59 protein-coding genes and 1 pseudogene (1 of these 60 running past the window's edge) are annotated in these 56,054 nt (G+C 58.2%); 31 read left to right on the top strand and 29 right to left on the bottom strand.

Annotation, left to right across the window (positions count from 1 at the left end):
* The 5 genes from DY250_RS02335 to DY250_RS02315 form a co-directional block, all read left to right on the top strand.
* Positions 1-12, top strand: partial view of a putative Ig domain-containing protein gene (locus DY250_RS02335; RefSeq protein ID WP_115610745.1) — the 3' portion only. Its footprint begins 5,466 nt before the window's first position; 12 of the gene's 5,478 nt are visible here — the last part of the coding sequence; the start codon falls outside the window, past its left edge; its stop codon occupies positions 10-12.
* Between the two features lie 351 nt (positions 13-363).
* The gene (locus DY250_RS02330; RefSeq protein WP_115612739.1) at positions 364-2,481 is read left to right on the top strand and encodes a type I secretion system permease/ATPase; all 2,118 of its coding nucleotides are present in this window, start codon (positions 364-366) and stop codon (positions 2,479-2,481) included.
* 59 nt (positions 2,482-2,540) lie between these two features.
* Positions 2,541-3,974, top strand: coding sequence for an HlyD family type I secretion periplasmic adaptor subunit (locus DY250_RS02325; RefSeq protein ID WP_115610744.1), 1,434 nt, complete (start codon positions 2,541-2,543; stop codon positions 3,972-3,974).
* A gap of 167 nt (positions 3,975-4,141) precedes the next feature.
* Entirely contained in the window at positions 4,142-4,381 is a 240-nt protein-coding gene (locus DY250_RS02320) for a hypothetical protein (RefSeq protein WP_115610743.1), read from the top strand.
* A gap of 130 nt (positions 4,382-4,511) precedes the next feature.
* Complete coding sequence (locus tag DY250_RS02315; protein ID WP_115610742.1) at positions 4,512-5,984, top strand: DUF4013 domain-containing protein; 1,473 nt, start codon at positions 4,512-4,514, stop codon at positions 5,982-5,984.
* A 65-nt stretch (positions 5,985-6,049) separates the two neighbouring features.
* Here the strand turns inward: DY250_RS02315 and DY250_RS02310 are convergent, their stop codons facing one another.
* The 3 genes from DY250_RS02310 to DY250_RS02300 are packed head-to-tail and all read right to left on the bottom strand — an operon-like array spanning position 6,050 to position 8,682.
* Positions 6,050-6,559 (bottom strand): tetratricopeptide repeat protein, encoded by a 510-nt coding sequence (locus DY250_RS02310; RefSeq protein ID WP_115610741.1) that lies wholly within the window; start codon positions 6,557-6,559, stop codon positions 6,050-6,052.
* A gap of 26 nt (positions 6,560-6,585) precedes the next feature.
* Positions 6,586-7,869, bottom strand: a complete 1,284-nt coding sequence (locus DY250_RS02305; protein WP_115610740.1) for an HlyC/CorC family transporter — start codon at positions 7,867-7,869, stop codon at positions 6,586-6,588.
* 18 nt (positions 7,870-7,887) lie between these two features.
* On the bottom strand, positions 7,888-8,682 hold the full coding sequence (locus DY250_RS02300) for a cytochrome C assembly family protein (protein WP_115610739.1): 795 nt from the start codon (positions 8,680-8,682) through the stop codon (positions 7,888-7,890).
* 76 nt (positions 8,683-8,758) lie between these two features.
* On the opposite strand from DY250_RS02300, the gene ffh reads away from it, so the two are divergent.
* On the top strand, positions 8,759-10,120 hold the full coding sequence (ffh, locus tag DY250_RS02295) for a signal recognition particle protein (RefSeq protein ID WP_115610738.1): 1,362 nt from the start codon (positions 8,759-8,761) through the stop codon (positions 10,118-10,120).
* 65 nt (positions 10,121-10,185) lie between these two features.
* Here the strand turns inward: ffh and DY250_RS02290 are convergent, their stop codons facing one another.
* Together DY250_RS02290 and DY250_RS02285 are read right to left on the bottom strand one after the other, a co-directional pair.
* Positions 10,186-10,635 carry a hypothetical protein gene (locus DY250_RS02290; protein WP_172542153.1) on the bottom strand — a complete coding sequence of 150 codons (450 nt, stop codon included), beginning with the start codon at positions 10,633-10,635 and terminating at the stop codon, positions 10,186-10,188.
* Between the two features lie 100 nt (positions 10,636-10,735).
* Entirely contained in the window at positions 10,736-11,188 is a 453-nt protein-coding gene (locus tag DY250_RS02285) for a tetratricopeptide repeat protein (protein ID WP_115610736.1), read from the bottom strand.
* Positions 11,189-11,455: 267 nt separating this feature from the next.
* Here DY250_RS02285 and DY250_RS02280 point away from each other — a divergent pair, with 267 nt between their 5' ends.
* The 3 genes from DY250_RS02280 to DY250_RS02270 all read left to right on the top strand — a co-directional run bounded on the left by DY250_RS02280 (position 11,456) and on the right by DY250_RS02270 (position 15,559).
* Positions 11,456-12,613, top strand: a complete 1,158-nt coding sequence (locus tag DY250_RS02280) for an alpha-hydroxy acid oxidase (protein WP_115610735.1) — start codon at positions 11,456-11,458, stop codon at positions 12,611-12,613.
* A 294-nt stretch (positions 12,614-12,907) separates the two neighbouring features.
* Complete coding sequence (locus DY250_RS02275) at positions 12,908-14,503, top strand: lactate permease LctP family transporter (RefSeq protein ID WP_172542408.1); 1,596 nt, start codon at positions 12,908-12,910, stop codon at positions 14,501-14,503.
* A 231-nt stretch (positions 14,504-14,734) separates the two neighbouring features.
* Entirely contained in the window at positions 14,735-15,559 is an 825-nt protein-coding gene (locus DY250_RS02270; RefSeq protein WP_115610733.1) for a hypothetical protein, read from the top strand.
* Between the two features lie 542 nt (positions 15,560-16,101).
* Here DY250_RS02270 and DY250_RS02265 read toward each other — a convergent pair.
* The 3 genes from DY250_RS02265 to cuyB are packed head-to-tail and all read right to left on the bottom strand — an operon-like array spanning position 16,102 to position 18,289.
* Positions 16,102-16,803: an ABC transporter ATP-binding protein gene (locus DY250_RS02265; RefSeq protein WP_115610732.1), complete on the bottom strand. Its 702-nt coding sequence runs from the start codon at positions 16,801-16,803 to the stop codon at positions 16,102-16,104.
* 2 nt (positions 16,804-16,805) lie between these two features.
* The gene (locus tag DY250_RS02260) at positions 16,806-17,606 is read right to left on the bottom strand and encodes an ABC transporter permease (RefSeq protein WP_115610731.1); all 801 of its coding nucleotides are present in this window, start codon (positions 17,604-17,606) and stop codon (positions 16,806-16,808) included.
* Entirely contained in the window at positions 17,603-18,289 is a 687-nt protein-coding gene (gene cuyB / locus DY250_RS02255) for a cysteate racemase (RefSeq protein ID WP_115610730.1), read from the bottom strand. The genes DY250_RS02260 and cuyB overlap by 4 nt, the downstream gene beginning before the upstream one ends.
* A 112-nt stretch (positions 18,290-18,401) precedes the next feature.
* On the opposite strand from cuyB, the gene DY250_RS02250 reads away from it, so the two are divergent.
* A complete protein-coding gene (locus DY250_RS02250; RefSeq protein WP_115610729.1) occupies positions 18,402-19,028 on the top strand; it encodes a DUF421 domain-containing protein in 627 nt (208 codons plus the stop codon).
* Positions 19,029-19,204: 176 nt separating this feature from the next.
* Here the strand turns inward: DY250_RS02250 and DY250_RS13860 are convergent, their stop codons facing one another.
* A complete protein-coding gene (locus tag DY250_RS13860) occupies positions 19,205-19,375 on the bottom strand; it encodes a hypothetical protein (protein ID WP_172542151.1) in 171 nt (56 codons plus the stop codon).
* Between the two features lie 126 nt (positions 19,376-19,501).
* Here DY250_RS13860 and DY250_RS02245 point away from each other — a divergent pair, with 126 nt between their 5' ends.
* Together DY250_RS02245 and DY250_RS02240 are read left to right on the top strand one after the other, a co-directional pair.
* Positions 19,502-20,116, top strand: coding sequence for a glutathione S-transferase family protein (locus tag DY250_RS02245; protein WP_006986369.1), 615 nt, complete (start codon positions 19,502-19,504; stop codon positions 20,114-20,116).
* 95 nt (positions 20,117-20,211) lie between these two features.
* Entirely contained in the window at positions 20,212-20,868 is a 657-nt protein-coding gene (locus tag DY250_RS02240) for a DedA family protein (protein WP_115610728.1), read from the top strand.
* A gap of 190 nt (positions 20,869-21,058) precedes the next feature.
* Here the strand turns inward: DY250_RS02240 and DY250_RS02235 are convergent, their stop codons facing one another.
* On the bottom strand, positions 21,059-22,483 hold the full coding sequence (locus DY250_RS02235) for a surface lipoprotein assembly modifier (RefSeq protein ID WP_115610727.1): 1,425 nt from the start codon (positions 22,481-22,483) through the stop codon (positions 21,059-21,061).
* Between the two features lie 167 nt (positions 22,484-22,650).
* Between DY250_RS02235 and DY250_RS02230 the strand changes: the two genes are divergently transcribed.
* From DY250_RS02230 to ung, 3 genes are all read left to right on the top strand, one after another.
* Positions 22,651-24,012: a GntP family permease gene (locus tag DY250_RS02230; RefSeq protein ID WP_115610726.1), complete on the top strand. Its 1,362-nt coding sequence runs from the start codon at positions 22,651-22,653 to the stop codon at positions 24,010-24,012.
* Positions 24,009-25,142, top strand: coding sequence for a glycerate kinase (locus DY250_RS02225; protein ID WP_115610725.1), 1,134 nt, complete (start codon positions 24,009-24,011; stop codon positions 25,140-25,142). Before DY250_RS02230 ends, DY250_RS02225 begins: the two co-directional genes overlap by 4 nt.
* A gap of 78 nt (positions 25,143-25,220) precedes the next feature.
* Positions 25,221-25,919, top strand: a complete 699-nt coding sequence (ung, locus tag DY250_RS02220) for a uracil-DNA glycosylase (RefSeq protein ID WP_006986364.1) — start codon at positions 25,221-25,223, stop codon at positions 25,917-25,919.
* A 214-nt stretch (positions 25,920-26,133) separates the two neighbouring features.
* Here ung and DY250_RS02215 read toward each other — a convergent pair whose 3' ends face one another.
* The 5 genes from DY250_RS02215 to DY250_RS02195 form a co-directional block, all read right to left on the bottom strand.
* Positions 26,134-27,102 carry a porin gene (locus DY250_RS02215; protein WP_115610724.1) on the bottom strand — a complete coding sequence of 323 codons (969 nt, stop codon included), beginning with the start codon at positions 27,100-27,102 and terminating at the stop codon, positions 26,134-26,136.
* Positions 27,103-27,220: 118 nt separating this feature from the next.
* Complete coding sequence (locus DY250_RS02210) at positions 27,221-27,982, bottom strand: ABC transporter ATP-binding protein (protein WP_115610723.1); 762 nt, start codon at positions 27,980-27,982, stop codon at positions 27,221-27,223.
* Positions 27,979-29,157 (bottom strand): FecCD family ABC transporter permease, encoded by a 1,179-nt coding sequence (locus tag DY250_RS02205; RefSeq protein WP_115610722.1) that lies wholly within the window; start codon positions 29,155-29,157, stop codon positions 27,979-27,981. Before DY250_RS02205 ends, DY250_RS02210 begins: the two co-directional genes overlap by 4 nt.
* A gap of 282 nt (positions 29,158-29,439) precedes the next feature.
* Positions 29,440-29,934: a hypothetical protein gene (locus tag DY250_RS02200; RefSeq protein ID WP_115610721.1), complete on the bottom strand. Its 495-nt coding sequence runs from the start codon at positions 29,932-29,934 to the stop codon at positions 29,440-29,442.
* A 60-nt stretch (positions 29,935-29,994) separates the two neighbouring features.
* The gene (locus DY250_RS02195; RefSeq protein WP_006986358.1) at positions 29,995-31,083 is read right to left on the bottom strand and encodes an ABC transporter substrate-binding protein; all 1,089 of its coding nucleotides are present in this window, start codon (positions 31,081-31,083) and stop codon (positions 29,995-29,997) included.
* Positions 31,084-31,247: 164 nt separating this feature from the next.
* Between DY250_RS02195 and DY250_RS02190 the strand changes: the two genes are divergently transcribed.
* From DY250_RS02190 to DY250_RS02155, 8 genes and pseudogenes are all read left to right on the top strand, one after another.
* Positions 31,248-32,207 carry an SPFH domain-containing protein gene (locus DY250_RS02190; protein WP_115610720.1) on the top strand — a complete coding sequence of 320 codons (960 nt, stop codon included), beginning with the start codon at positions 31,248-31,250 and terminating at the stop codon, positions 32,205-32,207.
* On the top strand, positions 32,204-32,965 hold the full coding sequence (locus DY250_RS02185) for a tetratricopeptide repeat protein (RefSeq protein WP_115610719.1): 762 nt from the start codon (positions 32,204-32,206) through the stop codon (positions 32,963-32,965). The genes DY250_RS02190 and DY250_RS02185 overlap by 4 nt, the downstream gene beginning before the upstream one ends.
* The gene (locus tag DY250_RS02180; RefSeq protein ID WP_006986355.1) at positions 32,962-33,498 is read left to right on the top strand and encodes a tetratricopeptide repeat protein; all 537 of its coding nucleotides are present in this window, start codon (positions 32,962-32,964) and stop codon (positions 33,496-33,498) included. The genes DY250_RS02185 and DY250_RS02180 overlap by 4 nt, the downstream gene beginning before the upstream one ends.
* Entirely contained in the window at positions 33,495-34,118 is a 624-nt protein-coding gene (locus DY250_RS02175) for an NUDIX hydrolase N-terminal domain-containing protein (RefSeq protein ID WP_115610717.1), read from the top strand. Before DY250_RS02180 ends, DY250_RS02175 begins: the two co-directional genes overlap by 4 nt.
* A gap of 20 nt (positions 34,119-34,138) precedes the next feature.
* A complete protein-coding gene (locus tag DY250_RS02170; RefSeq protein ID WP_245951000.1) occupies positions 34,139-34,642 on the top strand; it encodes an NfeD family protein in 504 nt (167 codons plus the stop codon).
* 48 nt (positions 34,643-34,690) lie between these two features.
* Complete coding sequence (locus DY250_RS02165) at positions 34,691-35,464, top strand: phosphodiester glycosidase family protein (protein ID WP_115610716.1); 774 nt, start codon at positions 34,691-34,693, stop codon at positions 35,462-35,464.
* Entirely contained in the window at positions 35,461-36,936 is a 1,476-nt protein-coding gene (locus tag DY250_RS02160; protein ID WP_115610715.1) for a Ppx/GppA phosphatase family protein, read from the top strand. Before DY250_RS02165 ends, DY250_RS02160 begins: the two co-directional genes overlap by 4 nt.
* 521 nt (positions 36,937-37,457) lie before the next feature.
* Positions 37,458-38,111, top strand: a pseudogene (locus DY250_RS02155) (IS1595 family transposase).
* 322 nt (positions 38,112-38,433) lie between these two features.
* Here the strand turns inward: DY250_RS02155 and DY250_RS02150 are convergent.
* Complete coding sequence (locus tag DY250_RS02150) at positions 38,434-38,715, bottom strand: hypothetical protein (RefSeq protein WP_115610714.1); 282 nt, start codon at positions 38,713-38,715, stop codon at positions 38,434-38,436.
* A 140-nt stretch (positions 38,716-38,855) separates the two neighbouring features.
* On the opposite strand from DY250_RS02150, the gene nspC reads away from it, so the two are divergent.
* Both nspC and DY250_RS02140 read left to right on the top strand, forming a co-directional pair.
* The gene (gene nspC, locus DY250_RS02145; protein ID WP_115610713.1) at positions 38,856-40,025 is read left to right on the top strand and encodes a carboxynorspermidine decarboxylase; all 1,170 of its coding nucleotides are present in this window, start codon (positions 38,856-38,858) and stop codon (positions 40,023-40,025) included.
* A 24-nt stretch (positions 40,026-40,049) separates the two neighbouring features.
* Positions 40,050-40,820 carry a metallophosphoesterase family protein gene (locus DY250_RS02140; protein WP_115610712.1) on the top strand — a complete coding sequence of 257 codons (771 nt, stop codon included), beginning with the start codon at positions 40,050-40,052 and terminating at the stop codon, positions 40,818-40,820.
* 19 nt (positions 40,821-40,839) lie between these two features.
* On the opposite strand, the gene DY250_RS02135 is transcribed toward DY250_RS02140, so the two are convergent.
* From DY250_RS02135 to ahpC, 13 genes are all read right to left on the bottom strand, one after another.
* Positions 40,840-41,775, bottom strand: a complete 936-nt coding sequence (locus tag DY250_RS02135) for a phosphatidate cytidylyltransferase (RefSeq protein WP_115610711.1) — start codon at positions 41,773-41,775, stop codon at positions 40,840-40,842.
* On the bottom strand, positions 41,772-42,449 hold the full coding sequence (locus DY250_RS02130) for a lysophospholipid acyltransferase family protein (RefSeq protein ID WP_115610710.1): 678 nt from the start codon (positions 42,447-42,449) through the stop codon (positions 41,772-41,774). The genes DY250_RS02135 and DY250_RS02130 overlap by 4 nt, the downstream gene beginning before the upstream one ends.
* A 120-nt stretch (positions 42,450-42,569) precedes the next feature.
* Entirely contained in the window at positions 42,570-43,406 is an 837-nt protein-coding gene (locus DY250_RS02125; protein ID WP_115610709.1) for a 3'(2'),5'-bisphosphate nucleotidase CysQ family protein, read from the bottom strand.
* 6 nt (positions 43,407-43,412) lie between these two features.
* Positions 43,413-43,778: a 50S ribosomal protein L19 gene (rplS, locus tag DY250_RS02120; RefSeq protein ID WP_006984147.1), complete on the bottom strand. Its 366-nt coding sequence runs from the start codon at positions 43,776-43,778 to the stop codon at positions 43,413-43,415.
* Positions 43,775-44,533, bottom strand: a complete 759-nt coding sequence (gene trmD, locus DY250_RS02115) for a tRNA (guanosine(37)-N1)-methyltransferase TrmD (RefSeq protein ID WP_115610708.1) — start codon at positions 44,531-44,533, stop codon at positions 43,775-43,777. Before trmD ends, rplS begins: the two co-directional genes overlap by 4 nt.
* Positions 44,534-44,537: 4 nt before the next feature.
* Positions 44,538-45,083 (bottom strand): ribosome maturation factor RimM, encoded by a 546-nt coding sequence (gene rimM, locus DY250_RS02110; RefSeq protein WP_115610707.1) that lies wholly within the window; start codon positions 45,081-45,083, stop codon positions 44,538-44,540.
* 3 nt (positions 45,084-45,086) lie between these two features.
* The gene (rpsP, locus tag DY250_RS02105; protein ID WP_006984144.1) at positions 45,087-45,335 is read right to left on the bottom strand and encodes a 30S ribosomal protein S16; all 249 of its coding nucleotides are present in this window, start codon (positions 45,333-45,335) and stop codon (positions 45,087-45,089) included.
* Positions 45,336-45,490: 155 nt separating this feature from the next.
* Entirely contained in the window at positions 45,491-45,724 is a 234-nt protein-coding gene (locus DY250_RS02100) for a hypothetical protein (protein WP_115610706.1), read from the bottom strand.
* 57 nt (positions 45,725-45,781) lie between these two features.
* On the bottom strand, positions 45,782-46,279 hold the full coding sequence (gene coaD, locus DY250_RS02095) for a pantetheine-phosphate adenylyltransferase (protein WP_115610705.1): 498 nt from the start codon (positions 46,277-46,279) through the stop codon (positions 45,782-45,784).
* Complete coding sequence (gene rsmD, locus DY250_RS02090; RefSeq protein ID WP_115610704.1) at positions 46,276-46,839, bottom strand: 16S rRNA (guanine(966)-N(2))-methyltransferase RsmD; 564 nt, start codon at positions 46,837-46,839, stop codon at positions 46,276-46,278. The genes coaD and rsmD overlap by 4 nt, the downstream gene beginning before the upstream one ends.
* A 322-nt stretch (positions 46,840-47,161) precedes the next feature.
* A complete protein-coding gene (locus tag DY250_RS02085; protein WP_115610703.1) occupies positions 47,162-49,498 on the bottom strand; it encodes a nitric-oxide reductase large subunit in 2,337 nt (778 codons plus the stop codon).
* Between the two features lie 401 nt (positions 49,499-49,899).
* Positions 49,900-51,459 (bottom strand): alkyl hydroperoxide reductase subunit F, encoded by a 1,560-nt coding sequence (gene ahpF, locus DY250_RS02080; RefSeq protein ID WP_115610702.1) that lies wholly within the window; start codon positions 51,457-51,459, stop codon positions 49,900-49,902.
* A gap of 116 nt (positions 51,460-51,575) precedes the next feature.
* Positions 51,576-52,139 carry an alkyl hydroperoxide reductase subunit C gene (gene ahpC / locus DY250_RS02075; RefSeq protein WP_115610701.1) on the bottom strand — a complete coding sequence of 188 codons (564 nt, stop codon included), beginning with the start codon at positions 52,137-52,139 and terminating at the stop codon, positions 51,576-51,578.
* 158 nt (positions 52,140-52,297) lie between these two features.
* On the opposite strand from ahpC, the gene DY250_RS02070 reads away from it, so the two are divergent.
* The 6 genes from DY250_RS02070 to DY250_RS02040 all read left to right on the top strand — a co-directional run bounded on the left by DY250_RS02070 (position 52,298) and on the right by DY250_RS02040 (position 55,864).
* Positions 52,298-53,215: a hydrogen peroxide-inducible genes activator gene (locus DY250_RS02070; RefSeq protein ID WP_115610700.1), complete on the top strand. Its 918-nt coding sequence runs from the start codon at positions 52,298-52,300 to the stop codon at positions 53,213-53,215.
* On the top strand, positions 53,212-53,910 hold the full coding sequence (gene cysZ, locus DY250_RS02065) for a sulfate transporter CysZ (RefSeq protein WP_006984132.1): 699 nt from the start codon (positions 53,212-53,214) through the stop codon (positions 53,908-53,910). The genes DY250_RS02070 and cysZ overlap by 4 nt, the downstream gene beginning before the upstream one ends.
* Before the next feature lie 103 nt (positions 53,911-54,013).
* Complete coding sequence (locus tag DY250_RS02060; protein ID WP_006984131.1) at positions 54,014-54,247, top strand: DUF896 domain-containing protein; 234 nt, start codon at positions 54,014-54,016, stop codon at positions 54,245-54,247.
* A complete protein-coding gene (locus DY250_RS02055; RefSeq protein WP_115610699.1) occupies positions 54,244-54,834 on the top strand; it encodes a GNAT family N-acetyltransferase in 591 nt (196 codons plus the stop codon). The genes DY250_RS02060 and DY250_RS02055 overlap by 4 nt, the downstream gene beginning before the upstream one ends.
* Positions 54,835-55,238: 404 nt before the next feature.
* Positions 55,239-55,481 (top strand): hypothetical protein, encoded by a 243-nt coding sequence (locus DY250_RS02045; protein WP_115610697.1) that lies wholly within the window; start codon positions 55,239-55,241, stop codon positions 55,479-55,481.
* Entirely contained in the window at positions 55,478-55,864 is a 387-nt protein-coding gene (locus tag DY250_RS02040; protein WP_115610696.1) for a hypothetical protein, read from the top strand. The genes DY250_RS02045 and DY250_RS02040 overlap by 4 nt, the downstream gene beginning before the upstream one ends.
* The last annotated feature ends 190 nt before the right edge of the window (positions 55,865-56,054 follow it).

The raw sequence follows: 56,054 nt of genomic DNA, 5'->3' as shown, positions 1-56,054 counted from the left end.
TTCAACCCGTAATGGTTAAAAAGCGACCCGCAAGGGTCGCTTCGTTTTGCCGCCAAGCGGGATAAATGCTGGCTTTGTGCGTCAGCGCAACGTTCCTTCCCCTGTGGGGAAGGCCAAGATGGGGCAGAGAGCAAGCGTAGTCACGACTTCTTGATAAAAGTGAGGGAAAAGCAAGATTCTTGTCACTACGCATGGTTGTATAACCCCCAGTCCAAACATCTCAACCACGGGGTCGTCAACCACGCGTTTTTGCACCCTCCCTTGCCACCTCCCGCCCTTTCCCTGAAAATTCCATGCCTTTCCACATGTTATAAAAGGATTGCCATGACTCAACCACCTGTCACCACGCCGCCCGTACCCGATATGCCCCATGCCCCGCCACCTGCGCCAGCGCTGAGTGCCCTGCTCATCATGGCGCATGTGCATGGTGTGGCGGCAAGCGGTAGCGATTTGCTGCACCATTTCGCTGCTGACGGGCGCGATTTGCAGCAGGAGGAATGGCTGCTTGCTGCCCGTCACCTCGGCCTGAAAGCGCGCCTCGTCTCGCGTGCGGCATCGCGCCTGCACCTGCTCGCCCTGCCAGCCCTGGTGTGGCGCGAGGACGGGCAGCATTTCATTTTGGCGCGGATTGAGGATGGGCAGTTTCTGATTCAGGATTTGGCGACGGGCAAGGCTCTGCATTTATCGGCGGCGGAATTTGCCGCGCGTTATTCCGGCAAGTTGATTCTTGTCGCTTCGCGTGCATCGGTATTGGGCTCGCTCGCCAAATTTGATTTCACCTGGTTTATTCCGGCGGTCATTAAATACCGCCGGATTTTTCTGGAAGTGCTGGCGGTTTCAGTCGTCATTCAGTTATTTGCCCTGATTACGCCGCTCTTTTTTCAGGTGGTGATGGATAAGGTTTTGGTGCATCGCAGTTTCAGCACGCTGGATGTGATTGCCGTCGCTTTTATTGTAGTGACGTTGTTTGAGGTCATTTTGGGCGGCCTGCGCACTTATATTTTTGCCCATACCACCAGTCGTATTGATGTGGAATTGGGCGCACGGCTATATCGTCATTTGCTGCAGTTACCGATCGCCTATTTCGAGCAGCGCCGCGTCGGCGATACGGTGGCGCGGGTACGGGAATTGGAACAAATCCGCAATTTTCTCACCGGACAAGCGCTGACTTCGGTGCTGGATTTGCTCTTTTCTTTTATTTTTATTGCGGTGATGTGGTTTTACAGCGGCTGGCTGACGTTAATTGTGGTGATCTCCCTGCCGTTATATGCGGCATGGTCGGCGTTTATTACGCCAGTATTACGCGCGCGCTTGAATGACAAGTTCGCCCGCTATGCGGATAATCAATCCTTTCTCGTCGAATCCGTGACCGCGCTGGGTACAATTAAATCGATGGCGGTCGAGCCGCAAATGACCCGTCGCTGGGACAGGCAAATGGCCAGCTATGTGCATACCAGTTTCCGCGTGACCAAGTTGGCCACCATCGGCCAGCAGGGCATCCAGCTTATCCAGAAATCCGTAACCATCGCCACGCTGTATTTCGGCGCCAAGCTCGTCATTGAAGGCAAGCTCACCGTCGGCCAGCTCATCGCCTTTAATATGCTGGCGGGGCAGGTCGCCGCGCCGGTCATCCGCCTCGCGCAACTGTGGCAGGACTTCCAGCAGGTCGGCATCTCGGTAGCGCGCCTCGGCGACATTCTCAATACCCCGACGGAAAACCCCACTTCGCGCCTCAATCTGCCGGAGATTCGCGGCGATATCGTCTTCGACCACGTGCATTTCCGCTACCGTCCAGACGCACAGCCGGTGCTGACCGACCTCAGCCTGAGCATCCGTGCGGGTGAGGTTATCGGCATTGTTGGCCGTTCCGGTTCGGGCAAAAGCACGCTGACCAAGCTGGTGCAGCGTCTCTATGTGCCGGAACAGGGGCGGGTGCTGATTGACGGCAATGACCTTGCCCTGGCCGATCCTGCCTGGCTGCGGCGGCAAGTCGGCGTCGTCTTGCAGGAAAACGTGCTGATGAATGCCAGTGTGCGCGACAACATCGCCCTCAGCGACCCAGGCATGCCGCTGGAACACGTCATGCAGGCAGCGCGCCTTGCCGGTGCGCACGACTTCATCATGGAACTGCGCGAAGGCTACGACACCATCGTCGGCGAACAGGGCGCGGGACTCTCCGGCGGGCAGCGGCAGCGCATCGCCATTGCCCGCGCACTGGTCAACAACCCGCGTATCCTGATTCTTGATGAAGCGACCAGCGCGCTGGACTACGAATCCGAGCGCGCCATCATGGAAAACATGGACGCCATCTGCCAGAACCGCACCGTGCTCATCATCGCGCACCGCCTCTCAACCGTGCGCCGCGCCCACCGCATCATTGCGATGGACAAAGGGCGGATTATCGAAGAAGGCAGCCATGATGAACTTTTGCGACGCAAGGACGGTTACTACCGCTATCTGTATCAGTTGCAGAATGGGTAATAAGCCCGCCAAGCGGGACAACCGCGCGGCACAGACCACAACAACACAAAGGAACACACATGGGCATCCACAAACAGGCATGGGGCGACCTGACAAAACGCTACCTCACCGTCTGGCGCAACGTCTGGGCCGTGCGCCACGAACTCGACCCGCCCAAACGTGACCGCGACGAGCGCGACTTTCTGCCGGCGCACCTCGAACTCACCGAAACCCCCATCAGCCCCGCGCCCAAATGGACGGCGCGGCTCATCATGCTCTTCGCCCTGCTGGCGCTCGCCTGGGCGTGGATCGGACACCTCGACATCGTCGCCGTCGCCCAGGGCAAAACCGAGCCGGGCGGACAAAGCAAAACCATCCAGCCGCTGGAAAACGCCGAAGTCAAAGCCATCCTTGTCAGTGACGGCCAGCACGTCCGCGCGGGCGATACCCTGCTCGAACTGCGCGCCGTCGGCAGCGACGCCGACGTGACCCAGGCCGAACAGGCCCTGCACGCTGCCCGTCTTGCCAAATGGCGCAACGAAGCCCTGCTCACCGCGCTCGACAAAAAACAGCCGCCGCGCATGGATAAAAAAGCCGCCCTCAATGCCGGCATCAGCGAAGCCGACTACCTGCAAGCCGAACTGCTGGCAGGCAACCAGTACCGCGCCTGGGCGGCGCAAGACCAGCAAATCCAGGCGCGTATCCGCCAGAGTCAGGCCGAAGCGCGTGCCGTGCAGGCCGAAATCGACAAACTTGGCACCCTCGGCAAAATCGAAAAACAGCGCACCGCCGATCTCGACAAGCTCGTCAAACAAAACTTCATCGCCAACCACGCCTACCTCGAACAAAAAAGCAAACTCATCGCCAACCAGAATGACCTGAAAAGCCAGCAAAACCGGCGCGAACAAATCCGTGCCGCTATTGACGAGGCGAACGACAGCCGCATGGTCAACACCCAAACCCTGCGCCGCGACACCCAGGACGCCCTGCGCCAGGCAGACGAACAAATCGCCCAGCTCCTTGCCCAGCTTGACAAGGCCCGGCAGCGCCAACGCCTGATGCACCTTACCGCTCCAGTGGACGGCACCGTGCAACAACTTGCCACCCACACCATCGGTGGCGTCGTTACCGCCGCACAAGCGCTGATGGTCATCGTGCCGGACAACTACCAGATGCAGGCCAAAGTCCTCATCCTCAACAAAGACATCGGCTTCATCCACCGGGGACAGGAAACCGTCATCAAAATCGAAGCCTTCCCCTACACCCGCTATGGCTACCTCACCGGGCGTGTGCAGACCATCAGCTACGACGCCATCGAACACGAACAACTCGGCCTCGTTTACGCGGCCATCATCGCGCTTGACAGCGACACCCTGAACATCGAAGGCCACCCCGTGCGCCTGACAGCGGGGATGAACATCACCGCCGAAATCAAAACCGGCAAACGCCGCGTCCTCGACTATCTGCTCAGCCCGCTGCAAACCAAGATCGACGAGAGCCTGCGGCAGCGGTGATATCGCAAAAGTGAGAGAAAGCGTTCAATTTAGGGACGTCAAGGCCGCGAACACCGGCGATACGGCTGTTTTCTCCTTCGAATGCCTGAACCAGTGGGCATAAAAATTGCATAAACGAGCTGATTGGTCATACTAAATAAAAACCAACCACCAGCGGAGAATATTTTATGAATCAACGCCAATACGCCGCCCCCATCGGAGCCCCGTTTACCAGCCTTATTTTCACCTGCAAGCGGGGCAATCTTATCTACATCCTGCTGCTCGCTGCTATTGCCAGCCCTGTATGCGTCACATTACTCAAAATAATGAAGAACAGTGACTTCTTTTCTACGCCACAACAGCCAATTGTTGCCCTTTCTCATCCTGCTGGGCATTATGCTGATGAGTATGTGCAAAAACATGGATAACGCGGCCCATGTCCGCTACGCCATTGAGCAGCTCGGCGGCAAAACACAACCCGGCCCTTCATCCTATTGACCACGCGGCGTATCATGCGCTGACTTTGAAAACCTAAAAGGAATTTAACCAGGAACCCCTATGCACAGCGATACCGCCACCGGTTACTTCAAACGCACCATCGACTACCTCCTGCAAAAAGGCAATCTCATCTATTGCGGGGCACTGGCTGCCGTACTGATCACGGCGCAACTGTTACGCGATCCTGCCCTCCAGGGCATCAGTTTCCTCCTGCAAAGCATCATGTACGTCCTGCTGGTACTCTTTGCCTGCAAAATGCTTGACAGCATGAAGCGCATCACCCTTGGCCTTGAAAGCGAGCCTGTGCCGATGGAGACCGTCTCTGTCCTGCCGCGCAGTATCGTTGCGCAATACCTCGGCGGCATGACCATCTGCGGCGCGCTCATCTACTTCTGCTATCTCATCACCCCCGATGAAGGAAACCGTCCGCTTATCCTGTACGGCGGTATTTTCCTCATCTACATCATCACCCCAGCCGTCATCCTCAGCCTTTTCAATGGCGCAGGCTTGGGCGCCGTCTTCAACCCCAGCGCCTGGAAACGTGCTATCAACGACATCGGTAGTGGCCGCTACCTCATCGCCATCCTCCTGCCTTTCGGTATTGCCCTGATCATTTCCTCCCTCTATAGCGCCATTGCCCTGATTATTCCGGCTATGGACACCGTCGGCACGCCCGGTTACTACCTGAACGCCATCCTGCGCGGTCTGGTGCGCACCCTCTGCCTCAGCCTGCCGTGGTTTTACTTTGCCTGGTACTATCCGCCGCCGGAAGAAACCCTCGACCCGGATGCGATTGACTTTGACGATCACGAACTGGCACAAAATATTGATATGGGCGACGAACTCCTACAACAACTGACGCGCCTCAAAGCCGAAGAAGAAAAAATCGCGCAATTACAGCGGCGTCAGCCACCGGTGGATCTCACCCTGCTGCGGGAGGCCAATATCGAACATATGAGCGTCGAAGAGCAGCGCCAATTCGCCAGTGACCTGATGAAGGCTGACCGTCTTCTGCTGCAAGGCAAAGAAGACGAGGCCGAGGCCGTGCTCGAATCCTATGCCGACAGCACGCGCGACATTCATCAATACCTGCCTGCCTGCAAACGCCTGCACCATCTCTACCGTCGGCAAAAGCGCCAGCAAGAACTCGAACAGATGGAATACCGTCTGATTGAGGCCAGCGCCAACGGTAATGCACACAGCTATCCCATCATCCACGCCACTTTAGACGCGCTTCCCGACGGCACGCTGCCTGCCGAGTGGGTACTGCCCCTGGCGCAGGCGGCAGCGGGCAGACAGCATCACGACACTGTACTGACGCTGACCCGCAACTTTGCCAAGCATCATCCCGAATCGCCGGATATCGTGGATAACTATTTCCTGGCAGCACGGGCTCTCAGCAAAAAAGGAGAAATCCTGAAAGCGCAGCAATTGCTGCAACAACTGCTCAAACGCTATCCGGAACACGAAAAGGCAACGCAAATCCGCCGCACCATCGAACTGCTGCAACAGAGGAGCAACGGCATGGCGTAACGCGGCCTGGTGAAAGAATCCTATAAAAAAGACGTTGCCGGGCAACGTCTTTTTTATGGGCGGCATTACTGCGCTTTGAGATCCAGCAAACTGAGGCGGGCGTTTTCATTACCTTGCGCAGCAGCTTTTTCCAGCCATTCCCGTGCTTTTTTCAGGTCTTTTTTTACGCCGTCGCCACGTGCGTACAGGCCGCCGAGGTTGTTCTGCGCATCGGCGTCGCCCTGGACGGCGGCTTTTTCGTAGTATGCGCGCGCTTTGCCGTAATCCTGCGTCACACCTTCGCCGGTTTCATAGGCAAGGCCGAGGTTGTATTGGGCGTTGACGTTGCCCGCTTCGGCCGCTTTTTGGTACCACGCCAGCGCTTTGTCGCTGTCTTGCGCGACACCTTCGCCTTTTTCGTAAAGCACGGCGAGGTTGTATTGCGCTTTGGCATCGCCTGCTTCGGCGAGTGCGGCAAATTGTTGCGCAGCAGCTTCGAGTTCGCCTTTCTGATAAGCGGCGACCGCGTCTTCCAGAGTTTGTGCCTGAGCGCCGGCGGCAAAGGCGAGTACAAGCAGGATAGGTAGTTTTTTCATGGGTACTCCTTGTATGGGTAAAGGGGTTAGTCGTCTTCTCCGCTTTCTCCCGGCTGGCAGGTGATTTCGGCGCTGCCGACGATGCCGTCGGCGAAGTCCAGCACGCGCACGCGGCAGCCGGGGAAGTCGAGTTCGGTTCCCGCTTCAGGGAAGTTGCCGAGGGTTTCGATGATGAGTCCGCTCAGGGTATTCGGCCCGTCCAGCGGCAGTTTCAAGCCGAGTTCACGGTTTAGTTGGCGCAGCGGGATGCCGCCTTCGACGGTGTAGAGGTTTTTTTGTTGTTCGACGATTTCCGGCGGTTCGTCCGGGGTGTTTTCGTCGCCGATGTCGCCGACGATATGGGTGAGGATGTCTTGCAGGGTGATGAGGCCCTGGATGTCGCCGTATTCGTCCACCACGAGACCGCTACGCGCTTTGGCACGGCGGAATTGCAGCAGTTGTTTGCGCAGCGGCGTGCTTTCCGGCACGAAGATGCAGGGGCGTAGCGCTTGTCGCAGGGCGGTGCGGTCGAAAGCGTTGTCACGCATGAGCAGGACGATGTCGCGGATGTGCAGCATGCCTTCGACCTGGTCGAGGTGGTCGCGGTAAGCGACGAGGCGACCGTGCCGGCTGGTGGTGATTTGCTGCATGATGTCGTCCCAGTTGTCGTTGAGGTCCACACCTTCGAGTTCGTTGCGCGGCACCATTGCTTCGCTGACGGAGACGTCTTCGAGTTCGAGAACGCCGAGCAACATGTCCTGCTGTTCGCTGCTTTCGGCGTCGTCCCCGCCGGACTGGACGATGCTTTTCAGTTCTTCGTTACTCAGTGCTTCTTCAACGGCGTTATCGGTTTTGATGCCGAGCGGGCGCAGAATGAGGCGGACGATGAGATTAACTAGGGCGACGAGCGGCGAAAAGAGATGCACCAGGCCGGCAAGGATGCCCGCAACCGGCAGGGCGATGCGTGGCGCGTGCAGCGCGGCATAGGTTTTCGGCGCAACTTCGGAGAAGATGAGGACAACAATGGTGAGGGTGATGGTGGCGTAGAGGACGCCGAGGTCGCCATAGAGGCGGATGCCGATGACGGTGCCGAGCGATGTGGCGGCGATGTTGACGAAGTTGTTGCCGAGCAGGATGGTGCCGATGAGGCGGTCGGGGCGTTTCAGCAGATGATGGGCGCGTTTGGCGCTTTTGTTGCCTTCATCCGCCTGGTGTTTGAGTTTGTAGCGGTTGAGCGACATCATCGCGGTTTCCGAGGCAGAGAAGAAGGCCGAGAGGGCAAGACAGAGGATTAGCAGGAGGATTAACAGTCCTAGCGGAATGCTGTCCACGGTGGCTCCTTGGTGTGGTTAGTGTTGAATGATGAATTGTAGAACGATGTTGCTGAGGACGTAGCCCATCAGCAGGAGAACGAACACTGCACACAGCTCAATGACCAGCGTCATACCACGCTGTTCGCGGATGTAGTAGGAAAAGAGCATCCAGCCGAGGGCCATCCAGGCGAGAATGGTCAGCACGGTTTTATGCACAAGGTGCTGCGCGAAGAGGTCATCAACGAACATCCAGCCGGTGACAAGGGCGCAGGCGAGGAGGACGAAGCCCGTTACTGCTTGCAGCATCATCACCCGTTCCAGGCTGACCAGTGAAGTGACACTGATGTCTTTCAGCTGCTTGCGTTTCAAGCGGCGGAACAGCCAGCCGTAAAGCAGGGCATGCAGGGAAGCGAGCGAAATGAAGGTCCAGGCGGCGATAGAGGTGAGAATATGCCACCACATGCCGGGAGTGAGATTCGAGGAAAACGGCTTTTCGCTGACGAAGAGGAAAGGCAGGGCGACCACGACGGCGTTGACGAGGCAAATGATGACACCCCCCAGCGCCATCGACGCCCGCCACAGCCAGAACACGGAAATGCAGGCGACAAACCAGGCGTTCACCGACACCATATTAAAGATGGAAAGATTGAGCGAATCGCGGCCCTGCATCGACACAAGCAGCGACAGGGCATGACCCTGACAGGCGCAAACCAGAATGCCCAACACCCAAAGCGGGTTGACACGGCACGGCGGACGGCGGTAAACGCGGACGAACCCGGCGGCAGCGGCGAGATAGGCGACAATAGCAAACAAAGGCAGCCAAAGCTGCATAAAAAATCCTGCGAAAAAGGTAAGTCGTTATAATACACGAACAAAATTTAACCTTCACCAACCAGGAAACCCCACCATGTTTGACAATCTCAGCGAACGCTTGCAGGGCACATTCAAGAAACTGCGCGGCCAGGCCCGCATCACCGAAGACAATATCAGCCAGGCACTGCGCGACGTGCGCATGGCGCTGATCGAAGCCGACGTTGCCCTGCCGGTCGTCAAGGAAGTCATCGAGACCATCAAAAACGCCGCCATCGGTCAGGAAGTCAGCCTGAAACTCTCGCCCGACCAGGCCTTCATCAAAACCGTACAAAGCGAACTGGTGCGCATCATGGGCGAAGAAAACAGCGCCCTCAACCTCGCTACCCAGCCGCCCGCAGTCATCCTTATGGCAGGCCTGCAAGGCTCCGGCAAAACCACTTCCAGCGCCAAACTCGCGAAAAAACTCATCAGCGACAAGAAAAAAGTCGGCCTCGTTTCCGCCGACGTGTACCGCCCGGCGGCGATAGAGCAGCTGAAAACCCTGGCCGAGCAAGTCGGTGCCGTCTTCATCCCCTCGGAAGCCAGCGAAAAACCGGCCGACATCGCCGCACGTGCACTTGATACCGCCAAGCGGCAAAACATGGACGTCCTCATCGTTGATACCGCCGGCCGCCTGCACATTGATGACGCGCTGATGGACGAAATCCGCGAACTGCACGGTTTGTTGCACCCGATTGAAACGCTCTTCGTGGTGGACAGCATGACCGGGCAGGATGCCGCCAACACCGCCAAAGCCTTTAACGACATACTGCCGCTGACCGGCGTCATCCTCTCGAAAATCGACGGTGACGCACGCGGCGGTGCGGCACTCTCCATCCGCCACATCACCGGCAAACCCATCAAATTCCTCGGCGTTGGCGAAAAAACCGACGCGCTCGAACCCTTCCACCCTGACCGTATCGCCTCGCGCATCCTCGGCATGGGCGACGTCCTCGGCCTCATCGAAGACCTCGAACACCAGGTGGACGAAGCAAAAGCGCGCAAACTCGCCACCAAGATGGCGAAAGGCAAAACCTTCGACCTCGACGACTTCCGCGAACAGCTGCACCAGATGCAGCTCATCGATATGGACAAAATCCTCGAAAAAATCCCCGGCATGGGCAACATCCCGCAAGCAGTGAAAGACCAGCACCTCTCGCCGAAAAAAATCCGCCGTCAGGAAGCCATCATCCAGTCAATGACCATGCAAGAACGCCGCAACCCGGACATCATCAAAGGCTCGCGCAAACGCCGCATCGCCGCCGGTGCCGGTGTGGATGTGCCGGAAGTGAACCGCCTGCTCAAACAATTCAAAGAAATGCAGAATCAGATGAAAAAATTCCGCAGCAGCAAAATGCTGCGTATGCTCGGTGCCGCCAAAGGGGCAATGCCAATGGGCAAACTGCCGTTCAAATAAGCGGCTGCCCGTTCATAACAGAAAACCCCGCTGCGGCGGGGTTTTCTTTCTTTAAGCGAGAACGTTCACCTCGCCCCGCCGCCATCCGCAGCGCAGGTTGACGTGAAATACACGCCCCAGGCAATCAAGGCAAAATCTTCATCCAGCAGGCGCACATTCAATTCGCAAGCATTTTTCCCCGCTTTCAGGTGCAGATAATGCGGTTTACTGCCGGCGGTATCGTCGCTCAGCTGGCAGGCGGGCTCACCCAGCGCGTAAAGCACGCCCTGTGCCGCATCGCCTTCCACCCGCCTGAGCGGGCGGGCAGCGTCGCCGCAAATCGACCATTGCAGACTGTCCGCCGTCAGCGAGAACTTGCCCGCCCTTTCCAGCGCCTTGCTAAACGGTTCCCAGGTTTGCTGCCACATGGGCGGGACGGCATCCCCGGCGGCGGCATCTACCGCTTCGCCGGCGGCGTGTGCCGCAAGCGGTATGGTCAACGCCAATACGGCGGCAAAAACAGATTTATTCGTCATGAACATAGGCCTCTCCCAGTTAAACGATGGCGTCATTGTAAGCTTGCGCGCCAGCCGTCACGCTAACCGGATTTTCATCCATCCGCCGTCTCTATCAATATCAATGCAGCCGACTGTAATTTTCGATGTCGGCACAGACGGTGGCAAGGTAGTCAAGGTATTTCGGATCTTCATCCGCCCACAGATCCGGATCGCCCATAGCGTAGGCACGGATCAGTTCGTCGGCGGCACGTTCGCGGTTGCCCAGTTCATACTGCGCTTCGCCGAGACGCATATGCAGGAAGGGATTGCCGAGGCCGTCCGGGCAGTACACGACGGCATCTTGCAGGGCATCGCGGGCGGCAGCATAGTTGCCGCGCAGGAATTCGGCATCGCCGATGGCTCCCAGTATCCAGGTGGCAGCATCCCAATCGTGCGCGGGCGGCGGCAACAGCGCCCAGGCTTTCCAGTAACAGGCCAGTGCCTCTTCGTAATATTCCCCATCCTCCAGGGCATCACCCCCGGCGCAGAGCTCGCGGATTTGTTCATAGATGGCGTCATCCAGTTCTTTCATGGTTTACCTCTCGGTATTGCGGGAATGGGCGGGAATGCGGACGGTGTCGCGGCCAACATGGTGACACTTTCTGCTGCGTTTTCATATAGCTGGCGGGCGACCGCCGCCGTCATGGGCACAGCGGCAATAAAAATCTCTTTCACTTCACCTATATCAAGCGATTTCTCCCGCGTATCCCGTAACTTGCTGCGGGTGATAATCAGTGAATACTACTGATTGTCCGGACTCATATCCTCTTTCCAGATTATTGAATTCACAGGAGAATTTATGCCACGCGATCTCAGTAAAATGACTTGCATTGAAGACCTGCGCCGCGTCGCCGAACGCAAGGTGCCGCGCATGTTTTTCGATTACGTCCGTTCCGGTTCCTGGACGGAAAGTACCCTGCACCACAACAGCCGTGATTTTGACCCGATCAAGTTCCGCCAGCGCGTGCTGGTCGATATGACCGGCCGCACCCTGGAAACGACGATGATTGGCGAGAAGGTGCATATGCCCGTCGTCATCGCCCCGACCGGTTTTACCGGCATGATGCACGCCGATGGCGAGATCCTCGCAGCGAAAGCTGCCGAGAAGTTCGGCATTCCCTTCACGCTTTCCACCATGTCCATCTGCTCGATTGAAGACGTAGCGGCGAACACAAGCAAGCCGTTCTGGTTCCAGCTTTATGTGATGCGCGACCGCGAATTCATGGAAGACCTCATCAAGCGGGCGCAAGCGGCAAACTGTTCCGCGCTGATGCTCACCGCCGACCTGCAAGTGCTCGGTCAGCGCCACCGCGATATTAAAAACGGCCTTTCCGCGCCGCCGAAGCCGACCCTGATGAACATGCTCAACCTCGCTACCAAGCCGCAGTGGTGCTGGGGCATGCTGCACACCAAGCGCCGCACCTTCGGCAATATCGTCGGCCACGCCAAGAACGTATCCGACTTGTCCTCGCTTTCTTCCTGGACCAGCGAACAGTTCGACCCGCGCCTTAGCTGGGACGATGTCGCCCGCATCAAGGATCTCTGGGGCGGCAAACTCATCATCAAGGGCATCATGACCGCTGAAGATGCAGAAAAGGCTGCCGCTTCCGGCGCCGATGCACTGGTAATTTCCAACCACGGCGGCCGCCAGCTTGACGGCGCACTGTCCAGCATCAAAGTGCTGCCGGAAATCGTTGCTGCGGTTGGCAACAAAATCGAGGTGTGGCTGGACAGCGGCATCACGAGCGGACAGGACATCTTGAAGTGCATGGCGCTCGGTGCCAAAGGCACGATGATCGGCAAGGCCTTCCTTTACGGCCTCGGTGCCTACGGCGAAGACGGCGTGCGCCGCTGCCTGGAAATCCTCTACAACGAAATGGATACGACGATGGCATTCTGCGGCCACACCGACATCAAAAACGTCGGCACGGATATTCTGGTGCCGGGGACGTACTAAGCCCATAAGGCAGTCGGCGATGGCTGCCTTTATGAATAAAACGCCCGCCAAGCGGGACAAAACCTGGGTTCCCGCCAAGCGAGATAAAACCTGGGTTCCCGCCAAGCGAGATAAAACCTGCGTTCCCGCCAAGCGGGACAAAACCTGGGTTCCCGCCAAGCGAGACAAAACCTGCGTTCCCGCCAAGCGAGATAAAACCTGGCCTCCCGCCAAGCGGGACAACCACGCGCCTTTTTGCATCTACCCCATCCACCGGAACCGTCTATGGAAACCACAGCTACCACCACCGGCTACCTGCCGCTCGTCCTCAGCATCGCGCCCATCATCCTGCTCATCTGGCTGATGGTGAAAAAAAATGCCGTGCCGTCTTATATCGCCCTGCCCGGTACAGCGCTCATCATCTACCTCCTGCAACTCTTCTACTTCAAAAACGACTTCATGCTGCTGAACGCCAACGCGGCAGCGGGCATCGTCACCACCCTCACCCCCATCACCGTCATCTTCGGCGCGATCTTCTTCAACCGCATGATGGAAGCGACCGGCTGCCTCGCCGTCATCCGCCAGTGGCTGGGCAACATCAACCCCAACCCCATCGCCCAGCTGATGATTATCGGCTGGGCCTTCGCCTTCATGATCGAAGGGGCGAGCGGCTTCGGCACACCCGCCGCCATCGCTGCGCCCATCCTCGTCGGCCTCGGCTTCAAGCCGATACAGGTCGCCGTCTTCGCCCTCGTCATGAATTCCGTGCCCGTCTCCTTCGGCGCGGTCGGTACGCCGACCTGGTTTGGCTTCGGCGAGCTGAAGAACACGGAGATACTGAGCGACGCCGATATCCTGCAAATCGGCAAGCAAACCGGCATCATCCATTTCATCGCCGGCCTCGTCATCCCGGTCATCGCCCTGCGCTTCATCACCAGCTGGGCGGAAATCCGCAAAAACCTCGGCTACATCTACCTCAGCATCCTCGCCTGCACCGTACCGTACGCCCTGCTCGCGCAGGTGAACTACGAATTCCCGGCACTGGTCGGCGGCGGTATCGGCTTGCTACTTTCCGTCGTCCTCGCCAACAAGGGCATCGGCCTCGCCAAAATGACAGACAGCGGCGAACGCGCCACACTCACCACCGGCCAGGTACTGAAAGCACTGATGCCGCTGGGCATGCTGATGGTCATCCTCATTGTCACCCGTGTGCAGGAACTCGGCCTGAAAGAGCTGCTCAACGACGCCACCCCGCTCTTCACCCTGCATCTCGGCGTTTGCGACTTCGAAGTCAGCCGCGCCCTCATCCTCAGCTTCAAAAACATCTTCGGCGAAGCCGTAAACGAAAGCTACAAAACCCTCTACGTCCCCGCTTTCATTCCGTTCGTTATCACCGTCTGGCTGTCGCTGGCCATCTACCGCGTCAGCTTCCGCAACAGCTTCGTCGTCTGGCACACCACCCTTGCGCAAACCATCAAACCGCTGCTCGCCCTCTTCGGCGCGCTGGTCATGGTCAAATTCATGATGGTCGGCGCAGACGGCTCAATGGTAAAAATCATCGGCAACAGCTTTGCGCAGATTGCCGGCGACAACTGGGTGTACTTCGCCTCCTACCTCGGCGCGATAGGGGCCTTCTTCTCCGGCTCGAACACCGTGTCGAACCTCACCTTCGGCAGCATCCAGCACAGCATCGCGCAAAACGTCGGCCTGCCGGGCAACAGCGTGCTCGCCCTGCAATCGGTGGGCGGGGCAATGGGCAACATGGTGTGCATCAATAACATCATCGCCGTCTGCACCGTACTCGACGTGCAAAACCAGGAAGGCGCGATTATCAAGAAAACCGTCATCCCGATGACTATCTACGGCGCCATCGCCGCCCTCATGGCCGTACTGTTTATCTACGTGTTCTGACTTCTCACCGACACCATGCCAACGCCCCGCAAGGGGCGTTTTTCATCATGCCAAGCACCAAAATCCTGACAAACCGTAATAAAATAAAATCCGCTACCGACGGTTTTTTCTCTGTAATCCATAGAGAAAACAAGAGAAAAAAGAAAATAACTGGTATTTAATCTGAGAATTTTGTAATATTCACAGCAACGGAGCGAGGTATCCCGTGAACTACGGTTCAGGAGAACAAGCATGGCAATCAAACTCACCGTCAAAGAAGGCAGCAGCGAACGCAGCTGGGATGTTGTGAATGGACAGCAAATCGATATCCGCATGGCGCAAGATGCGCACTATGACCTTATCGATACCCAAACCGGACGGGCACCTGACGGATTGCGCATCACCCGGCATGACGGTCAGATAGAAATCTATGGCAGCGACAGCTATCCGTGGGTGACCATGCATCATGGCGACACGGCGGCACCGCCGCAGTCGGCTGAAGTCAGCGAAGCTGCCGCTCCGCCACCCACGCAGGATATCCTCGCCACACTGCCGGCAGAGGCCGCTCCACCGCAGGAAGCGTTACCGATAGAGCATCTGCGTGCCGACGAAGTTGCAGAAACCCCGCCTACTGCCCACAGCGGCGGAGAAACCCAGACCCCCTCCATGGGCTCCATGCTGCTGGCCGGTGGTGGTGCCTTGGTCGTCGGCGGTTTGGCCGCACTGGCCAGCGGCAGCAGCGATGATGACGGCATTGCCCATAAACCCGTGGATACGCCGCGCGGTAGCGGACGGGGCTATTCCCTGCAACTGAACAACGAAATGCTGGATATGACGCACGTCGCGCGGGACGGCAAACTGGATCTGGACAACGGGCGTGACGACCTGCTCAAGCTGAGCGCCCAGGACCTGCTGGGCGAGCCCGCCCGGCTGACGATTGACGGCAATCACGGCGACAACGTGCAGCTTGCCGGACAGCACTGGACACGACTGGCAGACGAAGGGAAATATCACGTCTATCAGCACAACAACCTGATCGCGCGCATTGAGGACGATATCAGCGTCACGATCATATAAGTACCGTTTGCTCCTTGGGGGAGGGCGTCGCAAGGCGTCTTCCCCTTCTTCTTTTCTGCGGCGGTTCAGTTGATGTCCCAAGAGCATAGAAGGTTATTCGCAGATACCTATAGCCAAGCGGCGCAAATGCCGGGGGTTCTTTGTAGAGACGTTGCCTGCAACGTCTCACAAACCCAGCAACCACACCGCTTGGCGATATTTCTTCCGTGCTGCTATCAAGAACGCAAAAAGCAGGCTGCGCCTGCTTGGTGGGCCGAAGCCCATCCTACGCGAGCCCGGCATTTATGCCCTTTAGCGGCTGTTCAGACAGCACAACAGCGCTACGGTAGAAAGAAAAACGTAGAGACGTTGCCTGCAATGTCTCAAAATCAAAAAGCGCGTAGTTTTCCCGCTTGGTGGTCACGTCTACCCGAAATACAAAAAGCAGGCTGCACCCGCTTGATGGGCTAAAGCCCATCCTACGCCTGCCAAGCGGCGCAAATGCCAGGCCCGCCAAGCGGGTTGTGTTGCAAGGTTTTTTGTCGTGTACGAAGGGACTGGTATCAATCCGCCAGCGCCGCTTCCTCAATCCCGCGCAGGGCGGGGTGGGCGCTTTTTTCGAGGCACCAGGCGGGATCGCGTGCGGCATAGGGTTCGCCCAGGTGGATGTTAGCGAAGCATTGCGTCGGTTTGCCGCGCAGGCAGTAGATATGCCGGGCGAGGCGCACCGCTTCCTGGGCGTCGTGGGTGACAAGGCAGACGGCGGTGCCTGCATTAATGAGGCGGATGACGCGTTGTTGCAGTTCGTCTCGCAGGCGGGCGTCCAGCGCGCTGAACGGTTCATCCATCAGCAGCAGGTCGGGCTCGGTAATCAGCGCCCGCGCCAGCGCCACGCGCTGTTGCATGCCGCCGGAGAGTTCGTGCGGGTATTTGCGCAGGTCTTTGTCGTCCAGCCACAGTTCGCGGAAGAGTGTCTGGATGCGCGCTGTATCCGCTTCGGGGGCGACGAGGCGGACGTTTTCGTCGGCACGCAGCCACGGCAGGAGGCGTGGTTCCTGGAAGAGATAGGCGAGACGGCGGGCGTGGCAGGTGATAGTGCCATCTTCTAGCTCAACAAGCCCGGCGATGGCGCGCAGGATGGTGGTTTTGCCGCAGCCGGAGGCACCGGAAAGGGCGAGGCATTCGCCAGCGGCGAGATGCAGGCTGAAATTTTCGACGATGGTTTGTCCGCCGAGGTCGATTTGGATGTTATCTAGCGTCAGCATGTTCAGGAGCGGCGTTCAGTGATGAAGAGGCGGCGCAGCGGTTCGAGTGCGCCGTATTCGATGGCCATGATGATGGCGACGATGAGGATGACATAGGCCATCACGTCCACGGTGTCGAGCATGGCGCGGGCACTGGCGATGGCGCTGCCCATGCCGTTGTTGCTGCCGAGCAGTTCGGCCATGACGGTGATTTTCAGCCCGCTGCCGACAGCAACGATGAGGGCGGGCAGCAGTTGGCGCAGGATATGCGGCAGATAAAGGGCACGCAGGCGGCGCGGCCACGGCACGCGATAGGTTTCGAGCATTTCGGCGAGCGGCGCGGGGATGCTGACGATGCTCATCTGCGCGGCGGCGAAGACCAGCGGCAGCACGGTGATCCATACGGTGAAGACGACGCTGGTTGAGCCCATGTTGAACCAGAAGATGGCGAGCACGACCCAGATGATGGGCGGCGTGCCGAGCAGGACGGTGTTGATTGGGCGTAACAACAGGGCAAGGGTGCGGCTCAATCCGGCGATGAAGCCTGCGCTGATACCGCAGGCAAGGGCGAGCGCGATGCCGATGCCGCCACGAGCCAGGGTGAGCAGCACGTCGCCACGGGCGGCGGTCATGAGGATGTCGCCGGCGCGAGCGAGGACGGTAAGCGGCGCAGGAATGAGCATGGTGCCGAGGTGGTCGTGTCCAAACTGCCATAACGCGGTGATGGCAAAAAGTGAAGCAAGGGCGGGGAAGATGCCCCAGCAGTAATCGCCGATACGCCAGGCGAGCGGACGGTCGATGGGCTTGCCGTCTTCGAGAATCATGATGTCTCCTGGGCGGCGGCGACGGCGGCACGAGCCAGCGCGTCGGTAGAATCGATTACGGGGCGGCTGTCCTGCCACCACGGCAGAAACAGCGGCAGCTCGGTGCAGGCGAGGATGAGACTGTCGGCGGCAATCGTGGCAACTGTTTCCGCCAGCAATGGGGCGTAGGCGGCGGTGTTGCCCGCTTTGGCGCCGTCATAGATGCAGCGCATCAGGGCGGCGGTCTGCGCCTCGTCGGGTTCGACGGGGTGATAACCCGCCTGTTGCAGGGCATCACGATAGATGCCGGAATGCCGGGTGCCACGGGTGGAGAGGACGGCAACGCGGCTACCCGGCGGGCAGCGTGTGCTCAGGGCGGCAATGGCGCAATCGGCGATATGCAGGAAGGGCAGGATGGTGCGTTCGCGCAGGGCGCGGATGTAGTGGTGCGCGGCATTGCAGGGCATGAGCAGCAGTTCGGCCCCGGCGGCTTCAAGACGGCGCGCACTGCGGACGAGATAAGGCAGCGGATCATCGCCGCTGCCGCAGATGTGCGCCGTACGGTCGGGGATTTGCGGATAGCTGTCGATGAGGATGTGCAGATGGTCCTGATCGCGGGTGGCGGCGGTGTGGTCGGTGATTTTCTGATAGAGGTCAATGGTCGCTTGCGGCCCCATGCCGCCGATGATGCCGAGGATTTTCATACGCTGACTCCGTTACGGGTTCATTGCGATTGTAGCGCAGACGAGCGGGCACGGCCTTGATGTGCGCTGCGCTAGAATGGCGCGGTGTTTTATCTACTTAAGGAATACGGCGATGTTTTACCTATTAGTTGCAGTCAAGCTGATTCTCGGTTTCCTGGCGCTGGTGCTGGTTATTAACCTGACCGGCAAGGGCAATCTCGCGCCCGCCTCGGCCAGCGACCAGGTGCAGAACTATGTGCTGGGCGGGATTGTCGGCGGGGTGATTTACAACCCTGATATCACTATTCTTGAGTTCCTGCTGATATTGGTGATCTGGTTCGCACTGGTGCTGTCGCTGCGCTGGCTGAAAAAACACAATAGTCTGGTCAAGCGGATGGTGGACGGGCAGCCGGTGCTGCTGATTTCGCGTGGCAAGATTGACGTGGAAGCGGTGCGGCGGGTCGGCATGTCGGCACATGAGCTTGCGTTCAAACTGCGCACACAGGGCGCGTATGCGGTGAAAGACGTCAAACAGGTCATCCTTGAGCAGGACGGACAGCTCATCATCACGCAGATGGGCGAAGAAAAACCGAAATACCCGCTGATTACCGACGGCGTCATCCAGCAGGCGACACTGGAGATGATCGACAAGGACGAAGCCTGGCTACTGGCAGCATTGCAAGCGCAGGGCTATGCGGACGCGGGCGCGGTGTTCCTCGCGGAATACGACCACGGCGAAATCACGGTGATTGGGTATTGAGGCATCAGGAACCCAGTATTTATCCCGCCTAGCGAGCCCAGTATTTATCCCGTAAGGATTTTTCATACACAAGGGACATCCGGCCAAAGGCACCAGCGCTGCCTCTTTTCCATAACCATAGCGCGCGAAAAAAGCCCACCGTGCTGCGGTGGGCTTTTCTGTTTACAGGCCAGGCGTCAAATGATGTGGATGTGGTTGGTGTTCAGTTCGAGGTCGCGACCAATATTGGCGATCAGCATTGCCGCAACAGCGCTGCTGTCGTCCTGACCGTAGGCGAATTCGCCCGTCGCCTGGTTGTAGATGATGCGGGCGCGGCCGGGGTTATCTTCCACAACAGCGCTGTACATAAGGCCCTTAGTGAGAAAAAGTGGAAACATGATAATACGGTTACATTCTTTTAATTCACAGGTAGTCTTGCCCCTATCCTGCTATAACACCCGCGCACAATCCGTGCTTTTTTGAGGTAACCCATCATGTTGAAATTGCATTATTTCCCCGGTAGTTGTGCCTTCGTGCCGCATGTTGCGCTGGAATGGTCCGGCCTGCCCTACCAGGCGCAGGCGGAAACGCGCGAAAGCATCAAGGAATCTGCGTATCTCAAGCTCAATCCGCTCGGGCAGGTGCCACTCTTGGAAGATGACGGCTGGACGCTGACGCAGAATGTCGCTATCGTCGGCTATATCCACGATCTCGCCCCCAAAGCAGGCATTTTCGGCCACGGCGATACGCGCACCACGGCGAGAGCGCGGCAATGGCTGTCCTTTGCCAACAGCGACCTGCACCGCCAGTTCAGCCTGGTCTTCGGCCCGGCACGCTATGTGGAAGGCGAAGCGGCACAACAGGCGCTGGCTACCGGCGGACGCACCGCCATCCTCCGTCTCTACGGCATCGTCAACGATGCCCTGCAACAACAGGATTACCTCGCGGGCAGCCTGAGTATTGCCGATATTTATGTGTACACCACCCTGCGCTGGGCGCGCACCCTGCAAATAGACCTCAGCAGCTTCGACCACCTTGATGCTTATTACGCGCGTATCGACGCCGATCCGGGTGTGCAGGAGGTGAAAAAACAACAGCAAAATCACTAACTCACGCTTTTCCTCATGCAAGCGGTGGGCGCGCAAAGCACCTGCCGCTTTGGTATCATGCGCGCCCTTCACACCTCTCCGTTTGGGCCTCTTAAATGTCGTTCCTGCAAAGCTTTTTTTTCGAATACGGCTATTACGCCGTGTTCAGTGTCCTTGTTCTCTGCGGCATGGGATTGCCCTTGCCGGAAGACATTACCCTCGTCACCGCCGGCATTATCTCCGCGCTTGGCGAAAAAAACGTGCACATCATGCTGGTGGTCGCCTACTTCGGCGTACTGGCCGGTGATTGGATGATGTACATCATCGGCTGGAGATTTGGCCCGCACCTGCGCAAATCGCGCTGGTTCTCCAAACTGCTCACGCCGAAGCGGATGCTGCAAACCGAGACCCTCTTCCTGCGCTACGGCAGCCGTCTTGTCTTCATCGCCCGCTTCCTGCCCGGCCTGCGCGCCCCCATCTACGTCATGACCGGCATCACCCGCCGTATCAGCTTTTGGCAATTTACCCTCATGGACGGCCTCGCAGCGCTGTTCTCCATCCCCATTTTTGTCTATATCGGCTTCTACGGCGCGGAAAATGGCGAATGGATGATGAAGAAAATGCACGAATTCAAGTATCTGACCATCGCGATTTTTATCGCGCTCGCCGCTTTCATCATCTACTACCTGTGGCGGCGCAAACGGCGCATCGCCTTTTTCCGCACCACCCGTGCCCGCCTGCGTGCACAGCACAAGGAAAACAAGCCGGTATAAGTGGGATAGAGACAGCGATAAACAAAAGGCGGCCACCGGCCGCCTTGTTTTTTTGCCAAGAGCCTTCGTACACGGCGAACCCCACCGGACAGGCCCAGCATTTATACCCGCTTGGCGGGGCCAGTGTTTACGCCGCTGTGCAGACAGCAAAACCCCCGCCGCAGCGGGGGTTTGTTGATGTTGTGTGGCTTCAGAACGATTTACTCAGTTCGAGGTACACATCCTGATCGTGGTCATCGTAGTAGAAGTGGTTGCTGGCGGTTCGGTTCCAGCTGAAGGTCAGGCGCGGAGTAATTCCCCAGAAGTAGAGGTTACGGTTCCAAAGGCTGAGGGAAACCCCGTATTCCTTATCCTTGCGTTTGATGCCGAAGAAGTCGAGTCCGTCGTAGTTGCGCCGCGCGTAGGTACCAACCAGGCGGCTGGACATACCCCAGCCCCATTCCTGTCCCCAACCGAGGTTGACGCCGAAGCGCTTGAAGGCATCCGAGCGGTCCTGCGCCTTGCTGCGCATGGCATTGACGCCACCGAACCAGTATTGGCGCGCGTTCGGTGTGTAGAGAGTGCTCAGGCCGCCGTAGTACTGGTTGCCGTCCAGCCATTCGCGGCGGTCGTGCTGTTTGTGCATAATCTGGACGGAGGTACCCAAGCGCCATTTCGGGGTGAGCCAGTAGGAGACGTTGGCATCGGCGCCGAGGTTGGTCGAATACCCCTGCCCGGCGTAGATACGGCGCTGCACGAAGGGAATGAGGCTGGCGTCCCAGCGGGCATTCTGCCAGCCACCGCCCATGCCGAGGCGGAAACGGAAGTCGTCGTAATCGTGGGCGTCCCAGTACCAGTCGCTATTCACGCTGCCTTCGACCTGCGCATACCAGCCGTTTGCAGCGGGCATCCGCCGCTCGGCGGAGAGATCAAGGTGAATGCCGTGCGCTTTTTTCGGTGCCGGGAAGGTCCAGGTACCGCGACCACCCCGACGCTCACGTTCACGTGGCGCGCCGTTGATGTTGTTCTCGTAGCGGTAGTAGCCGCCGACGTTGAAGGTCCAGCTGCGTTGCTCGCGCAGGGCGGCAAGGGCATCGTCCACAATTTTGCGGATGTCGTCCGGCAGTTTGTCGGAGCGCAGTTTTTCCAGCTGACCACGCGCCGCTTCATCCTGGTGATCGGCCATAAGCGCCATCGCCAAATGCAGACGCACCGGTTGCAGGCTGGGGTCTTCGGCAATCATTTCTCGGTAACGGGCAATGGCCAGCGAAAGATTACCGGTGCTGCGCGCCTGCATCGCTTCGCCGAAGCGCAGCAGCATTTTGTCCTGTTTGTCGGCGGGCAGTTTGCGGTAGATGGGCAGCAGTATGGCGACGGCATCGGCATCACCGTTGATGATGGCGCTGTCAAGCGCATTGGCGAGCAGAGGTGGATCGGCCAACAGTTGCTCTTCGGTCACTTCCATGACGTTTCCTTTTACCTGCCGGTTCTTTTGCGTGTCTGCCGCCGCTTTTTCCGCCGAAGCAGGCAGTTTTTCATCGGGGGTGTGCAGGTCGGGGGTGGTTACCACCGGATTGGGGGCTGCGTAGAGGCTGCTGGCAAGCAGGGCGGGGAAAAGTGCTGGGAGGATGCGCATGTTTGTCTGGTCTCGTTGTAAAAAATGACACGCAAGTATAGCGCTTGACAGGTGTTTCTTCTCAATTACGACGCAGTGTGTTTTACCGTTTTTTACCGTGCCTTTATCGTTGTTTTGTGTGATTTGTTTGCGGATAATGTGGGTAGTTGTTCAACTGTGAGGTGTCTATGATTGTCCTGTGGTTGGTTCTGGTCATCGTCTTCATCGTGCTGGCGACGGCCAAATTGAAATGGCATCCCTTCCTCGTACTCCTGCTCGCCTGCTTTGTCACGGCCTTCTGCTATCAGCTTCCGTTAACCGGCAAAACCGGCATCGCCGCCGTTATCGGCGCAGGTTTTGGCAATATTCTCGGCTCGATCGGTCTTGTCATCACCCTGGGGACGATCATCGGCCTGGTGCTGGAAAAGACCGGGGCAGCGCTGGTTATGGCGGAATCGGTGGTGAAGGTTATCGGCCCGCGTTTCCCGACGCTCGCCATGTCAATCGTTGGCGCAATCGTTTCTGTGCCGGTGTTTTGTGATTCGGGCTTTGTCATCCTGCATTCGTTGAAGGAATCGCTGGCGAAGCGGATGCAGGTGTCATCGGTGGCAATGAGCGTCGCCCTTGCTACTGGTCTTTATGCCACGCATACGTTTGTACCGCCGACGCCGGGACCGATTGCCGCCGCCGGTAAGCTCGGGCTGGAAAATCAGCTGGGCCTGGTGATCGGTATGGGGCTGCTTGTGGCCATCGTGCCGATTTTGAGCGGCTGGTGGTGGGCGAACCGCTTTTTACATGAAGCGCCGGACGGCGCCGCCTCTACTGCGGATGCTGCCGCTGCCGACAAGGTGCAAACCATCCGCGACAGCTACGGCACACTGCCCTCGCCTGCCGCCGCCTTTATGCCGATCGTGGTGCCGATTGTGCTGATTTGCCTCGGCTCAATCGCCGCTTTCCCGACGCATCCGTTTGGTGACGGCACGGCGCGCGCGGTGTTTGCTTTCTTCGGCACACCGCTCAATGCGCTGCTGATCGGCCTCTTCCTCTCCTTCCTGCTGCTGCGCAGCGACAAGTCGGCATCCATCGGCACGATTATCGGCGACGGCATTGCTACTTGCGCACCAATCCTGCTGATTACCGGTGCGGGCGGCGCCTTCGGCGAGGTGCTTAAGGCGACGCCGGTCGCCGCTTATGTCGGTGAGGCCCTGAGCCACAGCGGTGTCGGACTGTTCATGCCGTTTATCGTCGCCGCTGCGCTGAAATCGGCGCAAGGTTCGACCACGGTCGCGCTGATTACCTCCGCCGCCATCGTCGAACCGCTGCTGGCGCAAATGGGGCTGGACAGCGAAATGGGCCGCGTGATGTGCGTGATGGCCATTGGCGCCGGGGCGATGACGGTATCGCATGCCAACGACAGCTTCTTCTGGGTCGTCACCCAGTTCAGCCGCATGAGCGTCGGCCAGGGCTACCGCACACAGACGACCGCTACTGCTATTCAGGGTATAAGCGGCATCGTTTGGGTATGGCTACTCAGCAAGATATTCCTATGAAAATCGTGATTGCGCTGGATTCTTTTAAAGAATCGCTGACAGCGGCAGCGGCCTGCGATGCGGTTGTGCGCGGCTTCCGTGCCGTGTTGCCGCAGGCGGCATATCACTGCGTGCCGATGGCCGACGGTGGCGAAGGCACGACGGCAGCGCTGGTCGCGGCGCGCGGTGGGAAGTGGCGGGACGTCCTTGTGCAAGACCCGCTTGGCCGCCCCGTAACCGCCCGCTATGGTTGCCTGCCGGACGGCAGCGCGGTGATGGAAATGGCGGAAGCGGCGGGATTGCACCTGCTTGCTCCTGCCGAACGTGACCCGCATCTCACCTCCACCTTCGGCGTCGGCGAAATGCTGCGTCATGCGCTGGACGGCGGCGCGCGCCATATCATCCTCGGCATCGGCGGCAGCGCAACCAACGACGGCGGCGCGGGCATGCTGCAAGCGCTCGGCGTGCGCCTGCTGGATGAGAAAGGCAGCGAACTGCCGCGCGGCGGGGCAGCATTGTCCCGCTTGGCGCGCGCCGATTTCAGCGGCCTGCTGCCCACACTGCGCAACTGCACCCTGCAAGTCGCCTGCGACGTGAACAACCCGCTCTGCGGCGAACGCGGTGCCAGCGCCATCTTCGGCCCGCAAAAAGGGGCGGATGCGGCGGCTGTTGCCGAGCTGGACGCCGCCCTGGCCCACTATGCCGCCGTGCTCACCGCCGCCGGTTTGCCTGACAAACGGGAAACGCCCGGCACGGGTGCCGCCGGCGGTCTGGGCTACGCGCTGGCACTGCTCGGCGCCGAACTTACCTCCGGCATCAGCCTGGTGATGCAGGCGGCGGGACTGGCAAACGCCTTGCGCGATGCCGATCTGGTCATCACCGGCGAAGGACGGATTGACGGACAGACCCGCCTCGGCAAAGTGCCGTTTGGTGTGCTGCAACTCGCGCAAACACAGGGCGTGCCGGTGATTGCCCTTGCCGGCGTCCTCGGCGCAGGCGCAGAAACGCTGACCGACGACGGCTTCACCGCCATCTTCCCCTCTATCGCCGCCCTCGCCCCGCTCGCCGACACCCTGGCGCAGGGCGCGGCAAATCTTGAACGCACCGCGCGGCAGATCGCCGCTGTGTGGCAACTGGGACGGCGCGGCTGAGCCGCGCCCTTTGCCCGTCTTCCCGTGCTGTGGCACAATTTCGCCCGCCATTTCTTTAACATTGCAGATAAGACAAATATGACGAGCGAAATCACGATAAACCCTAACGACGTACAAATCGAAAACGGCTGGAAGACCGCCCTTTACGACGAATTCGGCAAACCCTACTTTGTCCGCATCAAGCAAATCCTGATGGATGCCAAGGAAGCGCACATCCCCGTTTACCCGCCGGGCAGCCTCATCTTTAACGCCTTCAACCGCACCCCGTACGACAAAGTACGCGTGGTCATCCTCGGTCAGGACCCCTACCACCAGCCCGGACAGGCGATGGGGCTCTCCTTTTCCGTGCCGCATGGCGTGCGCGTGCCGCCCTCGCTGCAAAATATCTACAAAGAACTCGAACGCAGCATTCCCGGCTTTGTCCCTCCCGATCACGGCGACCTAAGCGCCTGGGCGGATCAGGGCGTGCTGCTGCTCAACGCCAGCCTCACCGTTGAGCGTGGCAAAGCGGGCAGTCACAGCCGCATCGGTTGGCAGACCTTCACCGATGCCGTCATCGAAACCCTGTCCAAAGAACGCAGCGACATCATCTTCATGCTGTGGGGCAACTATGCCAAGGACAAAATCCGCCTGATCGATGCCGACAAGCACTACATCCTCACCGCCGTACACCCCTCACCGCTGGCGGGCAACGGCTTCATCGGCTGCTCACACTTCGCCAGCGCCAACCAGATTCTCGAATCGCGCGGCGAAGCGCCAATTAACTGGCAGGTGTAACCGCCCGCTGCCATCAACAAAAAAACCGCCGCCCGGCGGTTTTTTTCTTCATGCACGAGGGCCGGGCAAAGCGCGACGACGGCAAAACCCAGTATTCGTCCCGCTTGGCGGGCCCTGTATTGACGCCGCTTGGCAGATTTTGACCGTGTACGAAGATCTGACTATAAAAAAATGGCGTCCCGCAGGCCGCCATTTGCGTAGGCATGACTTGAAATCAGAATTCGTGCCGTAGCAGGATTTTTGTCAGATAACTGTGTTCATCGCCTTGAGTACGGTATGCGCCTTTTACCTCGGTGAAAGTACGTTTGCTGAAATAATAGCGGTGCCCCAAATGGAATTGCTGCCAGTTTTTTTGTTTATCGTAATCCAGCATTTCCCAACCGGCGCGCAATTTCTGCGAGCCGAATGAATAATCGGCAGAAGTGGCAAAGAAATCGCCAAAACTTGCATGGTGCTGATAGTCAAAAGCAAGTTCCAGCGATTGTTTTTTGTCTTTATTCTCGAAAGGCGTATAGGCGATAGATGCCCCTATAATTTCATTTGTCTTGCCGCCCAATTCCGTTTCAATGGCATCCACGCTCGTCCGCTGATAACCCAGTGATGTATCCAGCCCATGCCCTTTATAGCCAATTGCCGCGTCATAAGCATTAAAGGCGTGCGTCTTGCCACCTTTAATCACTTCATGCCTGCCATCGAGAATGCCATCAACGGCAAACTTGAATCCGCTGCCGCCAATCTTGTCGAGATCGTAGCGGATCACTTTACCGGGGCGCGCAAGACCAATTGCGGCATCATCGAATACCGATTTGCCCATATAGCTTTTCCATACGGTTGCCTGCCTTCCCAAAGTCAATTTGCCGAAATTGCCTTTCAAGCCGATATAGCCTTCGCGCAAACCATTCAACCCGCTGCTTTCTTTCTTTTCTTTATGGGTCATGTAAATATTGAAAAATGCCTGCAACCCATTGCCCAAAGCCTCTTCGCCTTTAATGCCGACACGAACATGGTCGCTAAGATAATCCGCGCGTGTTTTTTCTTCTTTGTTGCGATCCGTTACGGTCACCCCTTGCGATATCGAGCCATATAAAGTCGCACTGCTACTGCCATCCTTGTCAGCGGCAAAGGTAGTACCGCCGACGACAGTGGGCAAGACAAACGCCAGCAAAGTCAGATGATTGCGCATAAATAACAAGTCCTCTCATTTAGATTAAAGATGCGCAAGCATAGCGATAACTTTAAGAAACCACAACAGGAATCCGGCTGACGGCAAGACGGTGCGGCATTGCTGCGGCTTCCTTGCCTTATCCCCCCCTGTCGTTGCAGGGACAGACGGGGATGATGGCGGTGTACTGGCTGGGCGTGGTCACGATTTCCGCCTCGATTTCATAGACTTTGCGCAGGCTGGCAGCCGAGACAATTTCGGCGAACGCGCCCTGCCCGGCAACGTGGCCTTTGTGCAGCAGCAGGATGGTTTGGGTATGACGTGCGGCGAGGTTGAGGTCGTGGATGGCGATGACCACCAGTGCACCGGTGCGCGCAACGTAGGCGTTCAGGCGGTCGAACACCTGCATCTGGTGGCGGATGTCGAGCGCGCTCGTCGCTTCGTCGAGCAGCAGCAGCTTTGGTTCGCGCAGGAGACGCTGGGCGAGGAGGACAAGTTGCTGCTGGCCGCCGGAGAGTTGCGTCATGCAGCGGTCGTGCAGGTGACCGATGCGGAAATCTTCCAGGATGGCGGCAGCGGCGTCGATATGCGCACTGCCCACGCGCAGGCCGAGGTGGTCGTGTTTGCCGAGCAGCACGGTTTCCAGCACGCTCAGTTCGGCTTCCACACGGCTGTTCTGCGGCATAAAGCCGATGTCGCGCAGGTTGACCGGCGCGTTTTGCCAACTGATGGTGCCGCTGTGCGCCTGCACGGTGGCAATCGCCTTGATGAGGGTGGATTTGCCGGTGCCGTTCGGGCCGATGAGGCCGACGATTTGCCCGGGTTCGAGGTGGGCGTTGATGTCGGCGAGGATGTTGGTGTGTCCGTAATTAACGCGGACGTGTTCGAGGATGAGGCTCATGCTGCGTTCCTTCTGCCGTTGCGAATGATGATGGCAAAAAGCATCGGCACGCCGGCGACGGCAGTGATGATGCCGACGGGGATGCTGCCGGACGGCGAGATGATTTTGCCGAAGACGGCGGCGCCAATGAGGATGACGGCACCGGTAACGGCGGCAAGCGGCAGGGCGAAGCGGTGGTCTTCGCCGACGAGCGAACGCGCCATGTGCGGCGCAATCAGGCCGACGAAACCGATGGTGCCGACGAAGGACACGGCGGCGGCGGTCAGCAGGGCGACGGTGATGAAGGTACGACGGCGCAGGCGGTCCACATGGATGCCGAGGCTCAGTGCATTGGCATCGCCGAGGCGCAGGGTGGTGAGCGCCCAGGTGTCGCGGATGATGAACGGCGCGCAGAGCGCGAAGACGGCGGTGATGACGGTCACCGAGGTCCAGCTCCCCTTGAGCAGGCTGCCGAAGAGCCAGTACACGATTTGCTGCAAGGCTTCCGGGCTGGCGATGAATTGCAGCAGCAGCTGGATGGACTGGAAAAAGAAGAGCACGGCGATGCCGCCCAGCACGAGGATTTCCGGTGCGGCGCTGCGCAGGATGGCGATGAGGTAGATGAGGCCGCAGGCGGCAAGTGTCATCAGGAAGGCGCTGGTGGGGACGATAAGGAACTGGTAATAGCTGTGATGGGCGAGGCCGGGCACGAGCCCGCCGAACATGATGGCCAGTGCCGCGCCGAAGCCTGCCGCCGCCGAGAAACCAAGGGTGAAGGGGCTGGCGAGCGGGTTGGCGAGGATGGTCTGCATCTGCAAACCGGCGAGGCCGAGGCTGATGCCGACGAGGATGCCGGTCAGCGTCTGCGGCATGCGCAGCCCCCAGAGGATGGTCACGAGTTTGCGCAGGCGCACTTCTTCAGCGAGAGCGTCGCGCAGACCCTGCCATAGGGCATCGGGCAGGAATGATGCCGATGGCAGCGCATTTAGCAGCGTTTCGGCGCGCACACTGCGGCTTTTGTCGTAAAACGGCCCGGCGTGCAGCGCCTTGAAAATATCGGCAAGCGGCATCCCGGAAGGACCACTGGCGAGATCGGCGAGGGTGAGGAGGAGCAGGATGACGGCAGCGGCAACGAGGATGAAGAGACGCTTGTCCGCACCGTGGCGGTAATATGCGTGCAGGGAAGGTGGGGACATGGAAGTTCCTATGGGTGGATGGGTTTAGGCAACCGCCAAGCGGGATAAAGCCTGGGCTCACGGACAGCCGTCAAGCGGGATAAACACTGGACTCGCGGGCTGCCGCCAAGCGGGATAAATCCTGGGTTCGCGGGCTGCTCTGCTGCCAAGCGGGATAAATCCTGGACTCGCGAACTGCCGCCAAGCGGGATAAAACCTGGGCTCGCGAACTGCCGCCAAGCGGGATAAACGCTGGGCTCGCGGACTGCCGCCAAGCGGGATAAACACTGGGTCCGCAGCCACTCAGGAAAGCAGGCGCAGATGCACACTCTGCCCGTTGGCGACGGCCTGTTGCAGCACGGGTTCGAGCAGGTTGATGTCGTCCAGCACATCTTCCAGCCCGCAGGCTTCCAGGCCTTCATCGAAGCTGCCGGGGTGGGCGGTGTAATACTCGCGCAAGGCGTGGATACTGCGCAAAAGGCCTTGCGGGTCATGCCATTCGGCTTCGACGCCATCATGCTCTGCGCGCATCTCTTCGGCCAGCGTATTCATCTCTTCAGCATGGCCGTTTTCTGCGATGAAATCGGCCAGCACGACATCAAATTCATCGCTGTGGAGAAAATCACCCATATCGTCAACCCATTCGGCACTATCAACAAATTCACTGATGCGGGTAACACCGAGGACGTCGCATTGATCATCCAGGGTTTCTTCGGCAAAGAAAAAGCCGGGCAGGTCTTCTTCTACGGCGGTTTCGTTACCGTCGCTATCGCGCAGGATTAGCCAGAGGGTCATCATGGTGGACTCCTTGGGTCATGAATGGACGGAAGCCCGCGCGTTACCGCGCGGGCGATGGTTTTATTTGTGATACTGCGTCATGAACACGCCATCAGCGGGGATGGGCAGCCATTTCTGGTAGTAATCACGCAGGTTTTGCACGGGATCCACATCCTTGAAGGCTTCCGGATAGAGCTGCTTGGCGATGAATTGCGCATAGACATAGTCGGAAAGCGTGCGCGCACCGCCGTGGTAGAGGGCGAAGACCTCCCCTTTCTGCACAGCCGGCAAATCCACCCAGCCGGGGCGTTTGAGGTAGGCGGTGATGCGTCCGTTCGCAGTTTTTTCATCCGTACCGAAGCCGACGGCCACCGCCTGCGGCTTGTTCAGCCATTCGGAACCGGCGAGGAAGATGAGGTCGGGCGCTTCGCTGATGATGTATTCGGGACTGAGCGGGCCGTAGCTGCCGATCTGGCCTTGGGCGATGTTCTGTCCGCCGAGCTGGGTGATGAGCGCGCCCCACATACCGTTGCCATAGCTGTTGCCCAACGTGTCCGCGCCGTCGCGCGCCAGTTCGACGTACACTTTTTTCGGGGAGGGTTTCAGCGACGCGATGCGTTTTTCAATATCGGCGAAGGCGTTTTTGTAGTTATCTGCCAGTTCCTTGGCGCGTTCTTCCTGACCCAGCAGGGTGCCAAGAGCGAGGGTGGATGTGACGTGCTTATCCACGGTTTGCGCGTTGTAATCAAGGACGACGTAAGGGATGCCCGCGTCGTCAAACTGTTTGACCGATTCGCCGAGGGCATCGTAGTTCCAGGCACCGAGGATGACGAGGTCGGGGTTGGCGGCGATGATTTTTTCAATGGAAAAAGTGCCGTCTTCGGTATTGCCGATGTCGGGAATATCTTTCAGCTTGGGCAGGGCTTTTTCATAAAGCGCGTATTGCTGCGGCCGCCAGTCTTTCCAGGTGGAAAGCGCAAGGGCGACGACTTTGTCCATGGCGTCTTTGCCGCCGATGGCGAGATAGTCTTCGTAGTAGAAGCCGAGAACAACGCGTTCAGGCACTTTGGGAACAGTCACGGTGCGACCTTTCACGTCGGTAGCGGTCAGGTCGGCATGGGCGGTGAGGGCGCTCAGGGTCAGCGCGGCGGCGAGGAGCAGTTTTCTCATACGGAACCTTTTGTTTGCAAGAGGAAATGTGGGCACGATGGTGCGGTCGCGATTATAGGTTAAGGATTTTGCGGATGCGATCGTTTCTTATCCTGTTGACCGTGTGCCGCTGCAGCGAAGCGGCTATAATTTCCTCACATCTCACCAATACCAAGGAGCACATCATGCCTATTGACCTTACTTCCCAGTTCAGCGGTGGTACCGTCTTCATCATCGTCCTGATTATCCTCGCATTTTGGTTTGGCCGTCGGGCCATCCAGATTGTGGATCAGGGTACGGAACGCACCGTGCTCCGTCTTGGCCGCTACAACCGCACCCTCGAACCCGGTTTCCACTTCATCGTACCGCTGTGGGAGCGCGCCGACCGCAAGGTCAACATGAAAGAAACGGTGCTGGATGTGCCGCGTCAGGAAGTCATCACCAAAGACAACGCCCAGGTGACGGTGGACGGCGTCGTCTTCTTCCAGATCACAAATGCCGCCCGCGCCTGCTACTCGGTGGACGATCTCGAACTCGCCATCCTCAACCTCGCCACCACCAACCTGCGTACCGTGGCCGGCTCGATGACACTCGACGACCTGCAATCGCAGCGCGATGCCATCAACGTCCGCCTGCTTGCCATCATTGACGAAGCCACCGACCCCTGGGGCGTGAAAGTCACCCGCGTCGAAATCAAGGACATCACCCCGCCCACCGATCTTGTTGATGCCATGGCGCGGCAGAAAAAAGCCGAACAAATCAAGCGGGCGCAAATCCTCGAAGCCGAAGGGCACCGTCAGGCGGAAATCCTGCGCGCCGAAGGCCTGAAACAATCGCAAGTGCTTGAAGCCGAAGGCCGCAAAGAAGCCGCCTTCCTCGAAGCCGAGGCGCGCGAGCGGCAGGCACAGGCCGAAGCACGGGCAACGGATATGGTCTCCAAAGCCATCGCCGAAGGCGGCACCAACGCCATCAACTACTTCGTCGCCCAGGAATACGTGCGCGCGCTGGCCAAATTCGCCGAAAGCGAGCAACAAAAAACCGTCTTCATGCCGATGGAATCCAGCGGCATCATCGGCGCCCTCGGTGGTATCGCAGAAATGTTCAAACAGGGCAAAGACGACTCGCAGCCGGGTAAACGGACATGAAACGGCTGGCGCTGAGTCTGGGACTCGCCCTCAGTCTGACGGCGACGGCAGAAACCCCGCTGGAAGCGGCGAAAGCCGCTTTCGAGCGGGGCGATGCGGCAGAAGCCGTGCGTATCTACACCGCCCTGGCCGCAGACGGCAACGCCAAAGCGCAATACAACCTGGCGTATTGCTATCAGGAAGGCTTGGGCATCGCCGCTGATCGCAGTAAAGCCCGCACACTGCTGCAACAAGCCGCTGCGCAGCGCCTGCCCGAAGCCGAATACCGCCTCGGTCTCCTGCTCCTCTACGGCATGGACGGCGTCATCACCTACGAATCCCCGGCCATGCAGTCATACAACACCCCGTCGCCGCCGGTGCGCAGCTACGCCATGGTCCTCATCAACCGCGCCGCCGCGCAAGCGCACCTACCCGCCATCGAAGAACTGGCTTCCATCTACGACCGGGGCATCGGCATCCCCGCCGACAGCCGCCGCGCCGTCTACTGGTACCACCGCGCCGCCGCCCTGGGCAGCACCGCCGCCCAAAAAACCCTTGCCTATCACTACCTGCGCGCGGATGGTGTCGTGCGCAACTGCCCCGTCGCCCGGCAACTGCTCGAACAGGCCGCCGCCGGAGGCGACTGGGCGGCAAGCGGTGAACTGTCTGCCCTGTACCGCAACGGCGAATGCGTCGAAAAAAGCGCGGTGCAAGCCGAAATCTGGCAGAAAAAAGCCCGCGACACCTATCTGCGCGCCACCCACGGACAAGGAAAATGACTCCCCTCCCGCCCGAACTCCCGACAGACCGTAACCGCTGGTACTACAGCCGCTTGCTGGGCGGGGCGGCGCTTATTCTCATCAGCACCACCACCTTCGCCCTCTACCTCTACAACCCTGACCTTTTCCGCCGGGAAAAAGTGCAGACCATCAACATCCCCATCGCCGAGCTGCCCGCGCAGACGGAGGAAACCCCGCACGACGCGCCCGATGACGATCCCATCCGCCACTGGCAGGAACAGGCCGTGCGGGGCGACGCCGAAGCCCAATACCGTCTCGGCCTCGAATACCTGAATGCGCCCTACCCCGTGCAGCGTCGTGCCGGGCTGACCTGGCTGCGCGAAGCCGCCGCCCAGCACCACCTCTCCGCCGAAGAAACCCTGATGAACTACCTCTGGGACAAAAACCGCAGCGAGGCTGAACACTGGCTGCAACGCGCAGCGGAAGAAGGCTCTCGCGACGCACAGACCGCCCTGGCGGAAAGCCTCACCCCGCCCGACCCCGCCGATAAAACGACGGACAGACAGCCATGAAGCGCCGCCCGCCCTGGCTCGACTGGGCCACCGAACTGCAAAGCCTCGCCCAGGCGGGGCTGGCCTACAGCAAAGATCCCTTCGACATCGAACGCTTCACCCGCATCCGCGCCATCGCCGCCGACATCCTGCACCACCACACAGACCTGCCCTCTGAAAAAATCCGCGACCTCTTCTGCAACGAAAGCGGCTACCAGACCCCGAAAGTGGACGCCCGCGCCGCCATCATTGGTGACGATGCCCGCATCCTGCTCGTGCAGGAAAACAACGGCCTGTGGGCGCTGCCCGGCGGCTGGGCCGACATCAACCATAGCATCGGCGAAAACGTCGCCAAAGAAGCCAAAGAAGAAGCGGGACTGGACGTCATCCCCGAACGCCTTATCGCCGTGCAGGACCACGCCCGCCACAACCACCCCGCCAACGCCTACACCATCTACAAAATCCACATCCTCTGCCGCGCGGTAGGCGGCGCCTTTTGCGCCAACAGCGAAACCATCGCCAGTGCCTGGTTCACCGAACACGACCTGCCACCGCTCGCCGAAAACAAAACCACCGCCGCACAAATCGCCCTCTGCTATGCCGCCTGGCGCGATCCCCACTGGCAACCGCCCTTTGACTAACCCAACCACAAGGAAAACCCATGTTTGAACCCGCATACTGGAACTGGCTCATCCTCACCGGCGTCTTCATACTGATTGAAGTGCTGACCGTCTCCTTCTTCTTCCTCTTCTGGGGTCTTGCGGCGCTGGTGCTCGTCATCATTACTTTTGCCGCCCCCGGGCTCGACTGGCACTGGCAGGGCGCGATCTTTGCCGCGCTCTCGCTCATCGCCATCCTGCTGTGGCGACAACTGGCGCGCCGCTGGCAAAGCCGCAAAGACGATGCCGCCTCGTTGCTCAACAAGCGCGGCGCCCAATACATCGGGCGCGAATACACCCTCGACACCCCGGTGGAAAACGGCTACGGCAAACTGAAAATCGGCGACAGCCTGTGGACCATCAACGGTGAAAACCTGCCCGCCGGCACCACCATTATCATCACCGCCGCCGAAGACAACCACCTGCACTACCGCAAAAAAATAACACCCATGTGCGCGCCTGAACCGCACAAGCACCGTAGAGTGGGCCTTAGCCCACCGGGTTAAAGCCGCCCTGCCTCATGACCGTTTGCGCGCTTTACCGCCTCGCCCCCTATGAAACACCACCTCCTCCTTATCCTCGCCTTCTTCATGGGCACCATCCACGCCGCCATGCCCGAACTCCAACCGCTGGCGGCGGGCGGTGCCTACGCCAATTTCACCTTTCACAACGTCCGCTACGGCGTCTATCGCGCTGATCCGGCGAAACTCACCCTGCACTGGAAAAATGCGGACGGCACGCCCTACGCCGGTCTCGGCACCCTGCGCCGCAGCCTCGAAGCAGAGGGCAAACGCGTCATTTTCCTGACCAACGCCGGCATTTACAGCGCGAACGACACCCCGGCGGGTCTGTGGGTCGAAAACAGGCAAACCCTCGTCCCGCTCAACACCAAAAACGGCAAGGGCAACTTCCACGTCCAGCCAAACGGCGTCTTCTATATCGAAAACGGCCGCGCCCACATCAAAACCACCGCCACCTACCAGCTCGGCAAACACCACCCGCAATGGGCGTTCCAGTCCGGCCCCATCCTCATCCTTGACGGCCAGATAAACCGCCGCTTCAACCAAACCCACAGCAGCCCGCACAAACGCAACGCCGTCTGCACCACCGACGACGGCGGCCTCTACTTCATCCTTAGCGAAAACTACGGCTTCGATGGCGAATGGCCCAGCCTTTACCGCTTCGCCGCCGCGCTGCAACACATCGGCTGCACCCAGGCACTCTACCTCGACGGCACCCTCTCCACCTGGTACATCCCGACCGTCAGCAGCACCTTCCACTGGACCCACCTCGTGGGCATCATTGCCATCACCAACACCCCACCATGAGCGAAAACACCTACGCCGCACTCGACCTCGGCTCCAACAGCTTCCACCTCCTCATTGCCCGCGCCGACAGCGACGGCATCCGCGTTGTCGACAAAATCAAGCACATGGTGCGCCTCGGCGAAGGACTGGACGACGACAACCGCATCGACGAAGCCGCCTGGGCGCGCGGCATCGCCGCATTAACCCAAATGGGGCAACGCCTCGCCGATATACCCGAAGACCATTGCCGCGCCGTCGGCACCAACACCCTGCGCGTTGCCGCAAACGGCGACGCCTTCCTCGCCGCCGGCGAAGCCGCGCTCGGCAAACCCATCGAAATCATCAGCGGCAGCGAAGAAGCGGCGCTCATCTACCTCGGCATCAGCGCCCACAACCACTTCACCGAACGCAGCCTCGTCATCGACATCGGTGGCGGCTCCACCGAAATCATCCTCGGCGAAGGCAATACCCCGCAAACCCTGCGCTCGCTCACCATCGGCTGCGCCAACATGGCCAAGCGCCACTTCCCCAAAGGTAAAATCACGAAAGCCGCCATCAAAAAAGCCTGCGACTACGCCGGTACCATCATCGAGCCACACATCCGCACCTACCTTGACGGCGAACCGTGGCAGCGCGTCGTCCTCAGCAGCGGCACCGCCAAAGCCATCGCCCGCGTCCTCAAAAGTGACCACATCAGCCGCGCCGACCTTGAAACCCTGCTCGACAAACTCGCCGACATCGGCAGCGCCGACAAACTGCCGAAAAAACTCGGTGTGGATGACGCGCGCGCCTTCGGCTTCACCGGCGGCATCTGCATCCTCGCCGCCCTCTACCAGCACCTCTGCATCGCAGACGCCATCGTCAGCCAGGAAGCCCTGCGCGAAGGTGTGCTGCTTGACCTCATGGGACGCGGCGACAGCAGCTACGACGAACGCGACGCCACCACCCGCGCCCTGCAACAACGCTTCGGCGTCGATACCGCACAAGCCGAACGCGTCGCCGCCCTCGCCACCCACCTCAACCGCCAACTGCCGGAAAAAACCCCGTCGCGCTTCGTCCCGCTCCTGCACTACGCCGCCGCCCTGCACGAAATCGGCTGGGCCATCGCCCGGCACGACCTCGACAAACACGGCGCCTACATCCTGAAAAACGCCGACATGCCGGGCTACTCGCGCCTGATGCAGGACATCACCGCCCTCCTCGTCAAAGCACAAAAACGCAAAATCCCCGACAAAGACATCGCCGCGCTACCAGAAGCGCACCACGCCTGGGTATGGCAAAACGCACTGGCGCTGCGCCTCGCCGTGCTTATCCAGCGCAGCCGCAACCCGATTGCCGCCATCGACTACCCGGACATCCGCCGCTTCGACGACACCTACCGCCTGCGTTTCCCGGACGGCTACCTCGCCGCCCACCCGCTGACCCGCGCCGACTTGCAGGAAGACCAGGCACTGTGGCAAGCGGAAAGCCCCTACAAACTCGACTTCGAATAACCGCCAGCCCGGTATTGATGCCGCTTGGCGCGTGCCGAACTCAAATCTTGCACGAAAAAAAAGCCCTCCTCCCCGTGGGGGAAGGGTTGGGATGGGGGTTAGACAAATCCGCGAAGCGACAAAACCCAGCAACGACGCTGCTTGGTGGGCCCAGCATTTACGCCGCTTGGCGCGTGCCAAACTCAAATCTTGTACGAAAAAAAGCCCTTCTCCCCGTGGGGGAAGGGTTGGGATGGGGGTTAGACAAATTCGCGAAGCGACAAACCCAGTAACAACGCCGCTTGACGGGCCCAGCAATTACACCGCTTGGCGCATGCCGAACTCAAATCTTGCACGAAAAAAAGCCCTTCTCCCCGTGGGGGAAGGGTTGGGATGGGGGTTAGACAAATTCGCGAAGCGACAAACCCAGTAACAACGCCGCTTGACGGGCCCAGAATTTATGCCGCTTGGCGCGTGCCGAACTCAAATCTTGCATAAAAAAAGGGGCTGTACTAGATTAGCAGATATGTTACCCTCCGAAAATGAAGATAACATATTGCAAATTAAAGAAAAAAGTACAGAAAGAATTACTCCGTTTTTTTTGTGCTAGAAGTTACTGCACGTTCCGCCGCCGATATTTTAGGTATCCATCCCAATTCGGCAGTCCTGTTCTACCGCAAAATTCGTATGGTTATCAGCCATCGTTTGAGCTTAGCAGCCGATGAAGTTTTTGATGGTTCTGTCGAATTGGACGAAAGCTATTTCGGCGGACGTCGCAAGGGCAGACGTGGTCGCGGTGCGGCGGGAAAAGTTGTTGTCTTCGGCATTCTGAAACGCAACGGACGGGTCTATACAGTTGTGGTAGATAATGCCAAATCTGAAAGCTTACTACCTGTTATCAAGAAGAAAATCATGCCTGACAGTATTTTTATACAGACAGCCTGAGCAGTTATGACAAACTGGATGTGAGCGGTTTTATCCATCACCGCATCAACCATTGCAAAGCGTTTGCCGAGCGCCAGAATCATATCAACGGCATTGAAAATTTTTGGAACCAAGCGAAGCGTGTACTGCGCAAATACAACGGCATTGACCGCAAATCTTTCCCGCTGTTCTTGAAAGAATGTGAATTTCGGTTTAACTTCGGTACGCCGTCCCAGCAGCTAAAAACGCTGCGTGATTGGTGTGAAATTTAGGACTAATCTAGTACAGCCCCTAAAAAAAAAAAGCCCTTCTCCCCGTGGGAGAAGGGTTGGGATGGGGGTTAGACAAATCCGCGAAGCGACAAAACCCAGTAACGACGCCGCTTGACGGGCCCTGCATTTATGTCGCTTGGCGCGTGCCGAACTCAAATCTTGCACGAAAAAAAGCCCTTCTCCCCGTGGGGGAAGGGTTGGGATGGGGGTTAGATAAATCCGCGAAGTGACAAAACCCAGCAACGACGCCGCTTGACGAGCCCAGCATTTTCGCCGCTTGGCGACTCCAGATGTCGCCAAGCGGCGCTTCCCGTTACGGCACTCAGCGCGCGAAATCCTCCGGCAAGAGAATCTTGCCGCAGTCATCCGTCTCGCCCACGCGGATTTTGCGCAGATAGCAGGTGCGGATAACTGCCGTCGCTTGCAGGGCAGCGAGATTTTCTTTGAGCTTGCGCGCGGCGTAATCGGGTTTGTAGGCAACGGATAGCACCACGGTCTTACCGTCGTCCGTCTTCACTTGTCCGAGATAAATATATCGGCCAAGGACAAAATCAGCGGAAGCGACATAGGCCAGTTCATCATCGAGATTCAAGATAGCGCTCATTAAAAACTCCGGATACGAAAGAGAGCACCATCATCCGCCTCCGCACCGCCACCGTCCATGACCTGCGGCAAACCCCGCCGCCCGGTGGCAGACACCTTATAATGCGCGCCGTTACCACCCTACCCTTCAGGACTACCCTCATGACCCTCTTGCACGACACGTTCCGCCATCTTGATACCGCCCGCCTGCCGACTCCCTGTTTCGTCGTCGATGCTGCCCTGCTTGAGCGCAACCTGCAACGCCTGCATCACGTGCAACAGGAAAGCGGCGCAAAAATCCTGCTGGCGCTGAAAGGCTTCGCCATGTACCACTACGCGCCGCTGATTGCCCGCTACCTGTGCGGCGTGTGCGCGAGCGGCCTGCACGAAGCGAAACTTGGGCGCGACTATTTCGGCGGCGAAGTGCATACATTCTCCGCCGCTTACCCGCCGGCGGATATGGCGGAAGTGCTGGCGCTCTCCGATCATGTCATTTTCAACTCCTTCAGCCAGTGGCAGCGCTACCGCGAGCAGGCGCTCGCTGCCGCCAAACATAAGTCGCTGCACTTCGGCCTGCGCATTAATCCGCAACAATCGGAAGGTACGGTGGAAATCTACGACCCCAGCGCCCCCGGCTCACGCCTCGGCATCGTGCGCGAGGCCTTCCGCCCGGAGCTGCTTGACGGCATCAGCGGTCTGCACTTCCACAACCTCTGCGAGCAGGACGTGCCGCCGCTGCAACGCACTCTCGCCGCCGTCGAGCGGCAATTTGGCGAGTTCCTGCCGCGTATGCAGTGGGTCAACTTTGGCGGCGGGCACCACATCACCCGTGAAGACTATCAGGTGGACGAACTCATCACCCTCATCCGTGCCTTCCGCAAGCGCTGGGGGGTGGAGGTTATCCTGGAGCCGGGTGAAGCGATCGCTATCAATACCGGCGTGTATGTCACCGAAGTGCTGGATGTGACCAAGAATGGTATCGACATCGCCATCATTGACGGCTCATGCAGCGCGCACCTGCCGGACGTGCTGGAAATGCCCTACCGCCCGGACGTGCTCGGCGGTGCCGCGCCACACGACAAGGCTCACACCTATCGTATCGGCGGCCTGACCTGCCTCGCCGGCGACGTCATCGGCGATTACAGCTTCGACCACCCGCTTACCGTCGGCGAACGCCTCATGTTTATGGACATGAGCCACTACACCATGGTCAAAACCAACACCTTCAACGGCGTCAAACTGCCCGCCATCGTCGCCTGGGACAGCCGTGACGACAGCCTGACCATCGTGCGCAGTTTCGGTTATGACGACTTCAAAACCCGTTTGTCCTGAAAAAATACAACCAAGAGATCACACATGAATATCGGCATCCACAGCGACCTGCACACCGAATGCAGCCTCTGCACCATCAGCAATCTTTCCGAACTCGACGTCCTCATCCTCGCCGGCGACATCGGCGATCCGGCCACCGTCCGCCTTTTCTTCGACTACCTGCGCCGCAAGACGACAAAACTGCCGGTGCTCTACGTCCTCGGCAACCACGAATACTACGGTTTTGCCATCAGCGAGGCGAAAGACATCTACCGCAGCATCAGCCAGGAATACGACATCACCCTGCTCGACGACGAGAGCATCACCCTCAACGGCATCCAGTTCAGCGGCACAACACTATGGAGCGACTTTACCCTGGCGGATAAACCGGCAGACGCCATGCGTTGGGCGGACGAAGTCCTGCCGGATTTCCGCGAAATTTATGATGACAACGGCGAGCCGCTAACCCCGCAAAAGATGGTCACCCTGCACAAACAAAGCTGCGCCTTCCTCAAAGAAGCCCTGCAACAGCCGGCGGAAAAACACGTCGTCATCAGCCATTTCCTGCCGCGCAGTAACCTCATCGCCAAGCGGCACTATCACAAAAAAGAAGGACTAACCCGCTCGGCCTATTGGGCGAACGAACTGCCGGAACTGACCGCCCACACCGATCTCTGGGTTTACGGGCACAGCCACGACAACATCAACACCTACATCGACAGCACCCGCTTCGCCAGCAACCAGCGCGGCTACAGCAAAGCCTACGACGGCAGCGAGCTGCGCGACTACAACCGCGAATACTATATCCTCCTCTGACGCTGAAGCCGCTTCCCGCTCAGGTGCCACCTGCCCAGAAATACTGCACGCAATGGAAGAATACCGGTGCGGCGAAGCACAGCGAATCCATGCGGTCGAGCATACCGCCGTGCCCTTCGATCAAATGCCCCCAGTCTTTCACACCGCGATCGCGCTTGATGGCCGACATCACCAGCCCGCCGAGGAAGCCCATCACGCAGGTCAAAAAGGCGATAGCGATCGCTTCCACCGGGCGAAACGGCGTAATCGCATAAAGCGCGCCACCGAGCAGCGCCGCGCTGCACACCCCGCCGACCGTGCCGATGACGGTTTTTGACGGCGACAACATCGGCAAAATCTTGCGTTTGCCGAACAACTTGCCCCACACATATTGCAGCACGTCGCTTGCCTGCACGACCGCTACCAGAAACAGCAGCAGCAGAATATTGTGCGAATAACCGGGGATGCGCAGATTCAGTAGCGCCGGAATGTGCGAGATGCAGTACACCGCAATCATTACCGCCCACTGTGCCGTCGCCGCGCGGCTCAGAAAATAGCGGCTGTCGCCGGACAGTGACGCTGCAATCGGCATGAACAAAAACGCATAGACCGGAATAAAGGTGAGGAACAGGCTCGAACTGCCCCAGAACACCAGCAGGTATTGCAGCGGCAGCACGAAGTAATAACACAGCACCAGCACGCGATAATCGCTGCGGCGGCTATATAACAGCGACAGAAACTCGCGCAGCGCGAAAAATGACACCAGCCAGAACAGCACAATCGTGCCGCCGCGCCCCAAGGCGAACGCCGCCGCCAGTACCGCCGACATCACCCACCACGCATGCACGCGTGCGCGCAGGTTGAGCAGAGTTGAGGTCGCCCCATAGCGGGCAAACAAAAGACGCGTTGTCACGCTCGCCGTGCACAAAATTGCCAGCATCGTGACAAACAGCCACAGCACCGTATGCTCATTCATAATCCACGCTCCTCTTGGCGCAGCACCGGCTGCAAAGCAAGTAACGACGCCTGCGCGAAGGCGAGAAAATCTTCCTTCTCCGGAAAATCACCGCCCCGGAAAGCCTGACCGAAACGCACACTGCACAACATCGGCACCGGCAGCAGCTTGCCCTTCGGCAGCACGCGCTGGATGTTGTGAATCCACACCGGCACCAGCTGACAATCCGGCCGCGCTTCCGTCAAATGAAAAATCCCGCTTTTGAACGGCTGCAACAGCACATTGTCGTTACCATTGCGCGTACCTTCGGGGAAAACCAGCAAATCTGCACCGCTATCCAGCGCGGCCACCATCTGATTGACTGCCGCTTGCGGCTCGCCGCTCTTGCGCGTAATCAGCACCATGTTGAACACCTGATGGGCGATGAAACGGCGCAGCGGCGAGGATTGCCAATAATCAGCAGCAGCAACGGGGCGCACCTGTCGCCGCAGGATGAGCGGCAGCGACACCCAGATCAGCATGAAATCACCGTGGCTGTTGTGATTGGCGTAATACACCCGCCCGCCTGGCGAACGCTCGCGCAAATGCGGCAAAGGCTGCGAACGCGCCCCCGTCAATATAATCACCAGCCAAGACAATAATTTATCCACCAGAAGGGCGAGCCAGCCACCCTCACGACGCGATCGCACACGCATGGAATTTCCCCATGAAAAAACGGTAAAAACGGCGGAGATTATAGCGACTTTGCCATATATTCATGGCACAAGGCATGCGGTGGCAGCCACTGCTCTCTCTGGCGGCGATTGCTAGCAGTCTTACCGCTGCTCAGGTTCAAGCGCACGCTGCATCGCTACAAAATAGGCTTGCAGCGCTTCTTCACCGAAACCCGCACCATAGGCGAGGAAAGGAGGATTGATGGTGGAACGGGCACCGTAACTGCCCGGAAGATTGCCGTAATAGCGCAGACCACCGCCTGCTTCGCGCAGCAGGATGTCGCCTGCGGCGGTATCCCATTGACTGGTGGTAGGGGAAAGCTTAGGGTAGATGTCGGCACGACCTTCGGCGATAGCGCAGAACTTGAGGGCGCTGCCGCAGCAGATGTGGTGATAATGACCAAAATTGGTATCGAGATAGTCGCGCATGATGCGGCTGAGACGTGCTCGCGCGGTAATGACGGTCGGCGGCAGTGGTGCCTGACGGCAGTGCAGGCGGGTATGTTCCGCGCCGTCGTACTTGTATGCCCCTTTATCACGCAGGGCATACCAGTAAGCGCCGCTAATTGGCGCATAAATGAAACCAAGGGATGGCTTGCCGTGCTGTATGCGGGCAATAGCAATGCAGAATTGGTCGCTGCGCTCAATGAATTCGCGCGTACCGTCAATGGGGTCTATCAACCAGTAATCGTCAGGCGGATGCTGATGTACACGGGCATCTGATTCTTCGCTAAGACAAGGCAGATCCATCAAGTGCGGTAATCCACGTACGAGCATGTCATGCGCGGTGAGATCCGCTTCGGTCAGCGGGGTGTGATTGTCCTTAACCCGGACATGGTAACTGTCCGGATGATCGTAATATGACAAAATTGCCGCCCCCGTCTGTGCGGCGAGGGCGGCGATATCGGCAATGAGGCGCTGTTCGTCAGCGTTCAGCATGTGCCATCAAGCATTATTCTTTTTGGTGTCGAGTTTTTCGGCGATACGTGCAGCTTTACCTTCAAGACCACGCAGGTAGTAAAGTTTGGCGCGACGGACATCACCACGGCGCTTGACGGTAATGGAAGCAACCAGCGGGCTGTGCGTTTGGAAAACGCGCTCTACGCCTTCGCCGTGTGAGATTTTGCGTACCGTGAAGGATGAACCAAGACCACGGTTACGTTTGGCGATGCAGACGCCTTCAAAGGCCTGCAGACGTTCGCGGTTGCCCTCAATAACTTTGACTTGCACGACTAGAGTATCGCCCGGGTTGAATTGTGGCAGGTCCTGCTTGAATTGTGCTTGTTCCAGGATGTCAATGATGTTGCTCATGACGGCTCTCCAAATTGCTGTTCGGTTAAAAATTCGTTGAGTAAATTTTGCTGCGCGTCGCTGAGATCAAGTTGACAAAAGATGTCGGGACGGTGCAAAAAAGTTCTGCCCAACGCCTGTTTCAAGCGCCACCGTTCGATAAGCGCATGATTGCCGCTGAGCAGAATTTCAGGGGCGCGAATTGTAGCAGTATTTTCCGGGCGCGTATAGTGCGGATGGTCAAGCAGTTTTTGCTGAAAAGAGTCTTCTAGTGCGGATTGTTCGTCGCCCAAAACGCCGGGTACAAGACGCAGAACAGTATCAATGACGATAGCAGCCGCAATTTCCCCGCCGGAGAGAACGAAATCACCAATTGAGATTTCCGCGTCTATGTATTCCTCGATGAAGCGCTGATCGATACCTTCGTAACGTCCGCACCACAGGACGAGGCGTGGTTTGCGCGCAAGTTCTGCGGCAAGCGTATGGTTGAAGGTGCTGCCTTGCGGACTGAGATAGATATGCAGCGGTTTATCACCGCTCGCATTGATGGCTTGGGCGACACGCGCCAGTGGTTCGTATTGCATGACCATGCCGGGACCGCCGCCGAAGGGGCGATCATCAACACGCTGATGGCGGTCATCACTGTATTCACGTGGGTTCCAGTAATACAGAGCAGCCGGAGGGTCCTCTTTTTTCTGCAAGGCACGGCCGATAACGCCTTGGCTGAACCAGTGGCGAACAAGCTCAGGAAAGATACTGATGATATCAATATGCACGGTTTTAACGGTCGTCTTCGGTCACTTGCGACCATTGTGGTTCCCAATCCACTTGCATCACGCCACCTGCCAGATCAATATTCTCAATATAGTGCGGACGGATGAAGGGAATCAGAATTTCCTCGTTTGTATCATTGGCACGAACAACCAGTACGTCATTCGAGCCGGTTTCAAAGAGCTCAGCGACCCGACCAAGGGTGATGCCCTGGCGGTTTTCCACCCGCAGACCGATGAGGTCTGCCCAGTAGTATTCACCGTTACGAGTAGACGGCAGTTGCTCGCGCCGGATGCTCAGGGTATAGCCACTAAGTGTCATGGCCTGATCGCGGTCATTGATACCCTGGAAGGCAGCGATCAATCCTTTCCCTACCGCCTGCCCGCGCAATAGTTGCAGTTGCAGTTCGGGTCGGCCTTCACTGCGGGCAATGAATTGACGGTACTGAAAAAGCGATTCGCGGGGGCGACAGTCCGAATAGACTTTCACCTGCCCGCGAATACCATACACACCGACTATCCGCCCGACGATGATATCTGCGGTGTCGTGCGACACAAATCAGGCCTGTTGCTTGAATTGCTTGACCAAAGATTTCACTCGGTCGCTGGCTTGACCACCAACACCAACCCAGTGATCGTAACGTTCCATATTGATATTGAGCGGCACTTCCTGACCTTTGGCGATCGGGTTGAAAAAACCGAGGCGTTCGATGAAGCGCCCATCACGTGCGTTACGGCTGTTAGTGGCAACAATGTGATAGAAGGGACGCTTTTTTGAACCGCCACGGGCGAGTCGAATTGCTAACATGTTTTTCCTCTTGTTAAGGGGGTTATAAAAAGAGGGCATATTTTACGGATTTACCTGCAAAAAGGAAGTGAAAAAACCCCGCTGAAAAAGTCACAGGCAAGAAAAAGGCACCTTACGGTGCCTTTTTCTATAAGAACTATACGTTCAGCAGCTGCTTACTTGTATTGTTTGCCACGGAAAGTGCGGTTGATTTTTTCGCTGTTTTCTTGGGCTTGTTGGCGTGCAATCATCGCATTTTCATTAGCTTGCATAGCGATAGATTTAACTTCGGCGATGTCGGCACGCAGAGCAGCGATTTCAGATGCGTGAGCATCTTCTTTCGGTTGGCTGGCGCAACCAGCAGCGATCATGACAATGGCGGCCATAGAAGCGATTTTCAAAGATTTCATATATGAACTCCTAAAAGTTGTTAACGTCAAAATGACAGGCGTTAATATACACAATCTTTAACAATCCTTACAAATCTTAACCGTTAAAAAATTTTTAACATACGGGTGTACCAGTTCACCGACATCACCGCCAAGGCGTGCCGTTTCACGAATCAGACTGGAGGACACGAAACTATAACGGTCGGTGGTAATCAAGAAAACCGTCTCGACGCCAGGCAAGAGATGGCGATTCATACCCGACAATTGATGCTCGTATTCATAATCGGCGACGCTGCGAATGCCGCGAATAATTAGAGAAGCCCTGTATTGCCGGCAGGCATCCACCAGCAATCCGTCAAATGCGACCGGTATCACTTCACCATTCCCGTGCAAATCGGCGCAGACAGTGCGCATCAAATCCAGCCGATCTTCCAGCGAAAACAGCGATTGCTTGTGGTGCCCTTGGGCGACGGCGACGTAAAGGCGGTCACACAGCGCCCCCGCGCGGCGGATGATATCTTCATGCCCGCGCGTCACGGGATCGAATGTCCCTGGATAAATCCCGATCCGTCTCATGCCGCCGCCTCGCGCCGCAGCAGGCCGAAATAGACACGCCCTGCCCTACCCTGTTTGTGCCAGCCCCAACCGGCAGGCAACGGCAATTCCCCATGCTTAAACGGTATTTCCACATACACCTTGCCATGTGGTTTCAGCCAGCCGTCATGCAAAAAATGGGAAAGCGCCTGTTCGTGCACACCGTCAGCAAACGGCGGATCAAGGAAAATCACGTCATAACGCGTACTCGGGGCAAGACGCAGTGCATCACCCTGCTGTACGCGGGCATGTGGCTCCTGCCACTCGGTCAGCAACGCACGCAGGCGAGCTACCGCATCCGCCTCACGTTCGACGAATAATACGCTCGCCGCACCGCGCGATAACGCTTCCAGCCCCAGCGCCCCGCTGCCGGCGAAGGCATCAAGTACATAGGCTCCGCTGATTTCCCACTGTAACCAGTTAAAGACCGTCTCACGCACGCGATCCGGCGTCGGCCGTAATCCTTCACGCTCCGGTACGGCAATCCGCCGTCCGCGGAGTTTGCCGCCGATAATGCGGATCTTGCTTTCCACCATCTTCATGGCTCCTCCTGTATAAAAAAATGATCGCCCAAACCATCAAAATCGCGCTCATCATACGCTTTACGTGGCTACGGCGGTTTGACCAATTGGTCGTGTCTGTTCTCTCCCGCCGAAAGCGAGCAATATTCACCAGACGTCACTTCACTCCGCATGCTGGATATCTCATCCACACCGACATCCCGGCAGATGGCGGGCTACCACATCGTGGCGACCACTTGGAACTGAGTGGCGCAGCTGCACAGCAGCTTCATCATCACCTTCACGTCTGAGCGGACACAACAAAACCCGGCTCAAGGCCGGGTTTTGTTTCGCTGCTATCAGATTAGCTGTTGATGGTTTCTGTGATCGTAACTGCTGGTGCGGTTTCTGCAACGGCAGGTACTACCGGGGTTTCGGTTTTGCCGGCCGGGGCATCACCGCCTTCGCGGTGCAGCAAGCCTTTGACGATTTGCGCGCCGAAGGCGACTGCACCGAGGATGAAGACCACGTCGCCGACGGTGCGGAACCAGCGCAGGGTGTGAATAATCGGGTTCTGTTCGATGAATTCCGCACTGCGTGCCCACCACAAGCCTTCGTTGATGGTGGCGTTCGCCTGGATGATGCCGATCGGCAGCAGGCTGGTGAAGAGCATCAGGATGAGACCGAGGTTCATTGACCAGAAGGCGGTGAACATCAGTTTTTCATTCCATTTCATGGTCGGGCGGATGTAACGCAGCACCATCAGGGTGAAACCAAGGGCGAGGAAACCATAGACACCGAAGAGGGCAGCGTGACCGTGGTTCGGCGTGGTATTCAGTCCTTGCAGGTAGTAGAGCGAGATCGGCGGGTTAATGAGGAAGCCGAAGACGCCCGCGCCGAGCATGTTCCAGAAGGAGACGGCGATGAAGAAGGTCAGCGGCCAGCGCATCGGTTTCATCCAGTCGGCTTTGTGCTGCGCCGTCCAGTTATCAAAGGCTTCGTAGCCCAATAGGACAAGCGGTACGACTTCCAGCGCCGAGAAGAGCGCGCCCACAGCCATGATCGGCGTGGTGGTGCCGGCGAAGTAGATATGGTGGAAGGTGCCAGGGATACCGCCGATGAGGAACATCATCGCGGCAAGCAGTGCGGCAGCGGTGGCGGCACGTTTGCTGACCATACCGAGGTTGTAGAAGATGAAGCCGACGGCACTGGTCGCAAAGACTTCAAAGAAACCTTCTACCCAGAGATGCACCACCCACCAGCGCCAGTATTCCATGACGGAGATGTGGGTGTGTTCGCCATAGAACAGCGCCGGGGCATAGAAGAGGCCGATGGCAGCAGCGGCAAGGGTAAAGAGGATGAGCAGGCTTTTGTCGCCGGGGGCTTTGAAGGCGGCCCAGATGCCGCGCAGCATGAGGATGAGCCAAAAGACGAGACCGGCGAAGAGGGCAATTTGCCAGAGGCGGCCGATTTCGACAAATTCGTAGCCCTGGTGCCCGAGCCAGAAGTTCAGTTTTTCGTTCATCCAGCCTTTCAGCGCCACGAACTGGCCGAGGAAGGAACCGGCAACGACGATGATGAGTGCCCAAAAGAGCAGGTCAACGCCGAGTTTCTGGAATTTCGGGTCTTTGCCGCCGTTGATGATGGGTACAAGAAAGAGGCCGCCTGCCAAGAAGCCGGTCGCGATCCAGAAGATGGCGGACTGGATGTGCCAGGTGCGGGTCAGACTGTACGGCAGCCAGTCGGCGACCGGGATGCCGTAGAAGTCCTGCCCTTCGACGGTGTAGTGCGCGGTGAAGCCGCCGAGCATGACTTGTACGAAGAAGAGGGCAGCAACAATGAGCAGGTATTTGCCCAGCGCTTTTTGTGACGGGGTGAGTTTGACCAGGGTCAGCGGATCGCGCGCGGGAACGGCCGGTTCTTCGTGTTCGTGGTGAGTGAAGAAGGCCCAGATCCAGATGACGCAGCCGATGCCGAAGATGAGAGTAACGACGGAGATAATGGACCAAATGACGTTTTCGGCGGTCGGCTGATTACCGATCAGAGGTTCATGCGGCCAGTTGTTGGTATAGGTGACATTCTGGTCGGGGCGATTGGTAGAAGCGGCCCAAGCTGACCAGAAGAAGAAGGCGTTGAGCTTGGCGCGGCTTTCCGCTTTCGGCAGGGTATTTTCCTTCATCGCGTAGGCTTCGCGCAGTTTGTGCAGGGACGGATCATCGCTGAACAGTTTGTCGTAATACGCGGCTACGGCTTCGATAGAACGCACCCGGTCGGCAGAGAGGGTTACCTTGCCAGTTTCCTTGTTATAAGTGTTCTTACGGAAAGCCTGCTGCGCATCGTAGTGCAGGGTGGCCTGATCACGTTCACTTAAATCGGCATAGGATTTGCCAAATTCGCGCTGCGCCTGTTGTTCAAGCCAGCCGAGCACTTCGCGGTGAATCCAATCGGCCGTCCAGTCCGGGGCCTGATAGGCACCGTGTCCCCAAACGGTACCGACTGACATACCGCCGATGGATTGCCAGGCAGATTGCCCGGCCATGATGTCGTCTTCGGTGAAGAGGGTTTTACCGTCTTCATCAACGAAGGCTGTCGGGATAGGTGGTTTTTCGTTATAGACTTCTTTACCAAAGTAACCGAGCAGGATGAACGAGCCGATCGTAATCAGACCGAGCACAATCCACATTCGTTTGAATTCTTTCATATTTTTACCTCTTGTTGAATGGTGCTTACGGCGGTTGCCGTAATGAAGACATTTTCACAAAGGGGTAATGCGGCGGCCATTGATAAAGGTCAGGGTCGATTGGATTTTTTTAGCTTTCCCCCGTTTTCGAATGATAATTCCAATCATTAGTAAGCGAATCTGCGTTGGTATATGCTGCGTGCATGACTCAACTGCGAAACAGACGGGAATCAGCGCTGCCAAGTGGGATATAAATATTGCCCCCGCTAAGCGGCGTAAACACTGGCCCCATCAAATGGCGTAATTGCCGGATTCGTCAAGCGGCGTGGTTACTGGCCTTGTCCCGGCGACCGTCCCGCCCTTGCGGGCGCAAAAAAGGCAGGCGCGCGGCCTGCCTTTTCGTGATTACCACAAATGCGGCGTTACTGACGGATAAGGTAGTCGAACGCTGAGAGTGCTGCTTTCGCGCCCTCGCCCATCGCTACGATGATTTGCTTGTACGGCACGGTGGTAACGTCGCCTGCCGCGAAGATGCCCGACACATTGGTTTCGCCTTTGGCGTTGATGACGATTTCGCCGAAGCGGGTGCGCTCAACGGCGTCACCAAGGAAGTCGCTGTTCGGCACCAGGCCAATTTGTACGAAAACGCCTTGCAGTGGCAGGTCGTGCACGGCGCCATCCGTACGGTCAGTGTAGCGGATGTGGCTCACTTTGCCGCCTTCGGTCGCGATTTCCTGCGCGGCGGCGTTGGTGATAACGCGGATGTTGTCGCGTTTGCCGAGTTGTTCGACCAGCACTTTGTCCGCTTTGAGTTCGGGCATGAATTCCATCAGGGTCACGCTTTTGACGATGCCGGCCAGGTCCAGTGCGGCCTCAACACCGGAATTACCGCCACCGATAACGGCGATATCTTTGTTTTTGAAGAAGGGGCCATCACAGTGCGGGCAGAAGGCGACGCCGTTGCCGATGTTTTCTTTTTCACCGGGAATGCCGAGTTCGCGCCATTTCGCGCCGCTTGCCACGATAAGGGTACGGGTTTCGATGGTCTCACCGGTATTGAGGGTGATTTTATGGATTTTGTCGCCAGTCGCGATGCTTTTCACGCTGAGGTTTTCGCGGATGGTGATGGGGTAAGCAGCAAGATGGCTGTGCAGTTTGCCCGCGAGTTCGGGGCCCGTGGTTTTCGGCACCGAGATGAGGTTTTCGATGTCCATCGTATCTTTAACCTGGCCGCCGATGCGGTCGGCAACGACGGTGACGCTGAGGCCTTTGCGCGCGGCGTAGATGGCGGCGGATGAACCTGCCGGGCCACCGCCGATGACAACCACGTCTTGCAGTGGCAGGGCTTGCGCGGGTGCAGCGCTTTGCGCGAGTCCGGGATGTTGTTCGAGCAGTTTTTCGACAAGGCGGGCAGTGTCGATTTTGCCGTTGGCAAAGCTTTCGCCGTTCAGGTATACGGCGGGTACACCCTGGATGTTGTGCGCTTCGATTTCCTCCTGAAAAAGGCCGCCATCAATCATTTCACTGCGGATATGCGGGTTGAGCAGGGCGAACTGGTTGAGGGTCTGCACTACGTCCGGGCAGTTGTGGCAGGAAAGCGAGATATAGGTGGTGAAGTGCAGCGGCTGCTGGATACTGCGGATGAGCGCCTGAATGCTGTCATCAAGTTTGAGTGCACTGCCGCCCGCTTGCAGGATGGCAAGGATGAGCGAGGTGAATTCGTGACCGCCGGGGATACCGGTGAAGATGATGCCGGTATCCGTACCATCGGCGCGCAGGGTAAAGCTGATAGGGGTGGCGAGTGTGGGGTCAGCGGCCTCTTCAAGGTGCAATCGTGGCGAGGTAGCGACGATTTGTGCGAGGAAGGTTTTGAGCTCGTCACGTTTTTCATGTGCGCCTGGAGCGAGAACAAGGGTGATGTCGCGGTTGAGGATGTTCATGTGCTGGCGGACGGCGTCCAGCATGGCTTGGTCGAGTTGCATGGGGTTCCTTTTGTTTGTGGTTTGGGGAAAACCGCGTGGTTATCTCGCTTGGCGGTTCCCCAGATATGGAAACAGCGCCCGCAGGCGCTGTCTGTCGTGTTATCGAGCACTAGTCGTTAAATTTTGCCGACTAAATCGAGGCTGGGTTTCAGTGTTTCTTGTCCCGCTTCCCAGGCAGCCGGGCAGACTTCGCCGTCGTGCTGGGCAACGTATTGGGCGGCTTTGACTTTGCGCACCATGTCTTTGGCGCTGCGACCAATGCCATTGTCGTGGATTTCGGCAACTTTGATTTTGCCTTCCGGATCGGCGAGGAAGGTGCCGCGATAAGCGAGGCCCTCTTCTTCAATCATCACATCGAAGCCGCGCGCGAGCACGCCGGTCGGGTCGCCAAGCATCGGGTATTTGATGCCACTGATGGCCGGGCTGTGGTCATGCCAGGCCTTGTGGGTAAAGTGAGTGTCGCAAGACACGGCATAGACTTCCACGCCGAGCGCTTGCAGTTCGTCATAGTGTTTGGCCATGTCTTCGAGCTCGGTCGGGCAGACGAAGGTGAAGTCCGCCGGGTAGAAGAGGAAGATAGACCATTTGCCTTTGACGCTATCACTGGTCACGGTTTTGAATTCACCGTTGTGGAAAGCCTGTACGGAAAAATCGGGGATGCTGCGGTTGATAATGGACATGGAAAACCTCGTATTGTGGAATGATTGAAACCGTCAATTGCGGCAACGCGCGCCATTATAAAATCCGCCAAACATTTGAAAAGACGTGCAGGCTGTAATATTTACCTTTTATTTTCTTTATGTATAATCGATGAACAATTTGTTTAGGTAAACATCAAATGATTACTCTCCGCCAAATCCAGTTCGCCCTCGCCGTCGCCCGCCACAAGCATTTCAAACGCGCTGCCGAGGAATGCAACATCTCCCAATCCGCGCTTTCGCTTGGTATTGCCGAAATGGAAAAGAACCTCGGCGTTATCGTCTTTGAACGCAATAACAAACAGGTCGTTATCACCCCCATCGGCGAAGAACTGCTGCGCCGTGCCGAGAAAATCTATCTTGATGCACAGCAACTGGTCGAACAGGCCCATGCCAGCCACGAAACTCTCTACTTCCCAATGGCTATCGGTTTCATCCCGACCATCGCTCCCTTCTTCCTGCCGCAGGCCTTGCCCGTCATCCACAAGGCCTATCCCAAATTCGAGATGAACATCCGCGAAGACGTGAGTGAACGCCTGGTCAGCGCTGTGCATCACGGCATGCTGGACGCCGCCCTCATCGCCCTGCCCTACGACACCCCCGGTCTCAATACTTTTGAAATCGGCAGCGAGCGCTTCTACGTCGTCTTGCACTGCAACCACCCGCTCAGCAAACAGACAAAAATCACCGCCAAACAACTGCGCGGCGACAATACCCTACTCCTCCTTGGCGATGGTCACTGTCTCAAAGACCACATCGTGGAAATCTGCAAATTCCGCAACGAAATCAGCCCGCACAGCTTCCGCGAAGCCAGCCTGAATACCCTCGTACAAATGGTGGTAAACGACATGGGTCTGACCCTCGTCCCGGAAATGGCGCTGCCCTCACTGCGCCCCCTGCCGGATATCCACACCGTTCCACTGGATGTGCCTGCACCGCACCGCCGCCTTGCCCTCGTCACCCGTCCGAACTACCCGCGCACCGTCGAACTCGAAGCCCTGATGGGCCTCTTCCGCGACGTGCTGAACAACATCCGCGCCTCCGTCCCCGTCGCATGAAGGCACTGCACTGCCTGGCGGAAGCCTTCACCTGGCTCTTCCGCCCGGGCATCCGCCGCTACATCCTGCTGCCGCTTGCGGTCAACATCATCCTCTTCACCGCCGGCAGCTACGCCGCTTGGCATTACAGCACCACTCTCATCGACCGTTTCCTGCCCGACTGGCTGGCGTGGCTGGATTGGCTGCTCTACCCACTTATCGGCCTCACCCTGCTCATCCTCACCTACGCCACCTTTGCGCTGATGGCAAACCTCATTGCCGCCCCATTCAACAGCCTGCTCGCTGCCGTCGTCGAAAAAGCCGAGCGCGGCGAACCTGAACCGCCGGTACAACCGCTGTGGCGTGACATCCTCGCGAGCCTCGTACAAGAAATCCACAAAGCGCTGTACTTTCTCACCCTCGCCGTCCCCACCCTCATCCTCGCCCTCATCCTGCCTCCACTGGCACCCGTGCTCTGGTTTGCCTACGCCGCCTGGTGCGCCGCACTGCAATACCTCGACTACCCGATGGCGAACAACGGCATCCCCTTCCGCGAACAGCGTCGCCGCCTGCGACAACAACGCGGCAACAGCCTTGCCTACGGCAGCGGAGTCAGCCTCATGACTACCGTTCCCCTACTCAACCTCATCGCCATGCCAGTCGGCGTCATCGCCGCCACCCTCTACTGGGTGCGCTACCTGCGACAAGAAGATTGAGTGCACACAACTGCAACGCCATCCCGCTTGACGGCTGCTGCCTTGCAAAATCCACCCCCGCCACCATAACCACAGCGACCGCGTTTAACCAAAAGAGAAAATCATGACCATCCCCTCCCTGACACGCATCAACGAACTCGCTGCCATCGCCAAAACCCGCCCCCTCACCGCCGACGAACTTGCCGAACGCGACGTGTTACGGCGCGAATACCTCGCCGCCATTCGCGGTCAGATAGATAATAACCTGCTCATCACCCGCATCGTTGACAGCGAAGGCAACGACGTCACCCCGCAGAAACTGCGCGCCGCTCAAGCTGCCAAACAAAACCCGCAATGATCCGCCCCGCCCGTGCGGATGACGCCGCCGCTCTCGCCCCACTCATCCTGCATGTGCTGGAAGCGATGGAGCTGCCCTTCCTCGCCACCCACGGTATCGAAACCACACGCAGCCTGCTCACTACCGCTATCCAGGCGGCGGAATACCGTTATGGCTACGCACGCGCCATCGTCAAAACCATTGATGGCCGCATCGCAGGTGCCGCTTTCGGCTACCCCAGCGAAGTAGAACCACTGGTTGACCTGCCTTTCACCACTGCCCTGCAACAGAGCCACCTTGATACCACGCTGCGCCTCTTCACTGAGCCCGAAAGCTACCCCGACGAATGGTATTTGGACACCATCGCCGTCGCCCCTACCTACCGAGGGCGTGGCATTGGTACCGCACTTCTGGATGCCCTCCCCCCCCAAGCACTCGCCGCTGGCAAACAGCGTATCGGCCTGAACGTGGACGAAGCCAACCCTGCCGCACGCCGCCTCTATCTGCGCCATGGCTACCGGCCTGTCGGCAGCCGCATCCTGAGCGGGCACCGCTACGAACACCTGCAAAAGCCGCTCCTGCCACAGCGAACTCGACAAAAACACTGACAGCCTACTCAAATTTTGCATCGCTAAAAACATAGATAGCGCCCTTATCCTCAAACCCGTCAGTTCATTGATTGGGAACGTCAGAGTAAAAACAGGAATCACTCACACGATAGATGCCCCACCACCCGCTACTCGCCATACCCAAGGCCGTGCTTCTTAGAACGTGTTTATAGTCTCTGCCTCTGCTGTAAACTATCGGCATGAACAGAGAAGCCTACCCAAGCGACCATACACACAATGAACCTGCACTGCTCCAAACCGACAAGCGCCTTGTCCGTAGCTATCAAGGATACGTAAAAAACCACATCAACCCCTGCACACCATTCGGCGGTATGCGCGTTCCCTTTAGCGTCGTCAAGCGCAAAACCCACACGTAAAACCTGTCCCGTTTCCTGAAAAATCCAGTGATTAGCATCGAAAAACCCAGTGCCGCCCTGATTTCGGGTACGCGTGACAACATCAGCCGTCACGCAGCGAAACACATCCCCGTTGCTCACGACTGGTCGAAAACCGGCGTTGAACACAAAAACAAAACCGACACCTACACCCTGTCACACCCATATGACCGGGGCCACGAACTGCAAAGCAGCCCCGCCATCAACGCCGCTGACGGACAGTCCCCGCTGTATTGGCGCAAAACCCCGTGACCAAAGACACCGTGCACAGCAGCTATGGCCACAGCGACAAAATGTCGCACCTGGACGAACCTGGCCTGCGTATGGCGCACATTGCCGCGCAAAACTATCCCACGGAAAAACAAAGCCTTATCCATATTATTGACCGCGAAGCCGATAGCGTTTACCACCTGCGCGAATGGGACGCGGCGGGGCATCCATTCCTGGTGCGGATGCGCGGATATAGCGGCGTGACACGCGACGGCAAAACGTACAAAGCACAAGAACTTGAGCGGGAACCCAACTACAGTTTCTACAAAAACGTGCATTACCAGGGCAAACAAGTGGCGGGGACGGAAGTTGTATTGACGCGGGAATCCAACGCCAAATGGGTAAAGGGCGGCATACCCCGCTGAAAGCAAAAATGAACTGCGTGCGGTTGAAGACGGCGGGGAAGACGATGGCGCCGTGGATACTGCTGACGAATACGGAAATTACAGCGCGGGAAGCGGCACAGTATGACGCCTACCGCTGGCGGATCGAGAGCGACTGCAAACCGTTGAAGAGCGCGGGCTACCGGGTGGAGGGCTGCGCTGGTGCGCAAAA

The sequence above is a fragment of the Cardiobacterium valvarum genome, from assembly GCF_900460955.1.
GTDB classification, from domain to species: domain Bacteria; phylum Pseudomonadota; class Gammaproteobacteria; order Cardiobacteriales; family Cardiobacteriaceae; genus Cardiobacterium; species Cardiobacterium valvarum.
The sequence above is the reverse complement of the archived record's forward strand: the minus strand, read 5'-3'. Positions and strand labels throughout refer to the sequence as shown.

What these genes read in the sequence shown, in the direction of transcription:
- DY250_RS02310 (WP_115610741.1), bottom strand. Translation starts at nt 6,559, where the DNA reads ATGAAAAAACTACCTATCCTGCTTGTACTCGCCTTTGCCGCCGGCGCT.
- coaD (WP_115610705.1), bottom strand. Translation starts at nt 46,279, where the DNA reads ATGAGACGGATCGGGATTTATCCAGGGACATTCGATCCCGTGACGCGC.
- DY250_RS02190 (WP_115610720.1), top strand. Translation starts at nt 31,248, where the DNA reads ATGCCTATTGACCTTACTTCCCAGTTCAGCGGTGGTACCGTCTTCATC.
- DY250_RS02100 (WP_115610706.1), bottom strand. Translation starts at nt 45,724, where the DNA reads ATGAAATCTTTGAAAATCGCTTCTATGGCCGCCATTGTCATGATCGCT.
- DY250_RS02235 (WP_115610727.1), bottom strand. Translation starts at nt 22,483, where the DNA reads ATGCGCATCCTCCCAGCACTTTTCCCCGCCCTGCTTGCCAGCAGCCTC.
- DY250_RS02330 (WP_115612739.1), top strand. Translation starts at nt 364, where the DNA reads ATGCCCCATGCCCCGCCACCTGCGCCAGCGCTGAGTGCCCTGCTCATC.
- DY250_RS02315 (WP_115610742.1), top strand. Translation starts at nt 4,512, where the DNA reads ATGCACAGCGATACCGCCACCGGTTACTTCAAACGCACCATCGACTAC.
- rsmD (WP_115610704.1), bottom strand. Translation starts at nt 46,839, where the DNA reads ATGAAGATGGTGGAAAGCAAGATCCGCATTATCGGCGGCAAACTCCGC.
- cysZ (WP_006984132.1), top strand. Translation starts at nt 53,212, where the DNA reads ATGAAGGCACTGCACTGCCTGGCGGAAGCCTTCACCTGGCTCTTCCGC.
- DY250_RS02270 (WP_115610733.1), top strand. Translation starts at nt 14,735, where the DNA reads ATGGCAATCAAACTCACCGTCAAAGAAGGCAGCAGCGAACGCAGCTGG.
- DY250_RS02320 (WP_115610743.1), top strand. Translation starts at nt 4,142, where the DNA reads ATGAATCAACGCCAATACGCCGCCCCCATCGGAGCCCCGTTTACCAGC.
- ahpF (WP_115610702.1), bottom strand. Translation starts at nt 51,459, where the DNA reads ATGCAACTCGACCAAGCCATGCTGGACGCCGTCCGCCAGCACATGAAC.
- rplS (WP_006984147.1), bottom strand. Translation starts at nt 43,778, where the DNA reads ATGAGCAACATCATTGACATCCTGGAACAAGCACAATTCAAGCAGGAC.
- DY250_RS02085 (WP_115610703.1), bottom strand. Translation starts at nt 49,498, where the DNA reads ATGAAAGAATTCAAACGAATGTGGATTGTGCTCGGTCTGATTACGATC.
- DY250_RS13860 (WP_172542151.1), bottom strand. Translation starts at nt 19,375, where the DNA reads ATGTACAGCGCTGTTGTGGAAGATAACCCCGGCCGCGCCCGCATCATC.
- ung (WP_006986364.1), top strand. Translation starts at nt 25,221, where the DNA reads ATGACGAGCGAAATCACGATAAACCCTAACGACGTACAAATCGAAAAC.
- DY250_RS02265 (WP_115610732.1), bottom strand. Translation starts at nt 16,803, where the DNA reads ATGCTGACGCTAGATAACATCCAAATCGACCTCGGCGGACAAACCATC.
- DY250_RS02070 (WP_115610700.1), top strand. Translation starts at nt 52,298, where the DNA reads ATGATTACTCTCCGCCAAATCCAGTTCGCCCTCGCCGTCGCCCGCCAC.
- DY250_RS02225 (WP_115610725.1), top strand. Translation starts at nt 24,009, where the DNA reads ATGAAAATCGTGATTGCGCTGGATTCTTTTAAAGAATCGCTGACAGCG.
- DY250_RS02130 (WP_115610710.1), bottom strand. Translation starts at nt 42,449, where the DNA reads ATGCGTGTGCGATCGCGTCGTGAGGGTGGCTGGCTCGCCCTTCTGGTG.
- DY250_RS02240 (WP_115610728.1), top strand. Translation starts at nt 20,212, where the DNA reads ATGTCGTTCCTGCAAAGCTTTTTTTTCGAATACGGCTATTACGCCGTG.
- DY250_RS02140 (WP_115610712.1), top strand. Translation starts at nt 40,050, where the DNA reads ATGAATATCGGCATCCACAGCGACCTGCACACCGAATGCAGCCTCTGC.
- DY250_RS02250 (WP_115610729.1), top strand. Translation starts at nt 18,402, where the DNA reads ATGTTTTACCTATTAGTTGCAGTCAAGCTGATTCTCGGTTTCCTGGCG.
- DY250_RS02205 (WP_115610722.1), bottom strand. Translation starts at nt 29,157, where the DNA reads ATGTCCCCACCTTCCCTGCACGCATATTACCGCCACGGTGCGGACAAG.
- DY250_RS02150 (WP_115610714.1), bottom strand. Translation starts at nt 38,715, where the DNA reads ATGAGCGCTATCTTGAATCTCGATGATGAACTGGCCTATGTCGCTTCC.
- DY250_RS02200 (WP_115610721.1), bottom strand. Translation starts at nt 29,934, where the DNA reads ATGATGACCCTCTGGCTAATCCTGCGCGATAGCGACGGTAACGAAACC.
- DY250_RS02285 (WP_115610736.1), bottom strand. Translation starts at nt 11,188, where the DNA reads ATGAAAGAACTGGATGACGCCATCTATGAACAAATCCGCGAGCTCTGC.
- DY250_RS02195 (WP_006986358.1), bottom strand. Translation starts at nt 31,083, where the DNA reads ATGAGAAAACTGCTCCTCGCCGCCGCGCTGACCCTGAGCGCCCTCACC.
- ahpC (WP_115610701.1), bottom strand. Translation starts at nt 52,139, where the DNA reads ATGTCCATTATCAACCGCAGCATCCCCGATTTTTCCGTACAGGCTTTC.
- DY250_RS02260 (WP_115610731.1), bottom strand. Translation starts at nt 17,606, where the DNA reads ATGATTCTCGAAGACGGCAAGCCCATCGACCGTCCGCTCGCCTGGCGT.
- DY250_RS02125 (WP_115610709.1), bottom strand. Translation starts at nt 43,406, where the DNA reads ATGCTGAACGCTGACGAACAGCGCCTCATTGCCGATATCGCCGCCCTC.
- DY250_RS02280 (WP_115610735.1), top strand. Translation starts at nt 11,456, where the DNA reads ATGCCACGCGATCTCAGTAAAATGACTTGCATTGAAGACCTGCGCCGC.
- DY250_RS02160 (WP_115610715.1), top strand. Translation starts at nt 35,461, where the DNA reads ATGAGCGAAAACACCTACGCCGCACTCGACCTCGGCTCCAACAGCTTC.
- DY250_RS02290 (WP_172542153.1), bottom strand. Translation starts at nt 10,635, where the DNA reads ATGACGAATAAATCTGTTTTTGCCGCCGTATTGGCGTTGACCATACCG.
- rpsP (WP_006984144.1), bottom strand. Translation starts at nt 45,335, where the DNA reads ATGTTAGCAATTCGACTCGCCCGTGGCGGTTCAAAAAAGCGTCCCTTC.
- DY250_RS02055 (WP_115610699.1), top strand. Translation starts at nt 54,244, where the DNA reads ATGATCCGCCCCGCCCGTGCGGATGACGCCGCCGCTCTCGCCCCACTC.
- DY250_RS02210 (WP_115610723.1), bottom strand. Translation starts at nt 27,982, where the DNA reads ATGAGCCTCATCCTCGAACACGTCCGCGTTAATTACGGACACACCAAC.
- DY250_RS02245 (WP_006986369.1), top strand. Translation starts at nt 19,502, where the DNA reads ATGTTGAAATTGCATTATTTCCCCGGTAGTTGTGCCTTCGTGCCGCAT.
- nspC (WP_115610713.1), top strand. Translation starts at nt 38,856, where the DNA reads ATGACCCTCTTGCACGACACGTTCCGCCATCTTGATACCGCCCGCCTG.
- DY250_RS02215 (WP_115610724.1), bottom strand. Translation starts at nt 27,102, where the DNA reads ATGCGCAATCATCTGACTTTGCTGGCGTTTGTCTTGCCCACTGTCGTC.
- DY250_RS02175 (WP_115610717.1), top strand. Translation starts at nt 33,495, where the DNA reads ATGAAGCGCCGCCCGCCCTGGCTCGACTGGGCCACCGAACTGCAAAGC.
- DY250_RS02060 (WP_006984131.1), top strand. Translation starts at nt 54,014, where the DNA reads ATGACCATCCCCTCCCTGACACGCATCAACGAACTCGCTGCCATCGCC.
- ffh (WP_115610738.1), top strand. Translation starts at nt 8,759, where the DNA reads ATGTTTGACAATCTCAGCGAACGCTTGCAGGGCACATTCAAGAAACTG.
- cuyB (WP_115610730.1), bottom strand. Translation starts at nt 18,289, where the DNA reads ATGAAAATCCTCGGCATCATCGGCGGCATGGGGCCGCAAGCGACCATT.
- DY250_RS02230 (WP_115610726.1), top strand. Translation starts at nt 22,651, where the DNA reads ATGATTGTCCTGTGGTTGGTTCTGGTCATCGTCTTCATCGTGCTGGCG.
- DY250_RS02325 (WP_115610744.1), top strand. Translation starts at nt 2,541, where the DNA reads ATGGGCATCCACAAACAGGCATGGGGCGACCTGACAAAACGCTACCTC.
- DY250_RS02170 (WP_245951000.1), top strand. Translation starts at nt 34,139, where the DNA reads ATGTTTGAACCCGCATACTGGAACTGGCTCATCCTCACCGGCGTCTTC.
- DY250_RS02185 (WP_115610719.1), top strand. Translation starts at nt 32,204, where the DNA reads ATGAAACGGCTGGCGCTGAGTCTGGGACTCGCCCTCAGTCTGACGGCG.
- DY250_RS02300 (WP_115610739.1), bottom strand. Translation starts at nt 8,682, where the DNA reads ATGCAGCTTTGGCTGCCTTTGTTTGCTATTGTCGCCTATCTCGCCGCT.
- DY250_RS02180 (WP_006986355.1), top strand. Translation starts at nt 32,962, where the DNA reads ATGACTCCCCTCCCGCCCGAACTCCCGACAGACCGTAACCGCTGGTAC.
- DY250_RS02135 (WP_115610711.1), bottom strand. Translation starts at nt 41,775, where the DNA reads ATGAATGAGCATACGGTGCTGTGGCTGTTTGTCACGATGCTGGCAATT.
- DY250_RS02165 (WP_115610716.1), top strand. Translation starts at nt 34,691, where the DNA reads ATGAAACACCACCTCCTCCTTATCCTCGCCTTCTTCATGGGCACCATC.